Annotated in this window: 45 protein-coding genes, 1 tRNA gene and 1 pseudogene (2 of these 47 running past the window's edge); 7 read left to right on the top strand and 40 right to left on the bottom strand. The window is 40.3% G+C overall.

Features of this window, described 5'->3' with window-relative positions:
• Both WAO84_RS08580 and WAO84_RS08575 read left to right on the top strand, forming a co-directional pair.
• Positions 1-2,029: the 3' portion of a thioredoxin domain-containing protein gene (locus WAO84_RS08580; protein ID WP_340065121.1), read on the top strand. 20 nt of this gene lie to the left of the window's left edge; 2,029 of the gene's 2,049 nt are visible here — the last part of the coding sequence; the start codon falls outside the window, past its left edge; it ends in the stop codon at positions 2,027-2,029.
• 31 nt (positions 2,030-2,060) lie between these two features.
• Entirely contained in the window at positions 2,061-2,873 is an 813-nt protein-coding gene (locus WAO84_RS08575; protein WP_340065120.1) for a mechanosensitive ion channel family protein, read from the top strand.
• Here the strand turns inward: WAO84_RS08575 and tsaB are convergent.
• The 26 genes and pseudogenes from tsaB to WAO84_RS08445 form a co-directional block, all read right to left on the bottom strand.
• The gene (tsaB, locus tag WAO84_RS08570; protein WP_340065118.1) at positions 2,870-3,550 is read right to left on the bottom strand and encodes a tRNA (adenosine(37)-N6)-threonylcarbamoyltransferase complex dimerization subunit type 1 TsaB; all 681 of its coding nucleotides are present in this window, start codon (positions 3,548-3,550) and stop codon (positions 2,870-2,872) included. The genes WAO84_RS08575 and tsaB overlap by 4 nt on opposite strands.
• 17 nt (positions 3,551-3,567) lie before the next feature.
• A complete protein-coding gene (locus tag WAO84_RS08565) occupies positions 3,568-4,905 on the bottom strand; it encodes a TolC family protein (RefSeq protein WP_340065116.1) in 1,338 nt (445 codons plus the stop codon).
• A 16-nt stretch (positions 4,906-4,921) separates the two neighbouring features.
• The gene (locus WAO84_RS08560; RefSeq protein WP_340065114.1) at positions 4,922-6,046 is read right to left on the bottom strand and encodes an efflux RND transporter periplasmic adaptor subunit; all 1,125 of its coding nucleotides are present in this window, start codon (positions 6,044-6,046) and stop codon (positions 4,922-4,924) included.
• Positions 6,047-6,078: 32 nt separating this feature from the next.
• Complete coding sequence (locus WAO84_RS08555) at positions 6,079-7,344, bottom strand: ABC transporter permease (protein WP_340065113.1); 1,266 nt, start codon at positions 7,342-7,344, stop codon at positions 6,079-6,081.
• Between the two features lie 12 nt (positions 7,345-7,356).
• On the bottom strand, positions 7,357-8,586 hold the full coding sequence (locus tag WAO84_RS08550; protein ID WP_340065111.1) for an ABC transporter permease: 1,230 nt from the start codon (positions 8,584-8,586) through the stop codon (positions 7,357-7,359).
• The gene (locus WAO84_RS08545; protein ID WP_340065110.1) at positions 8,579-9,280 is read right to left on the bottom strand and encodes an ABC transporter ATP-binding protein; all 702 of its coding nucleotides are present in this window, start codon (positions 9,278-9,280) and stop codon (positions 8,579-8,581) included. Before WAO84_RS08545 ends, WAO84_RS08550 begins: the two co-directional genes overlap by 8 nt.
• A gap of 172 nt (positions 9,281-9,452) precedes the next feature.
• Positions 9,453-9,617, bottom strand: a pseudogene (locus WAO84_RS08540) (ABC transporter permease); the annotation flags it as partial.
• Positions 9,618-9,736: 119 nt separating this feature from the next.
• Entirely contained in the window at positions 9,737-10,006 is a 270-nt protein-coding gene (locus tag WAO84_RS08535; protein WP_340065109.1) for a hypothetical protein, read from the bottom strand.
• A complete protein-coding gene (locus WAO84_RS08530; RefSeq protein WP_340065107.1) occupies positions 9,996-10,547 on the bottom strand; it encodes a DUF420 domain-containing protein in 552 nt (183 codons plus the stop codon). The genes WAO84_RS08535 and WAO84_RS08530 overlap by 11 nt, the downstream gene beginning before the upstream one ends.
• A gap of 2 nt (positions 10,548-10,549) precedes the next feature.
• Complete coding sequence (locus WAO84_RS08525; protein ID WP_340065105.1) at positions 10,550-11,176, bottom strand: SCO family protein; 627 nt, start codon at positions 11,174-11,176, stop codon at positions 10,550-10,552.
• A 1-nt stretch (position 11,177) separates the two neighbouring features.
• Positions 11,178-11,819 (bottom strand): hypothetical protein, encoded by a 642-nt coding sequence (locus WAO84_RS08520; RefSeq protein WP_340065103.1) that lies wholly within the window; start codon positions 11,817-11,819, stop codon positions 11,178-11,180.
• Between the two features lie 71 nt (positions 11,820-11,890).
• Positions 11,891-12,274 (bottom strand): cytochrome C oxidase subunit IV family protein, encoded by a 384-nt coding sequence (locus WAO84_RS08515; RefSeq protein WP_340065102.1) that lies wholly within the window; start codon positions 12,272-12,274, stop codon positions 11,891-11,893.
• 12 nt (positions 12,275-12,286) lie between these two features.
• The gene (locus WAO84_RS08510) at positions 12,287-13,264 is read right to left on the bottom strand and encodes a cytochrome c oxidase subunit 3 (RefSeq protein WP_340065101.1); all 978 of its coding nucleotides are present in this window, start codon (positions 13,262-13,264) and stop codon (positions 12,287-12,289) included.
• 46 nt (positions 13,265-13,310) lie between these two features.
• On the bottom strand, positions 13,311-13,883 hold the full coding sequence (locus WAO84_RS08505; RefSeq protein ID WP_340065100.1) for a cytochrome c oxidase subunit 3: 573 nt from the start codon (positions 13,881-13,883) through the stop codon (positions 13,311-13,313).
• Between the two features lie 12 nt (positions 13,884-13,895).
• Positions 13,896-14,801: a heme o synthase gene (gene cyoE / locus WAO84_RS08500; protein WP_340065098.1), complete on the bottom strand. Its 906-nt coding sequence runs from the start codon at positions 14,799-14,801 to the stop codon at positions 13,896-13,898.
• 98 nt (positions 14,802-14,899) lie between these two features.
• Positions 14,900-16,990 carry a gliding motility protein RemB gene (locus WAO84_RS08495; protein ID WP_340065097.1) on the bottom strand — a complete coding sequence of 697 codons (2,091 nt, stop codon included), beginning with the start codon at positions 16,988-16,990 and terminating at the stop codon, positions 14,900-14,902.
• Positions 16,991-17,096: 106 nt separating this feature from the next.
• The gene (locus WAO84_RS08490) at positions 17,097-17,894 is read right to left on the bottom strand and encodes an energy transducer TonB (protein ID WP_340065095.1); all 798 of its coding nucleotides are present in this window, start codon (positions 17,892-17,894) and stop codon (positions 17,097-17,099) included.
• Between the two features lie 100 nt (positions 17,895-17,994).
• Positions 17,995-18,705 carry an energy transducer TonB gene (locus WAO84_RS08485; protein WP_340065094.1) on the bottom strand — a complete coding sequence of 237 codons (711 nt, stop codon included), beginning with the start codon at positions 18,703-18,705 and terminating at the stop codon, positions 17,995-17,997.
• A 53-nt stretch (positions 18,706-18,758) separates the two neighbouring features.
• Entirely contained in the window at positions 18,759-19,181 is a 423-nt protein-coding gene (locus WAO84_RS08480) for a VanZ family protein (RefSeq protein WP_340065093.1), read from the bottom strand.
• Positions 19,150-19,530 (bottom strand): glycine cleavage system protein GcvH, encoded by a 381-nt coding sequence (gene gcvH / locus WAO84_RS08475; protein ID WP_340065092.1) that lies wholly within the window; start codon positions 19,528-19,530, stop codon positions 19,150-19,152. The genes WAO84_RS08480 and gcvH overlap by 32 nt, the downstream gene beginning before the upstream one ends.
• Positions 19,531-19,602: 72 nt before the next feature.
• Positions 19,603-26,757 carry a T9SS outer membrane translocon Sov/SprA gene (sov, locus tag WAO84_RS08470; protein WP_422614480.1) on the bottom strand — a complete coding sequence of 2,385 codons (7,155 nt, stop codon included), beginning with the start codon at positions 26,755-26,757 and terminating at the stop codon, positions 19,603-19,605.
• A 5-nt stretch (positions 26,758-26,762) separates the two neighbouring features.
• A complete protein-coding gene (gene ruvA / locus WAO84_RS08465) occupies positions 26,763-27,344 on the bottom strand; it encodes a Holliday junction branch migration protein RuvA (RefSeq protein ID WP_340065090.1) in 582 nt (193 codons plus the stop codon).
• 81 nt (positions 27,345-27,425) lie between these two features.
• Positions 27,426-29,714, bottom strand: a complete 2,289-nt coding sequence (locus tag WAO84_RS08460) for an NADP-dependent malic enzyme (RefSeq protein WP_340065088.1) — start codon at positions 29,712-29,714, stop codon at positions 27,426-27,428.
• A gap of 68 nt (positions 29,715-29,782) precedes the next feature.
• Positions 29,783-31,648 carry a trehalase family glycosidase gene (locus WAO84_RS08455; RefSeq protein WP_340065087.1) on the bottom strand — a complete coding sequence of 622 codons (1,866 nt, stop codon included), beginning with the start codon at positions 31,646-31,648 and terminating at the stop codon, positions 29,783-29,785.
• Complete coding sequence (locus WAO84_RS08450; protein ID WP_340065086.1) at positions 31,632-32,858, bottom strand: MFS transporter; 1,227 nt, start codon at positions 32,856-32,858, stop codon at positions 31,632-31,634. Before WAO84_RS08450 ends, WAO84_RS08455 begins: the two co-directional genes overlap by 17 nt.
• 42 nt (positions 32,859-32,900) lie before the next feature.
• Positions 32,901-34,619, bottom strand: coding sequence for a sodium:solute symporter (locus WAO84_RS08445; protein WP_340065085.1), 1,719 nt, complete (start codon positions 34,617-34,619; stop codon positions 32,901-32,903).
• A 226-nt stretch (positions 34,620-34,845) separates the two neighbouring features.
• Here WAO84_RS08445 and WAO84_RS08440 point away from each other — a divergent pair, with 226 nt between their 5' ends.
• Positions 34,846-35,880 (top strand): LacI family DNA-binding transcriptional regulator, encoded by a 1,035-nt coding sequence (locus tag WAO84_RS08440; protein ID WP_340065083.1) that lies wholly within the window; start codon positions 34,846-34,848, stop codon positions 35,878-35,880.
• Here the strand turns inward: WAO84_RS08440 and queG are convergent.
• The 10 genes from queG to WAO84_RS08390 all read right to left on the bottom strand — a co-directional run bounded on the left by queG (position 35,870) and on the right by WAO84_RS08390 (position 49,635).
• Complete coding sequence (gene queG, locus WAO84_RS08435; protein ID WP_422614479.1) at positions 35,870-36,778, bottom strand: tRNA epoxyqueuosine(34) reductase QueG; 909 nt, start codon at positions 36,776-36,778, stop codon at positions 35,870-35,872. The two genes, WAO84_RS08440 and queG, sit on opposite strands and share 11 nt — an antisense overlap.
• Before the next feature lie 40 nt (positions 36,779-36,818).
• Positions 36,819-37,841, bottom strand: coding sequence for a Holliday junction branch migration DNA helicase RuvB (gene ruvB, locus WAO84_RS08430; protein ID WP_340065080.1), 1,023 nt, complete (start codon positions 37,839-37,841; stop codon positions 36,819-36,821).
• A gap of 123 nt (positions 37,842-37,964) precedes the next feature.
• On the bottom strand, positions 37,965-39,788 hold the full coding sequence (locus WAO84_RS08425) for a cytochrome c oxidase subunit I (RefSeq protein ID WP_340065079.1): 1,824 nt from the start codon (positions 39,786-39,788) through the stop codon (positions 37,965-37,967).
• Positions 39,789-39,840: 52 nt separating this feature from the next.
• Positions 39,841-40,914 (bottom strand): cytochrome c oxidase subunit II, encoded by a 1,074-nt coding sequence (locus tag WAO84_RS08420; protein ID WP_340065078.1) that lies wholly within the window; start codon positions 40,912-40,914, stop codon positions 39,841-39,843.
• A 33-nt stretch (positions 40,915-40,947) separates the two neighbouring features.
• On the bottom strand, positions 40,948-42,294 hold the full coding sequence (locus tag WAO84_RS08415; RefSeq protein WP_340065076.1) for a quinol:cytochrome C oxidoreductase: 1,347 nt from the start codon (positions 42,292-42,294) through the stop codon (positions 40,948-40,950).
• A 20-nt stretch (positions 42,295-42,314) separates the two neighbouring features.
• Positions 42,315-42,869, bottom strand: coding sequence for a c-type cytochrome (locus WAO84_RS08410; protein WP_340065074.1), 555 nt, complete (start codon positions 42,867-42,869; stop codon positions 42,315-42,317).
• 8 nt (positions 42,870-42,877) lie between these two features.
• Entirely contained in the window at positions 42,878-43,402 is a 525-nt protein-coding gene (locus WAO84_RS08405; protein WP_340065073.1) for a DUF3341 domain-containing protein, read from the bottom strand.
• 4 nt (positions 43,403-43,406) lie between these two features.
• Complete coding sequence (gene nrfD, locus WAO84_RS08400) at positions 43,407-45,140, bottom strand: NrfD/PsrC family molybdoenzyme membrane anchor subunit (RefSeq protein WP_340065071.1); 1,734 nt, start codon at positions 45,138-45,140, stop codon at positions 43,407-43,409.
• Between the two features lie 31 nt (positions 45,141-45,171).
• Complete coding sequence (locus WAO84_RS08395; protein ID WP_340065069.1) at positions 45,172-48,285, bottom strand: TAT-variant-translocated molybdopterin oxidoreductase; 3,114 nt, start codon at positions 48,283-48,285, stop codon at positions 45,172-45,174.
• A gap of 39 nt (positions 48,286-48,324) precedes the next feature.
• Positions 48,325-49,635, bottom strand: a complete 1,311-nt coding sequence (locus tag WAO84_RS08390; protein WP_340065068.1) for a c-type cytochrome — start codon at positions 49,633-49,635, stop codon at positions 48,325-48,327.
• A gap of 220 nt (positions 49,636-49,855) precedes the next feature.
• Here WAO84_RS08390 and WAO84_RS08385 point away from each other — a divergent pair, with 220 nt between their 5' ends.
• Complete coding sequence (locus tag WAO84_RS08385; RefSeq protein WP_340065066.1) at positions 49,856-50,239, top strand: SPOR domain-containing protein; 384 nt, start codon at positions 49,856-49,858, stop codon at positions 50,237-50,239.
• Positions 50,240-50,250: 11 nt separating this feature from the next.
• A complete protein-coding gene (locus WAO84_RS08380; RefSeq protein WP_340065064.1) occupies positions 50,251-51,123 on the top strand; it encodes a pirin family protein in 873 nt (290 codons plus the stop codon).
• Between the two features lie 52 nt (positions 51,124-51,175).
• Here the strand turns inward: WAO84_RS08380 and infB are convergent, their stop codons facing one another.
• From infB to rimP, 3 genes are read right to left on the bottom strand one after another with little or no spacing between them, the layout of a single operon-like run.
• On the bottom strand, positions 51,176-53,995 hold the full coding sequence (gene infB, locus WAO84_RS08375; RefSeq protein ID WP_340065062.1) for a translation initiation factor IF-2: 2,820 nt from the start codon (positions 53,993-53,995) through the stop codon (positions 51,176-51,178).
• A gap of 21 nt (positions 53,996-54,016) precedes the next feature.
• Positions 54,017-55,249, bottom strand: coding sequence for a transcription termination factor NusA (gene nusA / locus WAO84_RS08370; protein WP_340065060.1), 1,233 nt, complete (start codon positions 55,247-55,249; stop codon positions 54,017-54,019).
• Positions 55,250-55,262: 13 nt separating this feature from the next.
• Positions 55,263-55,727 carry a ribosome assembly cofactor RimP gene (gene rimP, locus WAO84_RS08365; RefSeq protein ID WP_422614481.1) on the bottom strand — a complete coding sequence of 155 codons (465 nt, stop codon included), beginning with the start codon at positions 55,725-55,727 and terminating at the stop codon, positions 55,263-55,265.
• A 160-nt stretch (positions 55,728-55,887) separates the two neighbouring features.
• On the opposite strand from rimP, the gene WAO84_RS08360 reads away from it, so the two are divergent.
• Positions 55,888-56,709, top strand: coding sequence for a universal stress protein (locus WAO84_RS08360; protein ID WP_340065058.1), 822 nt, complete (start codon positions 55,888-55,890; stop codon positions 56,707-56,709).
• A gap of 54 nt (positions 56,710-56,763) precedes the next feature.
• Here WAO84_RS08360 and WAO84_RS08355 read toward each other — a convergent pair.
• Positions 56,764-56,834, bottom strand: a tRNA-Gln gene (locus WAO84_RS08355).
• 161 nt (positions 56,835-56,995) lie between these two features.
• On the opposite strand from WAO84_RS08355, the gene WAO84_RS08350 reads away from it, so the two are divergent.
• Positions 56,996-57,671, top strand: the beginning of a protein-coding gene (locus WAO84_RS08350; RefSeq protein WP_340065057.1) for a glycosyltransferase family 117 protein. 2,576 nt of this gene lie beyond the right edge of the window; only the first 676 of its 3,252 coding nucleotides appear in the window; its start codon is at positions 56,996-56,998; its stop codon lies beyond the right edge, outside the window.

The raw sequence follows: 57,671 nt of genomic DNA, 5'->3' as shown, positions 1-57,671 counted from the left end.
CGCACTTATACACGAAACCAGTCCGTATCTGCTACAACATGCCCGAAACCCCGTAAGCTGGATGCCATGGAACAAAGAAACGCTTCAAAAAGCCCGATCTGAAAATAAGCTGATACTGGTGAGTATTGGCTACGCTGCCTGCCACTGGTGCCATGTTATGGAAAAAGAGAGTTTTGAAGATCCGGAAGTAGCGGAGATCATGAACACACATTTTATAAACATTAAAGTTGACAGAGAAGAAAGGCCTGATGTAGATCAGATTTATATGGATGCTGTGCAGATCATGACCGGCAGTGGCGGCTGGCCCCTCAATGTAGTAACTTTACCAGACGGAAGACCCTTCTGGGGAGGCACTTACTTTAAAAAAGAACACTGGAAATCATACCTTACACAACTGGCGACCCTTTTCAGAGATGACCCGGAAAAGGTAGAAGAATACGCTCAAAATCTAAAAAAGGGCATTCAGGGTTTACACACCATTCCTGCCATTGAGAAAGAAAGAGAATTTCTGGAGAAGGATCTTCAGAAAGCTATAAACGACTGGGAACCGTATTTCGACCTCAAATACGGAGGCCCCACCAGAGCTCCCAAATTCATGATGCCGGCAAACTACCAGTTCTTTTTAAAATATGCATATACCACCGGTGACAAAGAATTGTTCAATTATGTAAATACCACACTTACCAAAATAGCTTACGGAGGCGTTTTTGACCACATTGGAGGTGGGTTTGCCCGCTATTCGGTAGATAGTAAATGGCACGTTCCTCATTTTGAGAAAATGCTTTACGATAACGGTCAGTTGGTTAGTTTATACAGTGATGCTTTTAAAGTAACCGGAAACCCTCTTTATTTATCTGTAGTAACACAAACGTTGGAATTTACAGAACGCGAATTGCTAAGCGACGAATTTGGCTTCTATTCTTCCCTCGATGCCGATAGCCCCAACAAAGAAGGAGAATCAGAAGAAGGTGCTTTTTACGTATGGGACGAAAAAGAACTAAAAGATCTGCTCAAAAATGACTTTCCTGTCTTCCGGGACTATTTTAATATCAACCATTTTGGGCTGTGGGAGCATGGAAATTATGTATTGATACGTACGGAAACCGAAGCTGAGATCGCTTTAAAACACAACCTTGTATCAGAAGAGGTTAACACTGTTATAACCCGTTGCAGGCAACTGCTCTTTAAAGAACGGTCCAAACGAATACCTCCCGGGTTAGATGACAAAATACTGACTTCCTGGAATGCACTCATGTTAAAGGGATATGCAGATGCCTATAAAGCTATAGGAAATGAACACTATCTCAATATTGCCCAAAAAAATGCACATTTTTTAACTGCTAAACTGATGCGTCCGGACGGAGGCCTCTTCCATAGCTATAAAAACGGACAGGGTAAAATTAACGGCTATCTGGAAGATTATGCACTTCTTGCCGATGCATTGATAACGCTTTACGAGATCACGCTTAATGAAACCTGGTTAGAAATATCAAAACAGCTTATTGAATACTGCAAGGTGCATTTCTATGACGCTTCAAAAGGCATTTTTTATTTTACCTCTAATGAAGATGATCCCATTGTAACACGCAGTATTGAAAAAAGTGATAATGTCATTCCCGCATCAAATTCTGTAATCCACCGGGTGCTTTTCAGGCTTTCACGCCTTTTAGGAGATGCTTCCTATGGCTCGATAGCACAAAAAATGATGCAGGGTATGTTCAGCGAAGTTACAGAGTATCCTTATAGTCATGCCAATTGGCTCAATGGTCTTATGGATTATGTGTTCCCTTTTAAAGAAGTAGCCATTACGGGCCCCGATGCGATCCAACTTACCAAAACACTTAATAGTGAGTACCTTCCCGGAATAGTCATTGCCGGAACCACCTCTCCTTCTTCGGTTTTTTTACTGAAAGAACGGTTTGTCAAAGATGAAAACCTTATTTACATATGTACAAATAATACCTGCACACTCCCGGTACACTCTGTAGAAGAAGCCCTTGAACAGTTAAAAAGCAAAAACGCATTATAAACTAAATTACTCACTAAAAAAACAATCAAAAATGGATTTACAGAAGTTAATTGACTCGGGTTACGACTGGATCGTGACTTTTGGCCCGAAGGTGATAGGTGCCCTCCTTATATGGATCGCAGGGGCATGGATCATTAAAAAAACAGTAAAAGGAATGCGCACCCTCATGAGGCGAAAAAATTATGATGAGAGCCTGCAGATCTTTTTGATGAATTTACTCTCATGGGGCTTAAAAGTACTCCTGGTGATAGCCGTTCTGGGCACTCTTGGAGTAGAGACCACCTCATTTGCCGCAGTAATTGCCGCAGCAGGGTTGGCAGTAGGCCTGGCATTACAGGGATCACTTTCCAATTTTGCCGGAGGCGTTCTGATCATGATATTCAAACCATTTAAAGTGGGGGATATTATCGAGGCACAGGGTGAACGGGGCGTAGTGAAAGAAATCGATATTTTCACTACCAAACTCAGTTCTTTTGAGAATAAAGAAATTATTATTCCCAATGGCGCACTTAGCAACGGGAACATAATTAATTATACCAGTCACGGCACACTTAGGGTAGATCACGTAATAGGAGTAGCATATGACACGGATATCAAACATGCCCGGGATGTAATTATGCAAGTGCTTACCGAGAATGAAAAAGTCCTTAAAGAGCCCGCTCCTTCTGTAAACCTTATGGAGCTTGCCGATAGCTCTATAAACTTTGCAGTAAGACCCTGGGCGACTTCTGATGACTATTGGGATGTTTATTTTGGTACTCTTGAAGGAATAAAAGAAGCCCTGGATAAAGCTGATATTGAAATACCGTATCCCCATCAGGTAGAAATACAAAAAGAGGCCTAGCCCTTTTTTGCGGACTTGTTTCCTATAAAGTCTTTCAGATAAAATGGCTCAAAATAAGCCACATCTTCACAGTGGCCTTTTTTGAACTGCTCATTAGCCAGTTTCGCCATTTCTTTGGCAGAGGGTAATTGGTGATCTTTATAAAAAACCGCGTTCGGGTGTTTTATTACCCCTATGCATTTAGAAACACCTGTACCTATGAAATGTACAGGACCCTGTGCCAATTGATCTGAAAAGGAGTTTTCATTAATGATCTCTGCTTTGATCTCTCTTATCTCACGATACGTATTATCAAATACCGCAGCGTAAACCTCCATTCGTCTTGCATCAAGCATAGGCACAATACAACCTTTCTCTATCTCTATTTTATGTGCCATTGCCTCAAGCGTACTTATGGCAATAAGCGGTTTTTCCAGAGCATAGCAAAGGCCTTTGGCTGCCGAAACACCTATTCGAAGTCCTGTATAAGATCCCGGACCTTTACTAACAGCAATGGCAGATAGGTCCTGAAAAGAAAAAGAAGCACGTTGCAATGCTTCTTTTATGAATACATGCAAATTTTCTGCATGTGAATAGTTATCATCATAGTGCTCTACCAAAGAAAGTATGTTTTCATTCTCTGATACACAAACCGAACAATTTTTAGACGAGGTTTCTATACTAAGTATTACAGCCATAAGACTGCAAATATAAGCTACCTGAAATCATCCAGAGGGATTCCGAAATAAAATTCAAGTACTTTGAGTCTAAAAATATAATCGTATTTGGTTCGTATGAGTTCTGCCTCTGCATTTTCAAGCCGGGCCTGTGCCTGGCTAAAATCAAAAGAGTTCATAAGCCCTACGTTAAAACGTTCTTTAGCATATTGAAAGGCTTCTTTTCTGGACGTAAGGGTCTTATCGGCTGCTTCATATGCCTTGAGAGATCCTCTGGTATCGTTCCATGCCTGATTGATCGTATTTTCAAGATCCAGTTTATCCTGAAGAAACTGTAATTCATTACGCTTTAGTGCAATTTTACTTCTTCTAACATTATTTCTGGCTGAAAAACGGTTGAATATAGGCACGTTAAGCTGTACACCATAACCAATACCATCAAAAGTATAAAACTGTTCTATTAAAGGAGCATTTAACTGATCTGTATATCTCGTATTGTAGTTAAAAAACCCCGCTAGAGTAGGATACCTTGCCCCCCTGGCAATTTCCAGGTCTTTTTTGGCAATCTCCACATTTGTTTGCGATAATTTAATATCGTTTCTAAAACTCAATGCTTTCATAAAAATGGTTCGCGGGCTATTCTCTGTAATCGTAGCCGGCGGAATTATATAATCTTCATCTGCTACATCAAAATTTTCATAATCTTCAATAAGTAGCAATTGCGCTAACGCAATTTTAGATAGACGCAAAGCGTTTTCAGCATTTACAATTTGTTGTTCCTGGGTAGCTGCTGTAGCCTCTATTTCCAACAGATCACCTCGCGGCACCACCCCTGATTCTACCAGTTCAACAGTTCTTTTCAGGTCCTGTTCGGTTACGGCGTACTGTGCCTGAGCTACCGCCAGGTTTTCCCTGTTGAATAAAACCTGTAAATAATTATTCGCTACATTAAGTGATATATCGTCTTTCATATTATCAAGACGATATTGGTTAGCCAGAATACCTAATCTTGCTCTGGTGAAATTCTTAATATTACGTAATCCGTCAAACAAAATAACATTAGAGCTCAAACCTGCGGAAATAACGGTTTGTGTTCTGTTTTCTAACAGACCGGTTGTCGGGTTTTGCGAAAGACCCGTATTTGATGACAGACTGGAATTTCCGGAAAGGTTGGGTAAGAAGTTCCATAAAGCATCACTTTCATCTACTTTAGCATTCTCAAGATCAAGTTCGAACTGTTTTATGCTAATATTATTTTCCAGAGCATAGTCTATACATTCTTTTAATGTCCATTTTTTGGTTTGCCCCAGGGCCATACCGGCGGACAAAAGAAGAATACATGTTATGAGTTTAGCTTTCATAAGCTTTCCTTTCAATTTTATATTTTTTTGATTAGTTATTTTCGTTGTCCTTTTCTTTTTTCACAGGCTCGGTTTTATTCCAGATCTTTATTTTATCTTCTTTCGTCAATCCGGATATGACCTCCACGTTTATACCATCCGAAATACCTACTTCTATATCTCTTCTTTCAAATTTTTGCTCACCTACCAATACTTCTACATAGGGTTTATCGGTTTCTTTATCAAATTGCAACAGCGCCTCTTTTATGGCCATAACGTCTTCTTTCTTTTCAAGTACAAGGGAAGCATTGGCACTATACCCGGCTCTAATGAAAAACTCATCACTCAAATACACATCACCTTCAATTTTGAACTGTACCGCTCCCTGTTCTTCGTTTCCTTTAGGGGCTACAAAGCGTAATTTGGCATCAAATTCTTTTTCCTGAATGGCGCCCAGGCTTATTTTTAAAGGCATGCCTATGGTTAACTTACCTACTTCTGCCTCATCTACTTTTCCTTCAAAGATCATTTTACCAAGATCGGCTACCGTAGCAATCGTAGTACCATCGTTAAAATTGTTACTTTGAATTACCTGATCTCCTTCTTTAACAGGGATCTCCAGGATCGTACCGGAAACGGTTGCTCGTATATCAGTATTGGCAATACCGGAACCACCTGCCGAACCTACTTTTATGATCTGATAATCGTTTTCGGCATTTTCAAGTTCCTGTTCTGCCTGCTCAAAAGTTAGTTTGATATTAAGGAAATCCTGATCAGAAACTACTCCTTTTTCAAAAAGCTCTTTATTACGATTAAACTCAATACGGGCGTTGGCAAGGGCTATTTTTGCATTCCTCACACGCCCCCTGGCACTCACTAATGACTGCTCATTGGGTACCACTTTTACTTTGGCAATAAGGTCACCTGATTTTACTTCGGCACCTTCATTTACAAAGATCTTATCAATAATACCTGTAATTTGAGGTTTAATCTGTACCTCATCTTCGGGTATTACTTTTCCCGTGGCTACGGTTTTTTGCTCAATATCAGTATTGAACGGAGTTTCGGTTTCGAAAACTACAGGAGGCTTACTGTTTGACTTTATGAAGTAAGCTGCTGCTACCAGTGCCAGTATTACAAAAACGGCGATTAATAGATATTTTAAAACGTTTTTCATCCTCTTTAAATTTATTCTTAATGGTTGTTAGTTTATTCTTCTCTTAATGCGTCTATGGGTTTTATGCTTACTGCTCTTTGAGCAGGAATAAGCCCTATCAGTGTTCCGAGGGTAATCATAATTAAAATTGCTCCTATAATTAATGGAATGGGAACGGTAGGATTGGTATATGGAAAATCTCCTTTATCAGAAAAGGCTGCATCAATTCCGCTTAATAAAAGTCCGCCAAAAACAATTCCCAGAAAACCTGCTACCATAGTTAAAAAAACGGATTCCAGTATGATCTGACTTCTCACTTCCCGTGGGGTAGCCCCTAAGGCTCTTCTTACTCCAAGCTCTTTGGTTCTCTCTTTGACCGATATTAGCAGGATATTACCAATACCCACTACTCCTGCCAGTATAGTGGCAATCCCTACAATGAGTGACAAGAAAGTCATTCCTTTGGAAAACCCCATAATTCGGTTAAAAATTTCTCCCAGATTGAAAGAACCAAAAGCACGTTCATCATCAGGATGAACATTGTGTATCTTTTTTAGTGTGGCTTTTACTTCTTCTTCTACTTTAACAACATCTGCATCAGCAAAGGCTGCGATCGAAAACCAATCTACATTTTCTCCGGTATTGTAAAGCATACGATAGGTGGTAAAGGGAATAAAAACATCATCATCGTTTTCAAAACCTCCGCCTTCGAGATATTTATGTACTCCTACCACCTGAAAATAAATGCCATCAATACGAATAAACTGGCCAATAGGATCTTCTTCTTTCTCAAAAAGCTCTTCTTGGGTTCGTTCGCCAATTACGCATACCTTTCTTTCGTTTTCTATATCGGCATCATTAATGAAGCGTCCCCCATCATATATTTTTTTGGTTGCAATTTTAGTAAATACCGGGAAGTCGCCATAAATATTATATGTGCCGGTTTTTTGCCCTCTCACCACACTGGAGCCAGTGCCTCCAAAAACACCTTTTGCGTTACGAGGAGCTATGTATTGAATATCAGGAATACGATCCTGCAATACCTGAGCATCGCTGAGTTTAAGTTGTAACTGCCGCCCGGTTTTGAAACCTGCATGAGGAATGCTAGTAGATTGTGCCCAGGCAAACATACTGTTCATAGCCACGTTTTCAAACTCTTGTTCAAAACCATTATCCAGGCCTTTTGCAGCACCAGACAACGCTATGTAAATAAAAATTCCCCAAAGAACTCCTATTACGGTAATAACAGTACGGAGTTTATTTTTACGTATGGAGCCAAATATCTCCTGCCAGGTATCTTTATCGAAAATAAATTTCATAGTTCAAGCTTTTTATTCATCCCTTAATGCTACTATAGGTTTAATTCTGGCTGCTCTTTTTGCCGGAAAATACCCTGCTACAGCCCCAAAAACTATTAAAATAATAGTAGCCGAAATAGCAGTTGACATGTCTATATACGGATCTTTGATAAAGTATTCTTTAAGTGTATCTCCCAGGGACCTGAGAATAAGGATACCTGCAAATAAACCTATGTACCCCGCAATACTGGTGATAAAAATGGACTCTTGCAGGATCATACCAATTACAGAAGCGGGGGTAGCACCCAGTGCTTTACGCACTCCCAGTTCTTTGGTACGTTCTTTTACCACAAACACCATAATATTACTTATCCCGATAATACCGGCTATCAGGGTTCCAAAGCCTACAAATGATACGATGATCTGTAAAACACTTGCAAATTGCTGGTTTTGTCTCAACTGATCTGCTATATTACGAATAAAGAAACCGTTACGATCATCTGGGTGGATATTGTGTTTTTTCTTGAGAAATGTGTTAAGTTTATTTTCAAAACTAAGTGCTCCGGCATATCCGATTTCCGGCCTGAAAGCCAGTACGATCTGGTTGATCTTATCAGTATTTTTTGTCATTAACTGCCGTGTAGTATAAGGGATATACATAAGTCTCTCTTCATTATCCCCACCATCATCTTGAAATACGCCTATAACCTTGAAGGCACTTCCTCCCACATCTATATACTCTCCCAGTGAATTTTTTGTACCAAAAAGATCTTTTTCTATAAGGCGCCCAATTACGATGTTTTTAGTTTTGTTCTTTACATCTTCCTGGTTAATGTAACGGCCCTTCATCATAATGGTTTTTTCATTGAATTGATGCGCGGGCCCTACTCCTCTACCACTATAGTTATTGGACTCATTTCCATACTTAACCAGAGTGCCGAAAAAAATACGGGGAGTAATGTACTCCAGGAACATGGGAAAGTTATTCTTAATATCTTCCAGATCATCATTCTTAAACTCTATATTACGATTGGACTTAAATCCTTTATAAGGCATGGATGTTCGACCTGGAAAAATAAAGAATACATTGGTAGCATCATCCATAAAAAATTCATCAAACTGATTTTTGAGTCCGTTCCCGAATCCAAAAAGAATAACAAATATGAGAATTCCTAAAGCTACGGTAAAGCCGGAAAGAAAGGTTCGCAATTTGTTTTTCCGTATAGTCTGGAAAATCTCCTGCCAGCGATCTCTGCTAAACATATTGCGAAGCTCTTACTTGTTCTACTTTTTCATCTTTTTCAATCACCCCGTCTTTAAGGTGCACAATACGTTTGCACATTTTGGCAATATCGTGCTCGTGTGTTACCACCAGGATAGTATTACCCTGGTCGTTTATTTCCTGAATAAGTGACATTACTTCATATGAAGTTTTACTATCAAGGGCTCCGGTAGGCTCATCTGCCAGTAACACTTTAGGTTCGGCTGCCATGGCTCTGGCTATAGCCACCCTTTGTTTTTGACCTCCGGACAATTCACTGGGTAAATGGTCTGCCCATTCTTTTAGACCCACGCGCTCCAGATAGTCTATGGCTTTACGTTGGCGTTCTTTACGGCCTACGCGCTGGTAATACAACGGGAGAGCTACGTTCTCCCATGCCGATTTGTAGTTTATGAGATTAAAAGACTGAAAAATAAAACCCAAAAACTTATTTCTGTACTGTGCCGCTTTCGTTTCAGTAAGGTTCTTAATGGGTACATTGTCCAGTGTATATTCGCCAGAATCGGCTTCGTCCAACATCCCAAGAATGTTAAGAAGTGTAGATTTACCCGATCCGGAAGACCCCATTATCGCTACCAGCTCTCCCTCTTTAACCGAAAAATCTATTCCTTTTAAAACATGCAGGGAATTGCTTCCCATACGGTAAGACTTATGCAAATTCTTAATTTCTATCATGGTTGGTTTTTTTACTACAATAGTAAAGCGTCTAGAAACGCTTCACACTTTTCGAAATATAATAATTGCTTAAACTTAACAAACTCAATTGTCAATAAGACTGCAAAAAGGAAAATTTGTTACAAACAAAACGCTAAGAAAATGTTAAAACAGGGATTTTTTTAATTGTAAATTTTCTTATTTCCTGTGTTATACCGTTTTGCATTCCCTTACCAAACCCCAGAAGAATCAATAAAATAAAAATACCGGAAGCTACGGAAATGCCCATAAGAAAAGTGCGCAACTTATTTTTACGGATCGTATTGAATACTTCACCCCATCTCTCCAGATCAAACATACTCACGCTTTTAAAAGCTGTCAAGCATTCTTTAGTTTTTCAAAAACAAATACTGTTTTAATAGATTATCAAAAATGAGATATGTTACAATTTTAGGAAGAAAATTGTGGATGAAAAGACTACGATCTTTTAGAGCGCATGGTTTTAAAAACAAAATAACCAATAGTAGCTACTACGAGATAAGGAATGGCCATTAAGTAAATAATACCCTTGTTAATACCTTCTGCCACTTCCTGATCCTCGCCACTCTCCAGTACTGCTCTGCACATAGCACATTGTGCTTCGACTATTTCAGGAAAAACATATAATACTAATAACAGAACACCTGCTTTTTTTACATAAGAAGGTATTCTTGAGGATACGTTATTGAACAGGTTTCTAATGCACATAGTAAGGTGAGATCATAATATAAACAATAACTCCGGTCACTGCCACGTACAACCAGATAGGAAAAGTTACTTTGGCTATCTTTTTATGTCGGTCAAATCGTTTGGCTAATGCCCGTACATAGGTAATTAACACCAGTGGAATGATCGCTATGGACAATATAATATGACTTATAAGAATAAAGAAATATACATACCTTAAAATACCTTCTCCTCCATAGGGCGTAGAGTCTGAGGTCATGTGATAAGCTACATACATCACTAAAAAAGACACAGATAGTGCAATACAAACTTTCATAAGGTTCTCATGCAGTTTCTGATTTCCCTTCTTTATGGCTATTACGGCGGCTACCAGTATAACTGCGGTCAATGCATTGATGCTGGCATAAACTGGTGGCAGGAAAGACAATGGCTCTACATCAATACCGTAATCTTTAAGTTTAATGCCAAAAAGGGCCGCTACGGCCAATGGGATCGCTATGGAAAGTATTACTATCCATTTCTTATATTTCTTTTCTACGTTTGAAGCCGTGTTTGTTGTCATAATTATTCGCTTAGCAAAATGGCAATATCCTTTTTAAGCATATCAATTCCCTTATCCAGAGTTCCATCATAATAAATAATGGGGTTTCCATGCTCATCTACCCTGCTTCTTATACGACCTTTTTTATCGATGAGGGCAAAAAAACCTGAATGCTCAAACCCTCCCTCAACATCGGGATTCTCACCCGCGTATAAATTAAATCCTTTATTAGCGAGTTCATAAATACGATTTGCGTCACCAGTAAGAAGGTGCCATGAAGGATTGCTGATTTTATAGCTTTCGGCATAGGTCTTTAATACTTCTGGTGTATCATAGGCAGGGTTTATAGTAAAAGAGGCAATTCCAAATGACGGATTTCCATAGAACTCATCCTGCAAAACTACCATATTCTTGTTCATAATAGGACAAATAGTAGGACATGTAGTAAAGAAAAACTCTACTACATACACCTTGTCCTCATAGTCTTTATTGGTAATGGTCTTGCTATCCTGATTTAAAAACTGAAAAGCTGGTACTTCACCGATAACGGCTAGTTCTGGCTGTTTGAATTTATCGACGATTTTGGGTATTGCCCAAATACCAAAAACAAGTATAATAAAGGATATTCCAATATACGAGTAGTTTTTCATTTTACTTTTCCCTGTATGCATTATTCTTTTTTAAGGCTAATCTATACTCTGCCAGTATTACCTTAACATCATCTACCATTTTATTATTAATTTCTGCAACAGAGGTAGCATCAAAACCATATAACACCTCATTGTCTTTTCGTCCTCGAAGACTGCGATCTTTATCTATAATATAAACCAGATCGGTTCCCAGGTCACTATCCAGTTGCCCGTCTGTTTGCAGCGAATTAAAAAATTCTCGTATTGTGGTTTCACTACCCAGTGCAAAATTCCATTTTTTTATATCGGCAAGCTCTCCAAGTTCTGCTGTAAGCTCCTCAATATTTTTCTTGTTTTCTTCTGAATCTGGTACGATCATCACAAACTGAAAATCATTGAATTCATAGAAGCGCTTGTATATTTTTTGATTGAGATTAAATGCATTCCCTTTCTTGTGAGCAATATCATTCCCTAAAAACCCGAGAATAGTAATTTTGTTCTGAAGGTTGATTTTATCTCCTGTTAAAGAGGACATCTCTGTTAAAGTGCCTATTTTGGAAGTAAGCACTGGTAACCTTACAAAATTATTTACTCCTGATGCAAAAAAAAGATATGCTACAATAGGAAGTATAAAAAGCAGACCTAATACAAAAAACTTCTTCATTTTACTTTTTAAACATACATGCAAAAATAAAAAAAGACGGGAAACCCGTCTTTTAATATGCTGTTAAACTATTAAAAATTCCAGCTTACAAATCCTTCCATCATGGTATCGTGAATATAACTTCCTTCTACCAGTAAAATAAATGCCAGGTAAGGAATAAGGATCAACAAAGGTAAAACTATAGTCCAGGTGAAAGTTGGCTTTTCATCTCTTAAGTGCATAAAATCCCAGGCAATATAATAAGCCTTTACAATGGTCAGGATAATGAATATCCAGTTAAGTATTTTCATACCAAGTACTTTTCCCATAAACACCTCAGGCTTATATATACCAAGTATTACTTCTACTGCAGTAACAATGGAAAGTAATATAAGTACCCCCCATATTTTTTGTTCATTAGACTTAAACTTCAAGTATCCTCTGAATATTGCTAATTTATGTGTATCGTGTGCCATTTGAATTTTATTTTAAACCAGATAGAAGAATGTAAATACAAATACCCAAACAAGGTCTACAAAGTGCCAGTACAACCCAACTTTTTCTACCATTTCATAATGTCCTCTGCGCTCGTAAGTACCCAGTAATACGTTGAAGAAAATAATAACGTTAATTACTACTCCTGAAAAAACGTGGAAGCCGTGAAAACCGGTAATAAAGAAAAAGAAATCTGCAAAAAGCCTGTTCCCGTATTCATTTCGTATCAAGTTGGCACCTTCTACGACGATTACTGCATTTTGCATTTGCTTAAGAGATTCTTCGCGTGATAAAATGGTTTTGTGTCCGTTTTCATCCAGTTTCTGGGTACGTACCAGTATGCCGTTATCTGCTTTAAAAGCATTTACTACATCTGTCACTGTATATGTTGAAAGTGAGGATTCCTGTCCAAACCAAACACCATCATTTCTCTGTAATTGTTCTCTTTGGGAACTTGAGGTTACAAAATCGGAAAGGGCTATCTGTTTTCCTGTTTCTGCATTTACAAACTGTAGAATTCTACCGCCTTTGGTCTCAACAGCTCCGTAATCACCTTTAATAAAGGTGGCCCACTCCCATGCCTGAGAGCCTACAAACATCAATCCACCTATAATGGTGAGGAACATGTACCAGACTACTTTGTTCTTCTGCATTTTATGTCCGGCATCTACTGCCAGTACCATGGTAACGGAAGACATGATAAGGATAAAGGTCATTAAGGCCACATAAAGCATAGGGTAAGGCTTTCCATGTAAGAAAGGAAAGTGTGTAAACACCTCATCGGCTATAGGCCAGGAATCTATGAATTTAAATCTTGAAAATCCGTAAGAAACCAAAAAACCGGTAAATGTCAAGGCATCGGAAACGATAAAGAACCACATCATCATTTTGCCATAACTGGCATTAAGAGGTCTGTTCCCTCCTCCCCAAACTTTACCTTGATCTTCTGTATTCGTCACAGTAGCGTCCATAAAAAGTAGTCTGTTTTAAAAGTTTGTCAAATTTACGCTTTTTTACTTATCTTAAGAAATAGAAAAACAAAATGAGATACACCCATAAAAAGTCTAGAAAGTGCCAGAAAGCAGCCCCTAATTCAAGACCTAAAGTTTTTCCGTTTTCATATTTTTTTCTAAAGTGATTTATCGTTACCACTACCAGAACTATAATACCTGAAATTACGTGTAAAATATGTGTCACGGTAATGGCATACAGAAAGGAAGTAGTAATACTACTCTGTGCTCCTGTAAAATAATACCCGCTTTCTACGATTTGTGCATATCCCAGAAACTGAAAGGAGACAAAAGTAAGCCCTAAAAGTAAGGTAAACAACAAAAAGATGCCTCCCGGGCCATGATTTTCTTTTTTTATGTAGTTTTTTGCCATTTGCATGGTGACACTACTCAAGATAATTACTGCCGTACTAATGAAAAATGCCTGCGGAATTTGAAAATCGCTAAGCCAGTCTGGCCTTGATTTACTTACTACATAAGCACTGGTAAGCCCGGCAAATGTCATCGTCATACTGCCCATGCCAAACCAGAGCATCATTTTTTTTGCCCTTGCATTCCTTTCTTCTGCTGACTGCTGCATTAATTCCACTATTTAACTTATAAATTTATCGGCCACATATACAATTTGCATAAGTGTTATGTAGCTAACACTGGCTAGCATAAGGTTTCTGGCAGATTTATTGTCTTTTTTATGATACAGTTTAAATGCAAAAATCAACATTCCTATTCCTAACAAAAAAACGATAACTGCTCCAGGAACAGAGAGTGTGAGCTTTCCTGTTAAGCCGGTAACAGGAAATACTGAAATGATGATCATCCAGATGGTGTACATGATTATCTGTAAAGCGGTTGCTTTGTCTTTTTTACCGGTAGGAAGCATATTAAAACCTCCTTTTTTGTAATCGTCATAAAGCACCCATCCTATGGCCCAAAAGTGAGGAAATTGCCAGAAGAACTGAATCATGAAAAGGGTTCCCGGTTCAATACCAAATTCATTGGTAGCTGCTACCCAGCCCAACATAAAGGGAATAGCTCCCGGAAAAGCACCTACAAAAACGGATAAAGGTGTTTTTGTTTTTAAAGGGGTATATACACTGGTATATAAAAAAATAGATATAGCCCCGAACATAGCCGTTTTAGGATTTACAACATACAGGGTCGCAATCCCGGCAATGGTAAATGAAACTGCAATAAAAAAAGCGGTATTTACAGACATACGACCCGAAGGTATGGGCCTGTTTCTGGTGCGTTTCATCAACGCATCAAGATCTTTCTCTATAATCTGATTAAAGGCATTAGAGGCCCCTACCATAAAATATCCTCCGGCGGCCAGAAGTGCCAGCACTGTGAAGTCAATATTTGTGGCACCCAACAGGTAGCCGGCCACAGATGAAAACACAACACTCATCGCCAAACCTGCTTTGGTTATCTGCTTAAAATCTTCAATGATCGATGACAAAGAATGGGTTTTTACAAGTGTTCCAAATGCAGTTTTCATCAATTTTTTCTAAGTGGTGTGCAAAGATAGGATAGAATTGATATTTATGCAATGATTTTCATTTTGTTTTAACGTATGGATTTTTTGTTCTGTCAGATTTAAAAATCATGATACCAATTAAAAAGATCGGTACGGAATCCTATATTAAACCAAATTGTGTTGTCCTTGATGGCGCCTGTATCTTCAAAAGCCGGGTCGAAATTGCGAAATGTAAGATTCAAAAACACTTTAAGATTGGTGGCCGGATTTATAAGATATCCCCCCTGAAAATCACCTACAAACGTACGTACACGATTCCCCTGCCCTGTAGTGATACCTGTATCTGAAGGGCGGTTTTCTTCATTGCCAAATATGTTACCGCCATAATCAAATGTATCTTCGGGTGTATTGAAATCAAAACCGCGTTCGCCGTACACCAGTCTTGCCGTGGCAAACCACCGGTCATAATTGTAGTTGGCAATCCCCACCCACTCACTAAAATTTGCACCCCATAAATGGCCCAAAGGCTGGTTATTATGTGCATAGTTTAACACTACGGTATTATGTGAATAGGTATAGGGTCGCACCTGGTTATATTCTAACTGTAACGTGAGGTCCTTAAGCGCAAACGCGTTGTAATACTTAACTCCCATTTGAAACCCGTATTTATTTTTCCAGCTTTGGTCACCTCCAAAAATATCATCTACCGAAAGTTCATCTAATATGAGTTGCCCATAAAAATTTAAGCGATCATTCCATTTGTACTTGGCATTTAAACCGACCAGGGCATTTCCGGCCCGGGACCCGGTAGAGAACTCAATAAACCTGTAAAAAATAACGGGATTGAGATAATTAACATCTAACCCCCGGTCATTACGGGTGTCCCAGATAACCGATTCAAAAAAGCCCAGGTTAAGACGCTTTGAAACGTTCCAGCTCAAATAATGCATTGCTACGTATTTGGTAAGAAATGCTCCGTCTTCTGTTGCTTCAGGGCGCACGTCTCGAAGAGACATCCACATATTGGTATATTTAATTTTCCAGAATGATGTGTTTATTTTAAGAAAGGGATACGGGCTAGCCACATCACTCAATAAAAGAGAACGGTACCCGTCACCAATAAAATTACGCCCGTGACCAAACTGAATATTAAAGAATTTACCGGGTGTATATGAAATATAGCCTTCTGCTACCGGGTAATCAAAAGCGTCATTATTAAATTCTTTAGCGATACCTCTGCCCGGAATAATAGCAGGGTTTCCTCCCGAGGGCCTTATACTTCTTGCAAAATCATTAAAATAATCGGCAAACCGCCCTTGACTTTCAAAAATGGAAGCTGAAAAATTAAGATTTTTGCCCAATCCGCCCTGAATATATACTCCTCGTGTATTATTATACGTATAATCTACTTCATCACTGTTATCTGTTCCCAGTTGAAGGTCGGCCACGGGGTCTATGGTAAACCAGTAATCTGTACCTGCTACTCTTACCATACGCTCATCCCACCATTTCCTGCCCCACCAGCCTTTTTTATTTTTGGACAACGACTGGTTTCTTGATTCCAGATCATAGTATTTTGTTATATCAGTGTACAAAAAGGGTTTTGATGCGGTATGGTTATTACTTCCTACCTGGTTAAGCGCTTCATCAAAAACGGCATATGACTGGTGTGAAAAAGGTATATTAAGGGAGCTTTTAAACTCATTTTCCTGGTATTTTATGCGCTCCAGTTCTTCCAGTTCATTAGAAGCTTTTTTTATAAAATGGGGTTTTTCGGGTTTTTTATCCAGGCCTGCGGCGGTTTCTTCTGAAAATGGAACCTGAAAAACATAGGAGAACTGCATAGAAACCGGTCTTCCGCTGTAGGCTGGAGGCTTAATAACGGGCAATAGTAAAAAGACACGTTCTGTTTCCTGCTTAACAGAAGTCTGAACGGCATCGACATGCAAAAGCTCAAATTCACCCTCCTGGGTAACACTGAACAGCAGGGAGATCTGTTCGCTGTATCCGGTATTGATAAGTTCTGCAGGAATTTTGAAATTCTGTCGTATCCGGTTACGAAAGGCTTTATCAAAACAGGACTTATGATCCTGTTCCTGCCCTTCTTCACATTCCGGAAAAACCGGGTATTGGTAATACGAAGTCTCTGAGGTTTGAGCCTGTAATCCAAGCCACTGAAAACAGATAAGAAGACATATAACCTTTCTCATACAAGTATTTAAGGTTTACATACGGTAAGATTTGGCAAGATAGTGTTTTTCACCTGGTATGTAAACGTAAATTTAAAAGAAAAATTCCCGCTTTCGCGGGAATTTTTTACTGTACCTGAAATACGATAGACTTTGCAAACAAAACTTCGACCGGTGTATTATTCTGTTTCCCGGGTTCTAATTGAGGGATAAGACGCATAACCCGTATGGCTTCTTTTTCTAAAGCGGGATGGGGCGCTTTAGCCCGGATATCATGTACCTTTCCGTTTTTATCGATCTTAAAAACTATATGTATTACCTGTTTCCCGCTTAACCCCCAGGTATCTCCCAAAGAACCATTAAAATGTTTTACCACGATCTTATTGATACTTTTTGAAAAACAATCTATTTTTTCCTGCCGGATTCCTAAACGGTCGCAGCCCGGAAACAAAGGAACAGATTCTACTGCTAAAATGTTTTTCGGTGTATCATCTGGTTCTGCATACTCTATTTCATTAAGATCCAGATAGGGGTTGGCGGCAGGAGTATTAGCTGTTATGTTCTCGCTAGGTTTAACCGTCAAATTGCTGTTCTCAATTACTTTTATAATCTCTCCTATTCGTTGTGCTTTTTTTGGCGCGGGTTCCGGTAAGGGATCAGGCACCGCTATTTTTGGAGGCTCAGGAGTAAATTGAAAAGCAGGCTCTGTTAGATCCTTGTCCTGTTTCGCCTGCTCCATAGGTGGTACTTCCAGAATGGGAAAAACAGCTTCCAGTGTAAAATAGGTTATAAGCAGACTTAGAATAAGACCTATTTGAAAATGCAACCATCCGTTTTTTCTCAGGTTTACCTCCTGTTTGGTTTTTCTTTTGCCGGGCATTTTATTGGTGTGAAGTTGCCCCGGCTTTTGGGTGTGACTTTTCATAATCATATTGTTTTATGTTATACTTACACCCGCACAAGAAGCATACCAAAAAAAGAAACCCGAACTCACGTTCGGGTTTCTACATATATTTTACCTGTACTTATTGCAGTTTAAATGTAATAGGAATACTAAAGGGAACCCTAACCGGACGACCTCGTTGCTTTCCGGGAGTCATTCTTGGTAATTTTTTGATAATGCGCATAGCTTCTGCCTCCAGGTTTTTATCCGGGCCTCGCATTCTTATATTGGTGATACTTCCATCCTTATCAATGGTAAATAAAACACTTACTCTACCCTGAATTCCCAGTTCCTGGGCAATTTCAGGATAACGGAAGTTATCTCTGATATGCTCCATCATTTTTCTCTGGAAGCACTCTCTTAGTTTTGACTTGGGTTGCCCTTCACATCCCGGAAAAACCGGAACATCTTCAATTACTGCAAAAGGTACATCTACATCAAGATCTTCTTCTGCCTCTTCAATATCTTCTACTTTTTCGATTACTTCTTCCTGACTGGTTTCTGTAGATTCAATTATGGTTTCCTCGACCTCTTCTTCATCTTCAACTACTTCAATCACTTCTGGTGCTGCCGGCGGGGGTGGCGGAGGTGGTGTATTTAACTGTTCTGTAATAGGCACTTCTTCATCGAGATCATCATCAACATTCATCGTATAGTTAAAGGCTTCATCCTTATCGTACTTTCGGTACTCCATCGCCCCCCAGGTCAAAGCCAGAATAAAAGCCAGTCCTATGGCAAAATAAAGCCCGCTGTTACGCGTAAGGTCTGCTTTTGGGTTTTTCTTAAGTTCCATAATTTTCTGTTTTTACAGTCGCTAATTTAATTATTTATTCATAATAAACGCAACTAATTTTTCCTTTTTAACCAGTTGGTTTTACCTTCGAGTATTTTTAACAGTGCTACCGCGAGGATAATTCCACCGGTATTTGCATAAATATCCTGCCAATCTGAACTTCGATCAACGGGAAGTATATCCTGAAATACCTCAATAATTATGCCATAAAAAAAACTAATAGCGCATGCTGCCAGTAGGGGTTTCATTAAAAATTTAACGGGAAATGGCTCCGTAAACTTAAAATACCAGGTTATGGTCATACCGAGATAAAAAAAAACATGCACCAGTTTATCTCCATGTTCAAACCCAACACGTATATTGGGTAAATTGCTCATAGGAGACAGGCTAAACAGAGTGACCATGAGAGTCCATCCCATGGCTATAAGATAATATATGCTCTTGTTACGCGCCAACCAGCGATTTGTATTCTTCACTGCTCATAAGGCTGTCAAGCTCACCGGTATCTGAAATAGTCATTTTAATCATCCAGCCTTCCCCGTAAGGATCTGAATTCACAATTTCCGGTTGCTCTTCAAGTAACTCGTTAAAATCGGTAATCTCACCGCTTAAGGGAAGAAAAAGGTCTGAAACGGTTTTAACGGCTTCTACCGTACCAAAAACCTCTTCTTTATCGAGAGTTTCACCAACGGTTTCTACTTCTACATATACTATATCACCAAGTTCTCCCTGAGCAAAATCGGTAATCCCTACAATGGCGGTATCACCTTCCACTTTTACCCACTCATGGTCTTTGGTGTACTTCAAATCAGATGGTATATTCATTATGCTAATTGATTTTTTTTAGTGAAACAAATGTACTTTTTTCGCGGTATCCTGCAAAAAAATATATTCACATTAATTCCCAAAATTATATCGCAATGTAAAACCAGACCGGATAGTGGTTTGCGGAAATGCTGTAGAAATAGCAAACTCTGAGAATGTATGGTCGTAAAAGAACAGGGTGGTAAGGTTTTTGCTTAAAGCATAATCTGCCGTGAATTTAAGTGACCAGATATTTTGTCCTGCGGTTACCTGATTATTTTCAATATCAAGGTTGCGTATAACGGTAATATTATCTCGTAATGCCAGATCTGCTTTCAGGTTCAGATCTCCTTTTAAGGTGGTACGCTTCCCTCCTATATTGGTTCGGAAGCGAAGGTCTTTTACACGATACCCTAAACCAATAATATATTCTTTTCCTGTTATTTCGGTAAGCAGGTTATTATCAAAGCTCAGCGAGAGCGCACGATCTCTCTTTACTTCTGCCTGAACACTCAGCGAATTTTTCATCTCAAAATCTACCCGCATCAACGGGTTAAACTGCTCTACAAGTGTGGCATTGGTAAACACGGTTTCATTAAGAAAATTACCTGCCTGATCTATCTGGGAATTGGGCGGCAGTGTGGGATCAAATTCAAGATTGGTTCTAAATGAGTTAAGACTGTAACTGGAACGGTACCCATGTGTTAGTGAAAAGCGGCGGAAATTTTTCTTAAACCATTTGAGTCTCATAAAACCGGTGTATTTAATGGTCCAGTTAGGAATGGGGACGTCTCTAAAGGCACCTGTATTTATTTTATCGGGATCTGTGCCGGTATAAGCCGCAAGAAATGCAGGAAGGAGTACCGCCTGATTATTTTTTCCATAACCTCTTGGGAAACCGTCTGCATCCAGTTGATTGGGGTCATTAATATCGATCCCGTTTTGTACTGCTAACCGGTTGGCTATACGTAAACGATTGGCCCTAAATTCTTCAAATGTTTCGGAAGACATTTCATCGCTTTGTGCAAATGCTGTTGACAAGAGTACGGTTGAGATTGAAAAGTCTCCAAAACGGTTACCCACTAACACCTCATAATCAAAAGCACCGTTATTTTCATTAATTCGAAAGTTCTCTGCATAACTCTCAGAGAATTGGCGGTCTGCCACAAGGTCTATGGTCAGGTCCTGAATGGGCAGTGCATTTGCAGTGATGTTAAGGATACGATTGGTTCTTTCGAGATACTGTTGGTTAAATTCCGGGAAGGTGGTAAGCCAGCCTCTTCTGGCAGCTTCAAACCGCACATCTGCCTGACTTCCAAACACAAAGCCAAATGAAGGACGCAGGGTACCTATAAAACCAATGGATTCTGTATATCCGGGTAACACTTTACCGTTGTTTTCGGTATAACTCAGGTTTATTCGTTTTATCGGGGTTAAAATATCTACCAGGGTATTGTGGAATTTGGATGTTTTCTTTATTTCTTCCTCTTCGTTTTCCTGACCTGGTATTGGCGGGCGCCTCTGAATACCACCTCTACCTCCTTTTCTGAGATCGGCAGCGGTTATTTTGGTTAGTCCCAGGTATTCATACAGTTTATCCATACCCAATGCCGCATTAATGGTATGCGTGTTGGCATTCTGAATGGTGTTGAGATCTTCTCCCGCAATTTCGTTCAATGCCTCTCCTCCTCTTTGCCAGTCAAAGTTGCCGGTATAGGAATAGGTAGCATTAATAAAACTAAAGGTTGGTATTTTATTGAGTGGTAATTCGTAATTCACCTGAAGCTGCTGCGTATGCCTGTTCGCCTCTCCTGTATTAAAAAAGTCATCATACACTCCCACATCTTCACGTATAATTACGTTTCCGTCTTCATCTTCTCCAAAATAGTTACGCACAATATTAAAGTTGGCAGCAACAAAGTTAAATTGTAATGATTTGGTAAGGTTGTAATTAATAGAGTATTGCCAGTCGAACAAAAAGTTACGCTGTTGTAAAAGAGGCAGCCCCAGGTCATTTGGATTAGACTGGTTACTTAATACATCCCGAAAACGTTGCTGATTGAAGGTACGGTTAATATTGGAATTGACCGATATACTGGTGGGAAGTAAGTTTAAATTTAGATCTTTAAGCCATTGCCAGTACCTGCCTGTTAACAGAGAATCACTTTTTTTAAACGGGGCGATCTCGGCGGGTTTAAAAGCGTGTACGTAGTTGAGGCCTGCCCGAACATTTTGATCTCGCTGATCTTCAATCTCAAAATCTCTGTGATTGACTTCATTATAGGAATAATTAAATGTAAAGTTTTCAATGTCAAAAAAGTTTGCTTCTGCTTCTTCAGACCTGTTTTTGCGTAAACCTATTAAATTAATACTCCTTCTTTTGGTATAATCTTCTGCCTGACGCCTGGTAATTTCTTTTTCTTGTTCTGTTTCTACGGCATCTATTCTGTCTTCAAGGGTGATGTCCTGAAATACGGGATCAAACTCCGGGGTAACCAATTGCTCGGAAATACTGTAATTAACTGGTATCTGAAGTCCCCATTTTTTTGGGAACAACTGCCCTACATTAATATTGGTATTTACCCCATATTGAATGGATTCTTCCCGGCTTCTTTCATTGGGCAATTGTTCAATGGCCCCAAAACCTATGGTACTTATCTGCCCGGTAGCAGATACATTGGCAAAATCTGCCATATTTGCATCAATAGCTGCTATGGCAGCCCAGCCTCCTTTATTGTCCAGTTCAGATAAACGCAGTTCATTAAACCATACTTCTCCACAAACCTCATTGGTGGTGGTATTTTTAACACCTATCATTAGTGCCCGTATGTTCCCCAGTGAAGGGTTACCACGCAGACCTAATCGTAACCTTCCGGCTTCTCTGGGGTCAAACTCATTTACTACATTTAATTCTTCATCGTAGTAAACGGTTTGGTTAAGTGTTCCATTGGCAATACCTACGGCTTTCATACGGGATAATAAGGAAAGCGGGATATCCATATTGTTGAGTTCCGGCCATACTTCTTCTGCTGTAGATGCCCCGGGCCGTGTTACCTGTAAAGGCACCTCAACCTGATAGTAATTATCATTAAAATCGGTACCTATACGAATAAACCCGACAAGATCATTATCAAAAATGGTATTTTCCTGAAAAGCTTCGGCATGCAGGAACATTTGTAAACGCTTGTACTGACGTAGATCTACATTTATATTTTTAAAAGCTGCTCTGGCATCACGTGGCTGCAGATCACAAACGGTATAGGCAATAGATTGTTCGTTTTGCCGTATAATGGTGTTATTGTTATTGAGCTGTTCTCTTTGTACACCGGGGGGCAGTCTATAGGGTATGGGTTGCCTTTGCTCATTTTCTTGTATATTAACGGTACTGATATCTGCAAAAGTACCATCGTCTGAAGGATCATCCTGGTCTTCCTGTAAGGAACGGGTATAAAAACGGTAATCTCCACGAACAAGATCGAGTGTACCGAAACGCAAAACAACTTCTTCCTGAAATCCGGTAAGATACATTCTCATGAAGCTGATGGATCTGATATCGGTAATACCGCCAATGGCATTAGTAAACTCTCTGATAGGTATTTTAAACTGTATCCAGCGGGCGGTTACACTACCATTGTTTGGCACGGGCCGTTCAAGTTCACGTATATCGGTAACATACTGGTCGGTTCGCTGAATATTGGGTCGTATTGGGATGCGGTATTCAAAATAACTGTTTACGGTGTTCAGAGTAAGGTCTCTGTCCACATCCTCCACATCCGGGAGTGTGGTAGAACCACGGTCTGTATTGGTTACTGTTACGGGCGAGTTTCCGTCGGGGTTATTGAAATTAAAATACCTTTCCAGAATCCCTCCGGTAGCATCCAGGTAATACTGGTAATTGTCAAGTGCGGGGTCATTCCCGGGGTTGTTAACGTATATGGAGGCTTCTCCCTGATCGTCCAGACCATCAAATCCAATATCCTGTAATGTTCTATTATCGGGGTTGGCATCAAATGCATATACAAGAGACTGGGTAGAAGGCACTTCTCCCCAGGAGGTGGTAGAGGTAAGATTGGAATTGTTATCTGCACCTACGGGCAATCCGTTTTCATACTGCTTTCTTCCGTCTGTTAAAATATCTTCTGAAATATTACCCAGGTTAAAAACCAGTTCGCCGCCATTACCGGTTACTCCATCTACATAAGGGTCAAGCACCCAAAACTGGATAAACTCTACATTGGCCTGCTCAAAGTTGGTACTGCTAATGGCCCGCATGATCCCTCCCCATTTTTCATTAGCAGAAAGCCCGGAAAGATCCTGTGGGTTGTTGTTGTAAGGCCCTTTGATATCGGGATAATAGGCAAGGTCCAGGGTATTCTGAACGGTGGTCTGCCCCTGAGGCACATCTACCTGAGGGAATATCTCATCAATAAAAACCCTACGGGTCTGGTTTAGTGAAATATCATCATCTGAAACGCCGCTGGGTCTCAGATTTGTATAAAAAATAGGATCAATGGTGTACCATGAAAGCTTGGCCCTGCCATGACCGTTTAAGAGGTTATCAGGGTCATCAGGCGATTGCCCGAAGGGCTGGCCGTTATTTAAAAATTCAAGGGGCGGACTCGCCAGTGTCCATGCCAGGGGGCCACGTACATCAATAAGAGACTGTGCCCCTTCAAAATCATCAAGGTATGCTGTAGTTTCCCCTTCAAAATCTGCATTTTTGGGAGATCCGGGTAAAAGGTAGGCGATCTCCCCTCGTACGGAGAGGTTAGAAGGCACATCGGTATCAATATTTGGTAACTTATTTGCCAGTCGGGTTAAGAAAGGTACTTCGGTTGAAAAGTTACCATTGAAACCAAAGATGGTATTGTTAACCGGTTCAACGCCAAAATTGGCCTTTTGGGTAAGAGGCCTCTCATTTAAGTTGAGAAGTGTCGCTCCCAGGACAAAGTTGTCTGTAAACTGATGTTCAATATTAACTCCTGAAAAACGACGGGTTTGCTGTCCAAAGATAGCATTGTTCTCTACGGAAACTTCAATGGGTACATTGGAAGCTCTTAAACCATCATCGAGTATTTGTACGGTTCCTGCCTGATAGTTTACGGTGTAGTCTATACCCTCCTGAAGCAGCCTTCCGCCGGCAGTAACCCGAACAGAACCCCGGGGAACGTTAAATGCTCCAATGGGAATACCGCTGGAGCCTTGAGATTTATAGCGTCCTTTTAATTGAAATTTATCCTGGTCACTATCTTCGAGAGCTGCTGCTTTGGTTAATTCATACATGTTTCGGAAAACGTACTGCTCCTGGTTGGGGTTATATGAAGAAGGGTTTTCATAATCTCCGCCTCCTAAAACCCCGTGTAAAAACTCACCAAATGGTTCTACTTTGGTAAAAATGATATTACCGGATTGGGGATCTACTGTTATCCCGGGTATAAAATCAAAAAAACCATCTCCCCCGCTCTGGGGGTCGTTATAAATATTAAGTCGGTCAAAATTAAGGACATCCAGCAATATACGCTCATCCAGCCCCTCCGGAAAGGTAGCTTCATCTACCGGAGAGAGGTAATTTAAAGGCGAAGGATCGGTATAGAGTATATTTAATCTAAAATCTTCAGGGCTCAACTGAAAAGCACCTGTAGAATAGATATTTTTCATCATTAGGTCCCATATAGGATCTGACACATTGGTGATGTTACTTTTTAGAAGTTTAAGTACCAGTGTATTGTTAACAAGATCGTTATTATTGGGATCAAAACCGGTAGCCCCAATACCGTCTGCCGCAAATTCTCCTACCTGATAGACTTCACCGGCAAAGGTGTACTGAAAAGCAACGGCAAGCACTTCATCATTACTAAGCCTCTGATTTAAAGAAATGTACCCTAGCTGAGTATTTAAACTAAAATCTCTTCCCTCTTCCAGTTTCCTGGCATTTTCAAGTATAGCATAATCAAAGCCTTCGTTGACAGCTGAACTCAACGAACCAAAGCCACTTCTTACGGTTGCTATTTCACGAATGGCTTCTGTAAGTACCGAATTGGCTGTACCTATGGCAAACGGATTAAAATCATTGGCATTGTTACGGGGGAGTTCATTGGGCTGGCCGGAATTCACATTAAAAAAACCCGGAGGATCCTGATTATTGAGTCCCAGTCGTGTTTGAGACTCAACAAATTCACCAATATCCTGTATAGCGACAATATTACGTACATTGTCTGTGCGCTGTCCTCTGTTGGTAACCCATATTTCAATACGGGTAATTTGCACCTGGCTCCTTATAAAGGGATAGGATTCTAATGCTATATCGTACTGATCCCTAAAAAATTGAGAGAGGAAAAAGTGGCGATCTTCATCGTAATCAAGTGCCAGTATCTCAAAATCGGTAAGCGTACCTCCTCCCTGTGCTACGATAGAACGACTTTGCGAACGCTGTTCTGAAAAAACTCCCGTAATACGGGTTCTTCCAAATTGCAATTCGGTTTTCACCCCAAAAAGGCTCTGCGCACCGGTAATCAAAGAACTATTAAGCGGCATGTTTACATTACCGATCTCTATTTTTTGAAGGATATCATCTTCTGTAGGGGTATATTCAAGTTTTATAAGGTTTTGAAAATCAAAAGTAGCTTCTGTATCATAATTGGCTGTGATAGCAAGGCGGGTACCTACTTTTCCAAGTAAACTGAGGCTGATACGCTGATCGAAATCAAATGTAAGGTTGGTACGGTTCCTGGGAGAAAGTGCCGGATTATCGTTTTTCTGGAACCGTATCCCCAGATCCATCGCTACAGAACCCTGCGGAATGACCTCTATGGTATTTCCGCCAAAAATAGATTCAAAAAAATTGGAATTAACATAGAAGTTGGGAAGCAGGTTTTTCTGTGCTTCTTCACTACCTTCTTTTTTCCCGGCAACTGCATCAATTTTCTGCTTGAAGTAGTCACGCATATTTTCCTTTTGAATGAGCTTCCTGTATTGCTCGGGTGTAAGGATCACGGGATAATTTATATTGAAATCGCCTACCGTTTCATTATAGAAATACAAATCCAGAATCGGATCATACGTATATTTGGATACGATACTTTCCGGATTTTTCAGAATGATTTTTCCTAGTGACACACCTGTTTTAACGGAGTCCTGCACCTGAGGGTCCGTATTTTGAGCATGTATTTGTACGCCTGAAAAAACAAATCCGATAAATAGTAAAAACCTGGCTAAGTTTAGTAATTCTTTTGGTATGGTTGTTTTCAATCTTTCTATAAATTTTTAAGCGCGCTTTTTATAATTTCTTCAACACTTAAATCAGGAGCTTGCTGTACAATTTTGTCAACCACTTTTTCCGCTTGTTTTCGTACAAAGCCCAATACCTCTAATGCAGATAACGCTTGTTCCTTATTTGTATTGCCCTGAACGGGGGAAACTTCGCCCATATCATACACTTTGAGTATTTTATCTTTTAGATCAATAATAAGCCGTTGTGCAGTTTTGGCTCCTATACCTTTTACAGACTGAATAGCTGCCACATCATTGGAGGCAATAGCGTCCCGTATTTGAACGGGAGTCATTGAAGAAAGCATGGTACGGGCGGTACTGGCTCCAATGCCGGAAACCGATATCAACAGAAGAAAAATGTTTCTCTCAGATTTCTCGGCAAAACCATAAAGCGTGTGTGCATCTTCCCGAATCAGGAGATGTGCGTACAGTTTTATTTTTTCCGAATCCGGAAGCTTAGAATAGGTATGTAATGAGATGTTTAGTAAATATCCCACACCATTACAATCTATAACGACATGTGTGGGGTCTTTTTCGGTGAGCCTTCCCTGAATATGAGTGATCATCTTAAAAAAATGTTAATCCCTCAAATGTAATAAAATTATTTACAAGAAAGACATGGCAACTCACTACACGAAAGGTCTAATCTATACCATAGCACGTGCCCTTTTTTCTTTCTCCTGAGCATCAATTACGGCAATGGCGGTCATGTTCACGATTTCATCAACACTGGAACCTAACTGTAGTATGTGTACCGGTTTGCGCATTCCCAGTAATATAGGGCCTATAGACTCTGCTTTATTGAGTTCTTTCATAAGCTTATAGGTAATATTGGCTGCGTCCAGATTGGGAAAGACAAGGGTATTTACTTTACGTCCTGCCAGCTTGGAAAATGAGAAGTTCTTTTGAAGCATACTGCTGTTTAACGCAAAGTCTGACTGTAATTCTCCATCTACTACAATATCGGGATAATGCCTGTGAAGATAACTAACGGCTTCTTTGACCTTAGCAGCACGTTCATTTGACGAAGCGCCAAAATTAGTATAAGAGAGCATGGCAATAACGGGGTCAATACCAAACATTCGTATGGTTTGAGCGGTCATTTGTGCAATTTTAGCGAGTTCTTTTGCTGTAGGGTCTATGTTGATAGAAGTATCGGCCAGAAACATGGGTCCTCTTTCTGTGATCATAAGGTTCATGGCGGCAATTTTGGTTACGCCATTTGCTTTGCCTATGAGCTCTAACATGGGCTTTACAACCGAAGGGTAGCTTCTGGAATATCCGGTTATAAGAGCATCGGCATCTCCTTCATTAACCATCATGGCCGCAAAGTAGTTGCGTTCCCGCATTTTCTTCTGTGCGTCATACAGGGTTACTCCTCTGCGTTTTCGGGCTCCCCAGTATTTACGCGCATAGTACTCTTTCGTCTCATTACATTCGTCTGTTTTGGGATCTATAATCTGTACTTCTGCATCAAATTCTATTTCTTTCTTGAGGTTAAGAATAGTTTCTTTGTTACCCATAAGAACCGGAATAGCAATACCCTCATCATAGGTAATTTGAGCTGCCTTTAACACATCGAGTTGATCTGCTTCGGCAAAAACTACTCTTTTAGGGCTGGTACGCGCCCTGTTATGAAGGAGCCTTACTTCTTTACGATCATTACCCAATCGTTGTAAAAGGGTTTCCCGGTATTCATTCCAGTTGGTTATAGGCTCTTTGGCAACCCCGGTCTCCATAGCGGCATGTGCTACCGCCGGAGGCACTTCTGCAATTAGACGCGGATCGAATGGCTTAGGGATAATATACTCTCTGCCAAAAGTAAGCCGTGTTTCATTATAAGCTATATTTACCTGTTCGGGAACGGGCTGTTTGGCCAATTCTGCCAATGCTTTAACGGCTGCCATTTTCATAGCTTCATTGATCTTGGTGGCTCTAACATCTAAAGCACCTCTGAAAATAAAAGGGAACCCCAATACATTGTTTACCTGGTTGGGATGGTCTGAGCGCCCTGTTGCCATAATGATATCTTCCCGTGTGGCCACTGCCAGATTGTAGTCAATTTCAGGATCAGGATTGGCCATGGCAAATACTATAGGATTGGGTGCCATGGATATTAGCATATCGGGAGTAACAATATTGGCAATAGAGAGGCCTATGAAAACATCGGCATCTTTCATAGCCTCTTCAAGAGTATCTATTTTTCTGGATGTGGCGAATTCAGTTTTTTCGGCAGAGAGGTTCTCGCGATCCATTCGTATTACCCCTTTGCTATCCAGCATTACTATATTTTCTACTTTTGCCCCAAAGGCCTTGTAAAGGCGGGTACATGAAATAGCCGCAGCCCCTGCACCACTGATCACAATACGTACTTCTTCTATTTTTTTACCGGTAATTTCAAGAGCATTCAAAAGAGCTGCAGCCGAAATAATGGCTGTACCGTGCTGATCGTCATGCATAACCGGAATATCCAGTTCTTCTTTTAGTCTTTTTTCTATTTCAAATGCTTCGGGAGCTTTAATATCTTCCAGGTTGATCCCGCCAAAAGTAGGTGCGATGGTCTTAACGGTTTCTACAAACTTATCTACATCTTTGGCATCCAGCTCAATGTCCATTCCATCTATATCTGCAAAGATCTTAAACAAAAGACTTTTCCCTTCCATCACAGGTTTGGAAGCTTCCGGGCCTATATTTCCCAACCCTAAAACTGCAGAACCATTGGTAATAACAGCTACCAGATTCCCTTTGGTTGTATATTTGTAAACGTTTTTCGGGTCTTTTTGTATCTCAAGACAAGGTTCTGCCACACCCGGAGAGTATGCCAGCGCCAGATCTCTCTGCGTAGCATACCTTTTGGTAGGTACTATTTTAATTTTTCCAGGCTGAGGTTTTGCATGATAAATGAGTGCTTCTTTCCTTCGGCTTTCTTTGCTCATAAAACAATTTTTGTGAAGTTGCAAAGGTAAAGCATTCTTTCTTTCTGTACGAAGGAACTGTAAAATACTTACGGACTGGAAAACAGGATATCAGGGTCTGTTAGTGTATTTAATTGTTTTAAAAAATCATTTCTGAGCAAATGCAATCCGTATTGGTATGAGGCGTTCATCCACCCAAATCCCGAAGTGGTAATATAATCAAAAGTGGTTCCAACATTCCCGTATTCTGCATACACTTTGTGTGTAGCGTTTACTACATCGTACTTTTCGGGTACGGTGCCGTTGTAATCTACAGCATTTTTGGTAATCATCCAGAGCCACCGGTATATCAGTTCCTGGGCTTCATCTTCAAAGCCATAATTGCGTAAGCCTTTCCAAATAATCATTTGATGAGGTGCCCAGCCATTAGGGTAATCCCATTGTTTTTGGGGACGGTCCTTGCTTAGTTTCTGAACTGATGCTTTTGATGTGGCCAGGATGCCTCCTCTGGCCCTGAAATCACGCATTATTATTTTTACCATTCTTAAAGCCTGAGAAGGTGTGCATAAGCGGGCCCATAAAGGATAAAAGTTGGTAGCAGAGGCAAAACCGGTTTGTTTTTTGGCAACAAAGTCGTAATCAAAAAAACTTCCCTCATCCTTATTCCATAACAGTTTTTGTATCAGGGCTTTTCTTTCCATTGCTTTTTGTGCCCAAATATCTGAGGTGTATCGTTTCCCGAAGGGCATTTGAAAAGTACCATTGAAATACGTTTTTAGAAGATATTCCAGGTCGGTTTCATATACGTACAGCAACGAGTTAAGATCTACGGTATTTAAACTGGCACAAATATTATCAAGTCTCCAGGTGGTATCGTGTCCGCTTTCCCGTAAGCTACGGTCATGCACAAAGTAAAGGTCAAGCTCTTTATCTACCAGTTTTCGGGCCGCATATTTTTGTTCAAATTCCCGAAGGGGTATTTTGTGTCGTAAGGCATATTTGCTTAAGATATCATCAAAATGACCTTCCTCCGTTTCGGGAGGCATCCCGATACCTTCGGCATAATAGCGGTTCAGTCCGTTGGTACAGCATCTTTTACCTGCTGTCATCCAGACGGTTTCATATTCTTGTATAGCGGCGGTTACTGCCTGGTGTATCCATTGTATATTTTGATCAGGGTCTTTATCCAGTAGGTCGCGTATGCAGGAGGTTAAAAACGGGGGTTGGGTGCGCGTGAGGTAATAAGTGCGATTAGCATTAAGTATTTTTCCATAGTGCTGAATCTGATAGCAAAAATTATCTATCATGGCTATAGCGAGATCTTTACGGCCATCTAATAATAACCCTATATTTTCAAAATAGCTGTCCCATCCGTACATTTCATTGAAGCGCCCTCCGGGAACTACAAAAGGCACGCCCTTATCCTTATCGATCTTTAAGGAAAGTATGCCTGGCTTATTGTTAATGGAAAGCACATACTCTGGAGTAATTATTTTGGGGAGAATGATAACTTCCAGCGTTCGTATTTTTTGTTGAAGCTTTTTAAAGTACTTAGCTGCCACGGGATCTGTTGCCGGTACATATATTCTTTGAACACTCTCTCTGGCTTTATCATCTTTAAGAATAGCATTTAATCCTGCCTCATCGACAGATCGTGTAAGGTCATCCCAAAAGTAGTAACGTATCATTCGTGATATACGGGTGGCCGGTGGTTCTTCTATCTTTCTGAGCGGTATGGTAACTTTACTTTTCCCTGCCCGTGCGGCAAGTGCCAGTTCCTGAAGAAGGTTGGAAAGATAATACGTGCCTTTTACTTTGTACAACACACCATCTTCGGTTTCGATCTCAAAACATCCCGGGCCATTATCTTCCCGGGTAATTTTCTTGTCACCGTCTGTATCTTCCTGAGCCAGTAAGTGTTCAAGGGTTTCTTTTGTTTTAAGTTTGAAGAACATTTTTTTGAGTAAGGTTTTTGAGTATGAAATACGATAATAATAGTAGCAACATGGGAATGAGTGTATAATAAAAGGCATTTTCAGGGCCTGCCATTTTAAACAACCATCCTATAAACCGGGAACCTAATGTTCCACCTAAAGCTGAAAAAACGACTATAAGTCCGGTCATGGGGCTATGCAGTTTTTGGGGAAGTGCGCTGAGTACCACAGAATTTAGCAAAGGGTAAATGGGTGCTATAAAAAGACCTATTAACGGAAAAGCAAAACCTGTAAACGGAATATCTGATAGTTTACGGATCTCCCCAACCTCCAGCCCAACGGTACGCGGTAAAACAACTACCACCAGTACCATAGCCAGTAAGGTACAGGCGGTTAATACCCATATCCAATGAACCTTTCGGGTGAGCTGCCCGGCAAGTAAGCGCCCTACAGCCAGAGAAATGGCCAGAATACTGGTCATCATGATACTCACATTTTCAGGAAGCTTTAACACTCTGTCGTTAAACGTGGGCAACCATGACATGATACCCTGTTCTATCATTACAAAAAGAAATGCACTAATAACAAAAACCAGTATGAGTAATCTGGTAAGTAAAGAGATCATTTGCATGAAATCTTCTGTAAGGTTGGTCCCGGGGGCTTCGGGCGGATTGTCAAAACGGGTGAAAAGTAAAAAGAGAAATGAAAGTAAAGATAAGCCTGCCAGCAACCAATACACATCAAGCCATGCATTTATGTTTTCTTCTCTGTTAAATGCAGGGAAAAGAAAATAGGCCAATGCAATTCCCATCATAAACACGCCTTCAATAGAACTCATAAGGCTATTGTGTTGTCGCCTGTTTTGGGTAACCACTCCGATCATGGAATAGACGGAAACCTTAATAAGAGCAAATGATACTCCTACGGTCGCAAACAACAGTTTAGCAGTATTGAACGAATTCCCATAATACATCACCACACATGCTATGGTAACCAATGCAAGCCCTGCAAGCATGGAACGTTTATATCCCAGACGTGGCAGAAAAGAAGCTATTACAAATGAAACAATGGCAATAGGAAGGTCTTTAAATGCTTCCAGTGCACTTGCTGTCACCTCATCTACCCCGTAGTTATTTTGTGATTTAAGAATTACGATCCCTACGCTGTTTAAAAGGATCGCAAAAACAAAATAGTTAAGATACAGGGAAACACGAACAGCAAGTTTTTTCATAGAACTTTTGTATTTTCAAAAAGATTTTGCCTCTTCTCACTATTACCAAAAATACCCTACTATAAGTGCAGTGAGTACCAGCAATAAAAAAGCCAGTTTTCTATAGTTTTTATACCACGGAATTACTTTTAATTCTTCTGTTTCGGCAACAAATATTTCTTTTTTATAGGTATATTCTTTTACTTTCTGTGGCGGAGGAGGTGCAGTAGAAGAGCTCACCAGAAAATGAACGGTCAGACAAAGAGCAAATAACCAGGTAGCTTTTGCCAGAAAGTGTAATTCGTTTATGATGGGAACCCAATCAAAAACCTGGGACAGGATCATAAATATAGCTACGGAAAACCCAAATAACAAACTTACGATAGAGCCGGTTCCATTGGCTCTTTTCCAAAAGAGTCCCAAAACAAAAGTAGCTACTGCCGGCGGAGAAGTATATGCAATTACCAACTGCAGATACGTCCATAAAGAATCACTTACCCTTTCTATAAAAGGCACCCATGAAATAGCTAAAATCACCAAAATAACGGTAGTGATCTGACCTACTCTTACAAGTTGGATACTGGTAAGCCTGGGATTGATTTGTCGTACAAAATCCATAGTTACTAATGTGGAAGCAGAATTGAAAGTAGCCGACACGGATGACATCATAGCTGCCATAAGTCCTGCTACCACTAATCCCAGAATTCCGGTAGGGAGTAACTGGAACAACAATACGGGATACGTAAGGTTAGGGCAATCAGACAATTCGGTACATATTTCACCATTGCTGAGGGCATAATTGAGTTCTGAAATATCGAGTGTATTAAATAAGATTAGCGCCAGTACGCCGGGAACTACCATAATAAAAATAACGGGTAGTTTAAGAAATCCTGCAAATAGGGCTCCCCAACGACCGTGGTTAAGGTCTTTGGCGCCAAGTACACGTTGTACCATAAACTGGTTATTGGCCCAAAAATAAAACCCGAGGAGTGGTACGCCTGTAAGCAATCCCCACCAGGGCATGAACTCATCGTTAGAAGGCCTTACCAAACTAAATACCTCACCAGCGTTAGCGGGAATAAATTTGCCCTCATCTGCTCTGTTGCCAAAATTCACATCTCCATTGGCCAGCATCACATTAAGATTATCCATCATGGCACTCCAACCACCACCTAATTCATTAAAAGCAAAAAAGGTGAGTAAACAAGACCCTATTATGAGTAACACTGCCTGTATTACTTCTGTTTGTATTACAGAGTTAAGTCCGCCTGGTATGGTATAAGCCGCCGCTGCAACCGCCAATATCACTAATATAAGCGTGGGGTCTAATTGCGGGAACAAAAGAGTTAGTACAATTTTCCCGACATACAAACCTGCTGCGGTGTCAACAAGAATATTTCCTACTACGGTGATGAATGAGAAATAGTATCTCGATCGGTTATCATAACGTCTTTCCAGAAATTCGGGCATGGTATAGACGCCTGATTTGAGATAAAACGGTAAAAAGAAAATGGAGAAAAAGATCAAAACCACAACTGCAAACCATTCATAGTTATAGACATTAATATTGGTTTGGTAAGCATCGGATGCTAATCCAACAAGGGTAGAACTGGAAATATTTGCTGAAAACAGAGCAATCCCTACAATGGGCCAGGTCATCGTACGCCCACCCAGAAAGTAATCCTCAGAACTGCTTCTTTTTGATTTGGAAATTCCGTAAATAATGATCCCTATCAAATAAAAAACAATAACACCTATATCTATGGGAGATAAAGAATTCATGATTAGTGGTTATTTGGTTGATCAAAAAAAGCTTTTTAACCTTACTGGCCAAAAAGCTTTATGCATATATTTTAATATAAATGTGAAAAAACAAAAAAATACATATTCTTTTTACTACATTATTGCCGAATATACATTTTAATGTGTTAAAAAAAAAATATCGCACAAAATAGCTTTATTTTTGAACGATAAAAAAACAGCCTGTAAAACTTTCAATCAAAGCATAATGAAAGCTGTTAAACTAAAAGATATTGCTCAGATACTCGGAGTATCAGTTACCACGGTTTCCAAAGCCCTGAAGGATTATCCTGATATTAGCCGGGAAACTAAACAACACGTAAAAATACTGGCTAAAAAGCTCAACTATAAGCCCAGTGCGCTGGCTGTTAATTTCAGGAATAAAGAGACCAAGATCATTGGGCTTATCATGCCTGAAATTGTGCACCATTTCTTTTCTAATGTTATTAATGGCGTAATTGCCGAAGCAGAAAAAAACGGATATCTGGTGATTACCCTACAATCAAATGAATCATTTGAACTGGAAAAAAAGCAAATTGAATTGCTTCTTGATCAACGGGTAGATGGCATTATAGTATCTCTTTCTAATGAAACCAGCACTTTTGAGCATCTTCATCAGGTAAAACATCGTGACATACCACTGGTGTTAATAGACAAAACTACAGATGAGGTAGATTGCTCTAAAGTGATTATTAATGATGAGAAGGCTGCTTTTATGGCGGTTAATCACCTTATTCAGACCGGATGCCGGAAGATCATGCATATTAATGGGCCGCAAATACCCAAAAATGCGAGTGAGCGATTTAACGGGTATAAAAATGCGCTTCAGGCTCATGGTATTACCTTTACTCCTGAAATGGTATATACATGCAGAAAGTTTAGTTATGAAGAGGGGATTGCTTTTACCGAAAAAGCTCTGTCTGAACATCCTGACATGGACGGTATTTTTACGATCACAGACCTGTTGGCTGCGGGATGTATGTTTGCTTTGAAAAAACATAACCGGAAGATACCATACGATGTATCTGTAATGGGGTTTAGTAACTGGCAATTATCTAAACTGGTATCTCCCACACTATCTACAGTAGAGCAACCTAATTTTGAAATGGGGAAACGTGCGGTTTCACTTTTGCTTAATGAGATACGAAGTATGAAAACCGGGGAGTTGGTGAAGCAACAGCTTTTACAACTACCTACTCATATTGTTGAAAGGCAAAGTACCCGCCCTCTTGTTATGGTTTAGTTTTAGTGAGAAATGCGATATTTCTTTTAAGCCCCTCAAATTTGGTTCTTTTGACGGCCGACTTTCGAAAAATGTCATTAAAAACTTCCCGGGTTATTTCTTCCCAGTCTTTTTTCTGCATTGACAAGAGTTCAGGATGCGGGTCAAATAAGGGTTCGTTATGAGGTTTGGAAAAGCGGTTCCAGGGGCAAACGTCCTGACAAACATCACAGCCAAACATCCAGTCATCAAACTTACCTGCGTATTCCAAAGGTAATTCGCTTTTTAATTCTATTGTGAAATAAGATATACATTTACTCCCGTTAACTACATACGGTTGTGTGATGGCTTGTGTAGGGCAGGCATCTATACATGCAGTACAGCTACCACAGTGGTCTGTGACCGGTGTGTCATATTCGAGGTCAATATCTACAATGAGTTCTGCTATGAAATAAAATGATCCTACTTTTTGTGTAAGCACATTGCTGTGTTTACCCATCCATCCCAGACCGCTTTTAACGGCCCATGCCTTATCGAGTACGGGAGCAGAATCTACAAACGCCCTTCCGTTTACCTCTCCTATTTCTTCATGAATAAAGGCCAATAATTCTTTAAGCTTATTTTTAATGACAAAATGATAGTCTTTTCCATATGCATATTTGGAAATTTTTGGAGCGTTCGGGTCTGCCTGGTTCTCCGGGTTATAATAATTGAGAAGTAATGATATTACTGATTTGGCTCCGTTTACCAGCAGGCGGGGATCCAGGCGTTTGTCAAAATGATTTTCCATGTATTTCATTTCTCCATGCATATTTTGCTGTAACCATCGCTCGAGCCTGGGAGCCTCTTCTTCTAAAAATTCGGCTTTTGATATGCCACACGATAAAAAACCGAGGCGCTTTGCTTCGGTTTTGATCATATGGGTATGTTGCTGTTTTGTATTCAAAAACTAATGACTTTTAAAAAAGTCCTGATTGTGTACCTCCTTTAATTCTCCCTAAGTGTTGATAGGCATGTTCGGTAACTTCCCGCCCTCTGGGAGTTCTTATTATAAATCCCTGTTGTATAAGAAAAGGTTCATATACTTCTTCTATGGTTTCTGCACTTTCGGAAACAGCAGTTGCCAAAGTGGTAATACCAACGGGCCCTCCTTTAAATTTATCTATAATGGTAGCCAGAATTTTGTTATCCATTTCATCCAACCCGTGCGCATCTACGTTTAAAGCTTTCAGGCTGTATTTGGATATCTCAATATCTATAGTACCATCGCCTTTTATCTGTGCAAAATCACGCACTCTCCTTAAAAGTGCATTTGCGATACGTGGTGTACCCCGGCTTCTGCCGGCTATTTCTATAGCTGCTTCCATAGATATGGGTACTTTTAGTATATGGGCACTTCTTTGTACTATGGTAGATAAAAGTTCTGTATTATAATACTCCAGCCTGCTGCTTATACCAAAACGTGCCCGCATGGGAGCGGTAAGAAGTCCTGAACGGGTGGTGGCTCCTACCAGCGTAAAAGGGTGTAAGTTGATCTGTACTGTTCTTGCATTAGGGCCGCTTTCGATCATAATATCTATTTTATAATCTTCCATGGCCGAATACAGGTATTCTTCCACAACAGGGCTCAGGCGGTGTATTTCATCAATAAAGAGTACGTCACGTTCTTCAAGATTGGTGAGAAGGCCTGCCAGATCGCCCGGCTTGTCCAGTACAGGACCGGAGGTTACTTTTATACCTACTCCCAACTCACTGGCCAGAATATGTGCCAATGTGGTTTTTCCCAGTCCCGGAGGACCGTGAAAAAGGGTATGATCCAGTGCATCTCCCCGAAGGTTTGCTGCTTCAACAAACACTTTTAGATTGTCTAACACACTTTCCTGGCCTGTAAAATCATCAAAAGACAACGGGCGCAGTGCTCTTTCTATATCCTGCTCTTCAGGTGAAAAGTGTTTATCGGTAGGATCTAAATTTGTATTCATACAAAACAAAGATAATGGAAAAGTACAGAAGTTAGCATGAAACTAGCTTTGCTGTAAAACACTTCTATAAATAAAAAACCTCCGAGCATTATTCGGAGGTTTTCTTAATATTTTATAAATACTCTAGTGATTGAGTTCTTCTTCGCCTTCCTGCAACGGTATGTGTTGCGGAACATAATCCTGTCCAGGAATTACGTACTCTCCATTCTCACCGGTCTTGCTGTAGTCATATGCCCAGCGATGCACCTCTGGGATGGCTCCGGGCCAGTTTCCGTGTATATGCTTTTGCGGAGCTGTCCACTCTAAGGTGGTAGAGTTCCAGGGGTTTTCTGGGCCTTTTTTGCCATAGAAAATGCTCTTCACAAAATTGTAAACAAAAATTAACTGTGCAGCACCAGCTATAAGTGCAAATACGGTAATTACTACGTTTACATCCTGCAGATCATCAAACATAGGGAAAGCTGTGTTTTGATAATACCTTCTTGGTAATCCTGCCATTCCAATAAAGTGCATTGGGAAGAATACCCCGTACGCACAAACTGCTGTTACCCAGAAATGAATGTAACCAAGGTTTTTATTCATCATTTTACCTTCAAACATTTTAGGGAACCAGTGATACACCCCTGCGAAAAGTCCGTATAAGGCAGAAATACCCATTACCAGGTGAAAGTGTGCCACTACAAAATAAGTATCATGCACGTTAATGTCAAGTGTACTATCTCCCAGAATAATACCGGTAAGACCTCCTGTGATAAAGGTAGAAACCAAACCTATGGAAAACAACATGGCAGGGTTAAACTGCAAATTCCCTTTCCATAGAGTCGTGATGTAATTAAATGCTTTTACTGCTGAAGGGATCGCAATTAATAAGGTGGTAAAGGTAAATACTGAACCCAGGAAAGGATTCATACCTGATATAAACATGTGGTGACCCCATACAATGGTAGAGAGGAAGGCAATAGCTATAATAGAAGCTACCATGGCCCTATATCCAAAAATTGGTTTTCGGGCATTTGTAGCAATTACTTCAGAAGTAATACCCAATGCCGGTAACAGTACAATATATACCTCAGGGTGACCTAAGAACCAGAAAAGGTGTTCGTATAATACCGGAGATCCTCCTTGATAGTGTAAAACTTCTCCCTGTATAAAAATATCTGAAAGGAAAAAAGAAGTACCAAAACTACGATCCATAATTAACAGCAGTGCTGCCGATAATAGAACGGGGAACGACACGATACCAATGATAGCAGTAATAAAAAATGCCCAAATGGTAAGTGGTAATCTGGTCATTGACATTCCTTTGGTTCTAAGGTTTAATACGGTAACTACGTAGTTAAGAGAACCTAGCAGCGATGAAGCGATAAAGACGGCCATAGATACCAGCCATAAGGTCATACCTGCGCCGGAACCAGGTTGTGCCTGCGGCAAAGCACTTAACGGAGGATATACTGTCCACCCTGCAGATGCCGGACCTGCTTCTACGAACAGAGAAATTACCATAATCACACTGGAAAGGAAAAACAACCAGTAAGATACCATATTAAGGAAACCGGAGGCCATATCTCGCGCTCCAATTTGAAGTGGTATTAAAAGGTTACTAAATGTACCACTAAGCCCTGCGGTTAAGACAAAAAATACCATAATGGTACCGTGAATAGTAACCAGTGCAAGGTAAATATTGGGATCCATTACTCCATCTGTTGACCATTTACCCAGAAGAACATCAAAAATTTTGAAGGACTCTCCCGGCCAGGCCAACTGCATTCTGAAAAGCAATGACATAGCAATACCGATAAAGCCCATAATAAGACCGGTAATAAGGTATTGCTTAGAGATCATCTTATGATCCTGGCTAAAAATATATTTTGTAACAAATGTTTCCTTATGATGATGTCCGTGATCGTGTGAATGATCTTCTACGTGTGCGTGTGCTGTTGCTGACATAATCTCTTTATTAATTCGCTTTTATTTCTTTTTCCTTTTCTACAGCAGAGTGTTATTCAGCTGCTATCATTTGTCCGAAAGTCTGCTGATCCTTAAGCCATGCATTGAATTCTTCTTCAGTTTCAACTACAATTTTCATTTGCATGTTATAGTGTGACGTACCGCAAATCTTATTACACAAAAGTATATAATCAAACTCCCATGGGTCAAGAGGTTCTTCTCCTTCGGGGAGATTTTTATTTTTATCGGCTCTAATCTTATTTGTTCTAAGTACTTTATCTACTATATCAGGGTTCAGTCGCATCTCTGCAGTAGTTATGGTAGGGGTAAATGAGAATTGAGTGATCATTCCCGGTACGCAGTTCATTTGTGCCCGGAAGTGAGGCATATATGCTGAGTGCAGTACATCCTGAGAACGCATCTTAAAGATCACTTTCCTATTTACCGGCAGGTGTAGTTCATTGGTCACCACTACATCGTCCATACCATTTTTATCAGACGCATCAATTCCTACCATATTTCTTCCGCCAAAATCCTGAAGGAAACGAACGTTGGCATCTCCCAAAACGTTATCGTCTCCGGCATAGCGGGCTTTCCAGTTAAACTGCTGCGCATATAACTCTATGATTATAGGGTCGCCTTCATCTTCATTGATATCCATAATATTGGTCCAGGTGTAAAGGCCATATAAAATAAGACCTGCCAGTACTACCACCGGGATAATAGTCCATATAAACTCAAGCTTATCATTATCTGCATAAAAAAGAGCCTTTTTCCCTTTTTGTCCGCGATACTTAAATGCAAAATAATGCAAAAGGGCCTGTGTAACTGTCTGCACAAAGAAAATAAGTACCATTGAGATCAGCATTAACAGATCATAATCTACGCCATGTTCTGACGCCGGCTCAGCGAGCAATACTTTCCCCCATTTCCAGAAAGAGTAAATAGTTAAAAGGTAAATAAAAATAAGGAAGGCAAACATGAGGTATCCGTTCATGTTATTATCCTTATCATTGGCTACCTCAGACCTCTCTGTACCTGCCTGTGACAATTCAAATATTTTGGTCATCTGCCAGATGGCGATAAAAACAAGTATGAGAACTACAATCGTTAATAAAGTCGTCATCGTATCTAGTGCTGTTACTTTAAATAATTAAAATTAATAATGAAAATGTTTGCTTTCCTCAATAAAAGGATTCCTTTTGGGTAATAAAGGTGCTTTGGTAAGTGCTGTAAACACAATAAAAATAAACAGCCCCAAGAAAAATAAAATCCCTCCAATCTCGGCTATACCTATAAACCATTTATCTCCTACGGTAGCAGGCATAATCATCACAAAGAAATCTACATAGTGACCCAAAAGAATTACTATTCCGGCAGTAATAACAAACCAGTTAATTCTTTTATAATCACTATTCATAAGTATTAATAACGGGAAAACAAAGTTCATAACTAACATTCCCAGGAAAGGTAATTTATAATCGTTAAAACGTGTTACAAAATACGTTATTTCTTCAGGTATGTTGGCATACCAAATAAGCATAAATTGTGAAAACCACAAATAGGTCCAGAAAACACTAATAGCAAACATAAACTTGGCGAGGTCATGAATATGACTGTCGTTTACGTGCTCAAGATACCCTTTTGATTTCAGGTAAATAGTAATCATGGCAATTACGGTGATACCTGATACAAACATACTTGCGAATACGTACCATCCAAACAATGTACTGAACCAGTGAGGATCTAAGCTCATGATCCAGTCCCAGGACATCATCGATTCAGTTATCAGGTAGAATACGAGAAACGCAGCTGATATTCTGAAGTTTTTCTTGAAGTAGCGATTATCGTCTGCGGTATCCTGTGCAATGGAGAATTTTCTTGAAAAATGTCTGTAAGCATACCATCCTCCAATATAAATGGCTGCCCGGATAAGGAAGAAAGGAACATTCAGGTATCCTACTTTCCCTTGAATAAGTTTATCGTTAGCCACTACATCGGCATCCATCCAAACAAAAAGGTGGTTCATATGCAGAGAAGACAAAACCAAGATTACAAAAACGATAACACCTCCTGGTAACAGGTAAGCAGTGATACCTTCCATTACTCTGAAAAGCACAGGAGACCAACCTGCTTGTGCTGCCCGCTGAATTGCATAAAAAGCTAAAACTCCTAAAGAAATAAGCATAAAGAAGAGTGCTGCTACGTATAATGCTGCCCACGGCTTATTTTTATATTGGTCAAGTGTGTGCTTATCGTGTGCTGCTCCGTGACCGTGCTCATCACCGTGATGCGCTCCAGCCTCTTCAGCATGACCTGTATCATGGCTGGCCGACTCTTCGTGATGGGTCGCAGCACCGTGACCATGATCTGCCGAAGCCGCCGCAAGGGCTTTGGCTTCTTCAATGGTTGATGGTGCACTTAAAAAACCGTATCCTAATCCAAGAACACCCAGAACCATCAGTATGATGGAAGCTGTTCTTAACCTATTTGAAAACGTGTACATATCCTGACTCTGTCTATTAATTATTTTAATAAATCTTCTCTAAGTTTCATAACGTATATGGAAACCTGCCAACGCTCTTCTTCGTTTAATTGTGAAGAATATGACCCCATTGAGTTGATACCGTGATAAATTACGTGGTAGGTGGTACCTTCATTAATATCACGGTCTTTATAGTTGGGTACGCCCAGTATTTTTTCGCGTTTTACAAGTATTCCGTCGCCAGCACCTTTACCTCCATGGCATACAGCACAATAAATATCGTACAATTGTTTCCCGGAAGCCATATCTGCTTCAATATTAAGAGAATCCAGAGGGCTTTTTAGTTCTGCTCGTGCCAGTTCTTTACCCTCCAGCGTATTCTCATACGCATAAGGCATCCAGCCTCTTTTTATTGTATTGTCTGCAGGAAGTTGTGCTTCCATTCCGTTTGGAAAAGCAGACTCTCCATAGGTTTCATAACCTACGGGCTCATACATATTTGGGAAAAACTGATAGTTTGGCCTTGAACTGTCAGCACATGATATAAGGCTGATAGCAGCTACTAAAACTATTCCTATATTGATAAAGCTTCTCATATCTTATTTTAATGCTTTTCTGAAATTTTTATTTCCACTGCGCCGGTGCCTTTAAGCAGCTCTGTAATTTCTTCTTCATTTCCGTTTACGGCCACCTCCATTAAGAAGTGATCGTCAGTGGTTCTAACATCGGGGTTCTCTGCTTTTTTAAATGGCCACAACTTACTACGCATATAAAACGTAATTACCATAAGGTGTGCCGCAAAAAAGACTGTCATTTCAAACATAATAGGTACAAATGCAGGCATGTTGGTAAAAAAGCTAAAACTGGGTTTTCCACCAATGTCCTGAGGCCAGTCATCTATCATGATATAATTCATCATGGTTATGGCTACCGTAAGGCCCAAACACCCATACATGAAGGCTGTAATGGCAAGCCTTGTAGGTTGTAACCCCATAGCTTTATCAAGGCCGTGCACCGGAAAGGGGCAATACACTTCTTCTATATGATAGTGTGCTGCTTTTACCTTTTTAACGGCGTTCATAAGGATATCGTCATCCTGATACAGTGCTTGTACTACTTTCGTACTCATACGGTTACTGATTTTTAAGGTTTTCAGCCTGGCCGGCCCAATCATCACGTTGTGCTCTTCCCGGGAATGATCCGGTAATCTCATCCAGTAAACGATATTCGTTTTCGGTCATTTTACTTACCTGATCAAACGTATAGATACCGATCTGGTTTAAAGTTTTTTCCATTACCGGGCCTATTCCGTTAATTTTCTTAAGGTTATCCGGTTTTTGTATCTCTTTATCAAATGTTCCTATACTGGCAACAAGAGCACTGATCTTTTCAGCATTTTGTTCAAGATCGATAGCAGTCACAGCATTAGTATTATCCCCTTTTTCAATTAAAGGTGCTGTTTCCGGCATTTGGTAAAGTGGCTTTCCGGCTTCTCTCAATCTTTTATATTTATCACTTGAAGACTTTAAAATAGTCTTTACTTCGGCCTGAGCAATTACAGGGAATGTTCTCGCATATAAAAGGAACAATACAAAGAAGAAACCTATGGTACCTACGTAAATTCCTATATCTACGAATGTGGGGGAGAACATGGTCCATGATGAAGGAAGGTAATCTCTGTGAAGAGACGTAACGATAATTACGAATCGCTCGAACCACATCCCTATATTTACCACGATTGAAATGATAAATGAGAACATGATACTGGTTCTAAGTTTTTTAAACCACATAAACTGAGGAGAGAATACATTACAGGTCATCATGGCCCAGTATGCCCACCAGTAAGGACCGGTAGCCCTGTTTAGGAAAGCGTACTGTTCATATTCTACACCAGAGTACCATGCTATGAATAACTCGGTAATATAGGCACATCCTACTATAGAACCTGTGATCATGATTACTATGTTCATGAGTTCTATATGTTGCACTGTAATATAGTCTTCAAGGTGTACCACTTTTCTCATTATGATCAATAGGGTATTCACCATTGCAAAACCTGAAAAGATAGCACCTGCCACAAAGTAAGGCGGGAATATGGTTGTGTGCCATCCGGGGATTACCGAAGTGGCAAAGTCAAATGATACAATAGTGTGTACTGAAAGTACAAGAGGGGTGGCGAGACCTGCCAATACCAGTGACACTTCTTCAAAGCGTTGCCAGTCTTTAGCCCTTCCGGTCCACCCGAAACTAAGAATACTATATACTTTTTTCTGAAAAGGTTTTACTGCACGGTCCCTTATCATGGCAAAGTCGGGTAAAAGCCCTGTCCACCAGAAAACAAGTGAAACCGAAAGATAAGTAGAGATCGCAAATACGTCCCACAGCAGTGGTGAGTTAAAGTTCACCCATAAAGAACCGAACTGATTAGGGATAGGTAACACCCAATAACCTAACCAGGGACGTCCCATGTGTATAATAGGGAACAATCCTGCCTGTACCACTGAGAAAATTGTCATCGCTTCTGCAGAACGGTTAATAGCCATTCTCCATTTTTGACGGAATAACAGTAATACTGCCGATATAAGGGTTCCTGCGTGACCGATACCAACCCACCAAACAAAGTTGGTGATATCCCAGGCCCATCCTACCGTTTTATTTAATCCCCAAGTACCAATACCTGTGGAAATGGTATAAATAATACATCCTAACCCCCAAAGAAACGCTACTAACGCAATGGAAAATACAATCCACCACTGCTTGTTGGCCCTTCCCTCTACCGGAGCTGCAATATCTACCGTTACATCGTGATAGGTCTTATCTCCGGTAACCAGGGGTCTTCGTATAGGTGCTTCGTAATGCGACGCCATATCCTTATATAATTGTCTTTATTAGTTACTATTAAGCTTCGTTTGTATTTCTCACTTTTACATGATAGAACACGTTAGGACGGGTACCTACATGCTCAAGCAGGTGATACATTCTGTTATCATCTTTAAGACGGGCTACTTCACTCTCTTTATCATTAACATCACCAAACACCATAGCTCCTGAGGAACACGCTGATGAACAAGCCGTTTGGAATTCACCATCTTTTACCTCTCTGCCTTCTTTTTTTGCATCGAGTATCGTTTTTTGTGTTTTTTGAATACACATAGAACATTTTTCCATAACTCCCCGCGAACGTACGTTCACATCAGGATTGATAACCATTTTACCAAGGTCATCATTCATATGGTAGTCAAACTCTTTGTTATCACTGTAAAGGAACCAGTTAAAACGACGTACTTTATAAGGACAGTTGTTAGCACAGTAACGTGTACCCACACAGCGGTTGTACGCCATATGGTTTTGCCCCTGACGACTGTGAGAGGTAGCCGCTACAGGACATACGGTTTCACAAGGCGCATGATTACAGTGCTGGCACATTACAGGCTGAAAAGCTACCTGAGGGTTCTCAGATGCTTTCTCCATCTCTCCAAAAGTAGAAAGCGAATCACTTAGTCCTGAAATACCATCTTTCGTTTCATTATCTCCCTCAAAGGTTTCTTCTGATGAATAATAGCGGTCAATACGAAGCCAGTGCATGTCTCGCGACTTACGCACTTCTGCCTTTCCAACAACGGGCACATTGTTTTCAGCATGACAGGCGATCACACATGCACCGCAACCGGTACATGCATTAAGATCTATGGAAAGATTGAAATGATGCCCTATAGAACGATCAAACGTATCCCAAAGATCTACTGAAACTGCATCTACATTTTGGTGATCTAGTGAAACGTGTGGTTTTTCATTCCAATGTTTGGCATCTTTCGTATTAAATATTTCCAAGGTAGTTTCTTTCACGATATCGCCTCTACCCATAAGGGTGTTATGAAGCTGTACGCAGGCAAACTCATGTTCTCCCGATACTGTTTCCAGTGTTATTGACTGTACATTGTTAAAATCTTTGTACAGTGTATATGCGTTTACACCGGTTTGCATTTCTGCTTTCATGCCGGGTTTTTTACCATAACCAAACGACAAACCTACAGAACCTTTTGCCTGTCCGGGTTGTATAATTACAGGTACTTTATCAAGAGACGTTCCATCTGCAAGAAGTACTCTGGCATAACTACCGTTAAGTCCTCCGTTGGCTACGTTCCAGTTTTTGAAAGAACCGGCAGCATCAGCAGCCGAGATGGTCAGGTAATTATCCCATGAAACTCTGGTAATAGGGTCTGGAAATTCCTGTAACCAGGGGTTATTGGCCTGTTGCCCGTCTCCCATACCAACTTTAGGATACAGAGTAAGCTCAAGTCCGTTTGAAGATGCCTGTGAAAGCATTCTTACAGCAGAAGCCACAGCAAAGCCGGCAGCTTCCTGACCTGCTTCTTCAACGGGAGCAGAAGTTTGCGACATTTCGGTAGCATCTGCTTCTATAGCGGTTTTAACAAAAACACCATCATGTAAGGCTTTGTTCCATTGCGTTGTACCTAAAACCTCGGTTGTCCAGGTTTCTTTTATGTAATCGTAATATGCTTTATCACTTCCTAACCATTTCAATACTGCGTCCTGAAGCTGTCTGGTATCAAACAAAGGCCTTATGGCGGGTTGTGTAAGACTGTAGTGTCCTAATTTCATCTCAACATCACCCCAGGATTCCAGGTAGTGAGGGGCTGCTGCCACAAAGGTTACACCTGCCGCTGTTTCATCTTCTTTCATAGTAAATGAAACTGACAGATCTACATTAGCGAGTGCTTCCATAAACTCAGAAGCATTGGGAAGCGTATAGGCGGGATTTACACCGCTCATCACCAAAGCACCAACACGACCGGATTTCATATCTGCCACAAGCTGATTTACTTCTTTTATATTACCCTGTCGCACCATTCTGGGCGCTTTTACATCTATAACTTCACTCCCCAGGTTTTCATTAAGCACCAATGCAAGTGCCTGGGCGTTGATATCCTGAATTCCGGTTACCACAACACCTCTGCTACCTGCTTTGCGCAATTGTGCAGCTGCACTTTTAAGGGCCTGTTCTACATTTTCGGGGAGATCACCCCCTACCGAAACATTGTTGACATACCCGTATAAATGTGCTAAAGCAACTTTTTGCTGTGAAGGTGTTAGCGGAATGCGCTTGTCTGCATTCGCTCCGGTAAGAGACATATTGGCCTCAAAATGAATATGACGTGACATTTTACCATTGGCTGGAATTCTGCCTTTCGCGTAGCCATCATCATATCCTCCACCCTGCCAGTCACTTAAAAAATCTGCACCTATGGAAACAATAACGTCTGCCTTTGAAAAATCATAATCAGCAAGCGCTCTTTTACCGTATTTTATCTGAAATGCATCTAAAGCTGCATCTTCTGAAATAGCATCGTATGTTATGTGTTTTGCATTAGGATACTTCTCAACAAACTCACCCATCAACCTGTTAGTGGAGGGGCTGGCATATGTTTGTGTAAGGAATACTACCTGCTTGCCACTATCTTTTAATGCATTGAACCTGGAAACTACAGCAGCATCAAGATCGTTCCATGACACATATTCGCCATTTAACTTAGGGCCCTGAACTCTCAAACTATCATAAAGTGACAATACGGAAGCCTGAACTCTGGCATTGGCACCTCCGTTTATAATTGCATCTGTATTATTTTCTATTTTAATAGGCCGTCCTTCACGTGTTTTTACCAGAATACTAGCAAAATCATACCCGTCTGCAATGGTAGTAGCATAAAAATTTGCCACACCGGGACGAATTTGTTCCGGCTGAACTACATAAGGTATAGACTTGATAACCGGGCCTTCACAGGCTGCCAATGAAGCTGCAGCCGTACTAAAACCCACGTATTTAAGGAAATCCCTTCGGCTGGTAGAGGAGGCTTCAAGATTATCTTTATCCCCCAGAAAATCATCAACCGGAATTTCTTCAACAAACTCATTCTGTTTTAGCGTTTCCACTACTGAACTTTCAGGGTTCAGTTCTTCAACACTTTTCCAGTATTTCTTGTTTGATGCCATATTTATAGAATGATATTAGCTCTTTAATTTTAAAATATATTAGTAGTGGCACTTACCGCACTCTAAACCACCCATCTGCGCAGCAGTAAGCTTTTCAACACCGTATTTCTTGGAAAGCTCTTCGTGTATCTTTTCATAATACTCGTTGCCCTCTATTTTTATATTCGTTTCACGGTGGCAATTTATACACCAGCCCATAGTTAATGGCGCGTGCTGATACATAATCTCCATCTCTTCTACCGGGCCATGACAGGTTTGACATTCAATACCTGCAACAGTAACGTGCTGAGCATGATTAAAGTAAGCAAAGTCAGGCAAATTGTGAATCCTCACCCATTTCACAGGTTTTGTCTCTCCCGTGTAACTTTGTGTTTCTTCGTCCCAACCCACTGCTTCATACAACTTCTTAATCTCTTTGGTATAAAACTCACGTGTGTATCCGTTAGCAAGATCTTCTTCCCCGGTGTATTCGGAAATGCTTTTGTGGCAGTTCATACAAACATTTAGGGACGGTATGCCGGAATGCTTAGAAACTCTGGCAGATGAGTGGCAGTATTTACAATCTATACCATTATATCCTGCATGAATTTTATGTGAGTAATGAATAGGCTGAACAGGCATGTATCCCTGATCCACTCCTATTTGCATAAAATAACCATATGCAAAATAGGCACTTCCCAACAGCAGGAAGATAACGGTTACCAGTACTAAAAACTGATTTTGAGCAAATGCTCTCCAAACGGGCAATCTCTTTTCCTGCTCTTCTTCAAGCTGAATACCATTTGCTAAAGCAATACGTTTTAGTGTTTTGTTCACTAATAACAACATCACTACCAACATAGCAAAAACAAGGGCGAGACCCACGAGAATAATCTCATTAGGCACACCGGAAGGATCTGCCACCTCTACCGGAGCACCATCTGCTTCAGCAGGCGCAGGCGCAGGAGGAGGAGCCATAGTATAGGCAATGATATCATCTATATCTTCATTTGACAATTGCGGAAAAGCATTCATCGGAACTCTGTTGTACTCCTCCCAGATCGCAATAGCCTGAGGATCACCATCGGCGATCATAGCAGCACTGTTACGTATCCAGCTATAAAGCCATTCACGATCATACTTATCTGCAATACCGGCAAGAGGCGGACCTGTCATACGTTTGTTCAACGCGTGACACGCAGCACAATTGGCTTTGAACAAAGCTTTACCGTTTTCGGGATCGCCACCCAGATCATTTGCCACCTGGGTATCTGCTTCCTGAGCAAAAAGAGACGTTGAAAATGCCAGCAGAACTGCCAGGCTAAAACCAAAAATTCTGGAAATTGAATTGCGGTGAATCACCTTTCTCATATCAAAAATATGTATTATCTACTTATTTGGTATGGTCTTTTAACATGGTTTTTCACCTGTAAAAACACCCTTCCTGTAAATTCGCTCACAAAAATACGACATAGACTCCATTTGGGAAATGTTGCCTATGTGTTAATGTTTAATTTATATCCGTTCTAAATAATCTTTTTTACACACGTATCCAATTAAAAATTTAACTTTGTAATAAATACTGCTAACAATGAGAAATTTAGCTCGTTTTAATTTCCGATCTCTATTTTTTTTATTACTGATTTCCTCTACGACCATGGTGGGACAGGAAGCGGTAGTTACTATAGATCAACCTCCCGGAATTGATAAATTAATGGCTCTAAAAACAGATCTCAACAAAAAAGACTTTGAAAAAAAGTTTTTCATGATCCAGATCTATAACGGGAGATTAGAGAGAGCCAAAATCGTAAAATCAGATTTTCAGCTTCGGTTTACAGACTGGGATTGTGACATTTCTTTTGAAAGCCCGAATTACAAAGTGCGTGTTGGTAAATTCAGAACACGACTGGAAGCCGACCGGAAATTAATTGAAGTCAAAAAGAAATATCCGGGGGCCTTTATACTTATGCCTTAAGTTCTCACCTTATGTCTAATCAAAAACTGATCATAGCAGAAAGAAGCCGCGATATAGGTTCTTTTCTGGTAGGAAGACTGCTTCCATTTAGAAAAAAAAGAATGGTTGGCCCTTTTATTTTTATAGATCATATGGGGCCCTCTTTTGTTTCCCCGGGTAATTATATGGATATTGGCCAGCACCCGCACATAGGTCTTTCAACACTAACGTATTTATTTGAAGGAAGTGTATTACATAAAGACAGTATAGGGAGCGTTCAGGAAATTACTCCCGGAGCTGTAAACTGGATGACCGCAGGAAAAGGGGTTGTACATACCGAACGTACACCAAAGGCATTGCGCGATGGTAAAAAACACCCTGTTCACGGTTTTCAAATATGGGTTGCCCTACCCAAAAATCTGGAAGAAATGGAACCTGAGTTTTTTCATTACGGCGCTCATGAGCTTCCCAAATGGCATGACCACCACATCTCTTTTACGCTGGTAGCCGGCGAAGCCTTTGGAAAAGTATCACCTGTTCCCGTGTACTCCGAACTATTTATGTTAGAACTCACCTGTACCCGGGATACTTATTTTAGTGCTAACAACAATCTGAAAGGAGAAATTGGTATTTGTGTGGTAAAAGGGGCCATAGAAGCTTGTAATGAACGTATTGAACAAGGTAATATGCTGGTTTCTAAAACCAATAATCAATGCGATATACATTTAACGGCCAATACTCATCTTCTAATTTTTGGAGGGATGCCTTTTCCTGAAGAACGGCATATTTTTTGGAATTTTGTCTCTACAGATAAGGAAAAAATAGAACGTGCCAAGCTACGCTGGAAAAATTATGATTTCCCAATGGTACCGGGAGAAAGCGATTATATTGCATTACCCGAATAAAAAAGCAGTCCTTTTCAGGACTGCTTTTTTCGTATAACCTTTACTATTTTTATTATTTCAGTTTCTTTTTCACTGCTACTTCCTGGAAAGCTTCAATAATATCGCCTTCTTTAATATCGTTGTAATTCTTTACCTGCATACCACAGTCATACCCCTTGGAAACTTCTTTCACATCATCTTTAAAACGCTTTAAAGAAGAAAGCTCTCCGGTAAATATGACCACTCCGTCTCTTATGAGGCGTATGCTTGAATTTCGGAATATCTTACCATCAGTCACCATACAACCGGCAATAGTACCAATCTTGGAGATCTTGAAAGTTTCTCTGATCTCTGCAGTACCGGTAATTTCTTCTTTCATAACCGGCGACAACATTCCTTCCATCGCATCTTTCAAGTCGTTGATGGCATCGTAGATAATGGAATACATCCTAATATCAATTTCTTCCTTATCTGCTATAGAACGTGCATTACCCATAGGTCTTACGTTAAACCCTATAATAATCGCATCTGATGCTGAAGCCAGGAGTACATCAGACTCAGTTACAGGCCCGACACCTTTATGAATAATATTGATCTGTATTTCATCGGTAGATAATTTCTGGAAAGAATCAGTAAGTGCTTCAACTGATCCGTCCACATCACCTTTAAGAATAATGTTCAACTCTTTAAAGTCTCCCAGAGCAATACGCCTTCCAATCTCATCCAGTGTAATATGTCTTTGTGTCCTGACTGATTGCTCTCTTTGCAACTGTGTTCTTTTGGCTGCGATTTGCTTGGCTTCTTTTTCGTCATCAAACACATGAAACTTATCTCCGGCCTGGGGCGCTCCATCCAGTCCTAAAATGGATATAGGTGTTGAAGGCCCTGCTAACTCTATTGTTTTACCACGTTCATCGAACATTGCTTTTACTTTTCCGCTATTTTTTCCGGCCAGCACGTAATCTCCAATACGAAGTGTACCTGCCTGCACGAGTATAGTGGCCACATACCCTCTTCCTTTATCTAAAAAGGCCTCTACTACGGTACCGTTTGCCTGTTTTTCAGGATTTGCACGCAATTCAAGAATTTCAGCTTCCAGCAATACTTTTTCAAGCAATTCTTTAATACCCGTACCGGTCTTGGCTGAAATATCCTGCGATTGTATCTTTCCTCCCCAGTCTTCTACTAACAAGTTCATATTAGCCAGACTTTCTTTTACTTTTTCAGGGTTGGCATTTGGCTTATCTACCTTGTTAATGGCAAACACGATAGGCACCCCTGCTGCCTGTGCATGGCTTATCGCCTCTTTGGTTTGAGGCATCACATCATCATCTGCAGCAATAACAATAATGGCTAAATCTGTTACCTGTGCTCCCCTGGCCCGCATAGCCGTAAAGGCTTCGTGACCTGGTGTATCAAGAAATGTAATTTTCTGTCCGTTATCCAGCGAAACCCCATAGGCACCAATGTGCTGGGTGATCCCACCGCTTTCACCGGCTATTACGTTTTCCTGGCGTATGTAATCCAGTAATGAAGTCTTACCGTGATCTACGTGTCCCATTACGGTTACTATAGGCGCTCTTGGTTTCAGGTCTTCCGGGCTGTCTTCTTCCTCCTGGATGGCCTCCTCAATATCTGCGGTAATAAACTCTACTTCGTACCCAAATTCATCAGCTACAATAGAAAGGGTTTCAGCATCGAGGCGCTGGTTCATGGTCACCATAATACCCAGTGACATACAGGCAGAAATTACCTGGGTCGTTGAAACATTCATCATGGTCGCCACTTCGGCAACGGTAACAAACTCTGTCACCTTAAGCACTTTACTTTCCATCTCCTGCATTGCAATCTCTTCCTGAGATTTCTGCTTATGGATATCTCTTTTTTCCTTTCGGTATTTAGCTCCTTTAGAACGGCTTGTCTTACCCTGTAGTTTTTCAAGGGTCTCTCTCACCTGCTTTTGTACTTCTTCTTCGGTAGGCTCAACTTTAACCGCCGCAGGACGCTTTGTTACTCCTTTTTTACCCTTATCAGGAAATCTTCTTTGCCCCCCAAAACCTGAACTTCTGCCGCTATCATCTTTACTTATACGTTTTCTTTTGCGCTTACGATCTGCAGCAGTGTCACTTTTGGCGGTCTTGGGTTCTTCTTTTTTCTTTTTAGGCTTATTGAACTTGGTGAGGTCTATTTTCTCTCCGGTAACTTTCGGGCCGCTTAGTTTTTGATAATTGGTCTTTATCCTGTCGGGCTCTGCTGTTTCTTCCGGGCTTTCTTTTTTTACTTCCGCTTTTTCTGTTTTTTCTATGGTCTTGGGTTTGGGTTTGGGTTGAGGCTGAGGCTCGGGTTTAGGCTCAGGCTGTTTTACAGGAGCTTTTTGTTCAACTTTTTCTTCAGGCTCAGGAGTGGCTTTTACAGGGTGTTCCTGCACTTCCGGCTGAGGAGTTTCTTCAACAACTTCAGGTTCAACCAATGCTTCGGGCTCCGCAACAACAGCCTGTTCTATCGGTTTTTCCTTTGTTTCTTCTTTCTCTTCAGCAACAGGGTCGAGATTAATTTTCCCAACAGTTTTCAAACCGCTAAGATTTCCTTTAGCACGAATAACCTCATGGTCCTCACGTACTATTCTTTTTTGTGCCTGCTCTTTTTCAAGTTCCTGACGTATGGCTTCTTTTTCTTTTCTCTTTTCTTCTCCCACTTCTTTGGAAGCCACTTTTTTACTTTTGTCAGTCTGAAACTCGTCTAAAAGAATAGTGTACACTTCCTTTGTGATTTTGGTAGTGGGTCTTGCCTCAATCTCATGTCCGTGAGATGCAAGAAACTCAACCGCCCTGTCCAGTGAAATGTTCAGTTCTCTTAAAACCTTGTTAAGCCTCATTGTTGCGTTTTCAGCCATAATTGTTTTTACCTCAAAAAATTAATCTTCGAATTCTTCTTTAAGAATTTTTCTTACTTCTAATATAGTTTCTTCTTCCAGATCGGTACGTTTCACGAGGAAATTCACATCCTGATCCAGAACACTTTTTGCCGTATCCAAGCCTATTTTCTTCAACTCTTCTATGATCCAGGCATCAATTTCATCAGAGAATTCTGTGAGTTCTACATCTTCCTCTACACCTTCTCTGTACACATCAATCTCATACCCTGTAAGCTGTCCTGCCAAACGTATATTGTAACCACCTTTACCTATGGCCTTGGAGACTTCTTCGGGTTTAAGAATTACCTCCGCATGTTTGGTCTCTTCATTTAAAGAGATCGAAGTAACTCTTGCAGGGCTCAAAGCTCTGCTTATAAACAGTTGTATGTTATTGGTATAATTAATAACATCTATATTTTCATTTCCCAGTTCTCTTACAATTCCGTGTATTCGGGAACCTTTCATTCCCACACAAGCCCCAACGGGGTCAATTCGGTCATCATAAGAATCTACGGCTACTTTTGCTTTTTCACCGGGTATTCTCACTACTTTTTTCACAGATATCAGGCCGTCAAATACTTCCGGGATCTCCTGCTCAAAAAGTTTTTCAAGGAACCCGGGAGACGTGCGTGACATAATGATAGCGGGTTTATTACCCTTGAGTTCCACACTTTCAATAATACCTCTTACATTCTCTCCTTTTCTAAAAAAGTCGGAAGGTATTTGCTTTTCCTTAGGCAAAATGATCTCATTCCCTTCATCGTCCAGCAAGATCACTGCTTTATGACGTATATGGTGTACCTCTGCCGTGTATATTTCACCCACCATATCTTTAAACTGCTTGTATATGGTGGTATTATCATGCTCATGTATCTTAGAAATAAGATTTTGCCGTAACGCTAAAATAGCTCTTCTTCCAAGGTCTTTTAACTTTACTTCTTCTGACACATCTTCGCCTACTTCAAAATCAGGTTCTATTTTTCTCGCTTCAGAAAGTGATATTTCCTGATTAGGCTCTTCTACTTCTCCATCTGCCACTACGATCCTGTTTCTCCAAATTTCAAGATCCCCTTTATCGGGGTTGATAATAATATCAAAATTATCGTCTGAACCGTACTTTTTCTTAAGCGCATTTCTAAACACATCTTCCAAAATGGCCATTAGTGTTACACGATCAATGAGTTTATCATCCTTAAACTCAGAAAATGAATCGATCAACGCAAGATTTTCCATGTCATACTTTTAATTAAAATTTTATCTTCACTTTCGCTTTTACAATATCAGGAAATAAAATTTCCTTTTCTTTCTTTACCGTTATTTTCCCTTTACCTAAGGGTTTGGGCTCTCGTTCTTTCCAGGAAATCACAATGGTATCTTCTCCTACTTTATCGAGCTTTCCTTCTGCTTTCTGGCCGTCAATCATCTCTATTTCGAGTGTTCGGCCTATGTTCTTTATATATTGTCGTGGGTTCACGATAGGTTCAAAGGCTCCGGGAGACATTACCTCCAGAGAAAAATCGGTTTCATCACGATCCAATTGATGCTCTATGGCCCTGCTCACTGTAACACAATCATTTAGTGTAACTCCCTGATCACCGTCAATCACTACATGTATCTTATTGTCAGGAGTAATGGTAAGACTAATTAGAAACAGAGATTCATTTTCTGCAAGAGCCTCGTGTAACAGCTTCACAACTTTTTCCTTTAACACCATTTCTTCTTATAAAAAGAGGGGACTTTTCGTCCCCTCTGTATACTTTTAACCTCTTTCAACGCTGCAAATATACAACTTTTTTTTCAACTCATAAAACCCTTTTCCTCATCTTATAATATTTTGTATTTTGTACCCTGCAAACTATATATTTAACACTATGAAAAGAATTCTTGTCCCAACCGATTTCTCGAATTTTGCTGAAAACGCCCTCAAAGCCGCAGCGCAGCTTGCACGCAGGTTTGATGCAGAACTCTATTTAATGCACTCTTTAGAATTACCTTTTCATTTGGCTAATGCCGAAAAAAATGATATTCCGGAAGCCATTTTTTTTATGAAACTGGCCCGTCAAAAATTTGAAGAGTTCAAGAGCAAGCCTTATTTAAAAGACCTGAAAGTTATTGAAACCGTAGAAGATTCCAGCACATATGATGCCGTAAACAGTGCAGTGAGCAAAAATGAAATTGACCTTGTAGTCATGGGATCCGGAGGGGCTTCAGGTTTTAAAGAATTTGTCATAGGCTCTACAACAGAAAAAGTAGTTCGTCATGCAAAAGTACCTGTATTGGTAATTAAAAAAGATATGAACGATTTTAAGGTTGATAATTTTGTTTTTGCCTGTGATTTTACACCTGAGTCTTTTGAATCTTTACTCAAAGGGGTAGCCTTTGCCAAACTATTTGATGCACATATTCATTTTTTATATGTAAATACTCCCGGCAGTTTTGCCACTACACAGGCTATTACCGATAGAATTCATACATTCATGGAAAAAGTAGATCCAGGTCCGCACACCATTCATATTTATAATGACTTTTCTGTTGAAAAAGGTATCCTTAATTTTTCGGCCTCCACAAATGCCGACCTTATAGGATTAAGTACACATGGAAGAAAAGGACTCGCTCATATATTTAACGGAAGTATTACCGAAGATTTTACCAATCACAGCCAAAGACCGGTTATTACTTTTAAAATGACCTGAAAAAGAATGTATTATATAGAAAAAGACCCGTTATAAAACGGGTCTTTTTAGTAGTTGGCCCACAAGGATTCGAACCTTGAATGACTGAACCAAAATCAGTAGTGTTACCGTTACACCATGGGCCATCGCAAAACGAGGAGCAAATTTAAAACAAACTTTTGTTTGCACAAATATTTTTTGTTTTTATTTCAAAACCCTGTTGGTATCCCGCCTGTTAAGGTTTTTTAAAAGCCTTTGTAATCTGTTATTTATTATTAAATTCGCCTCGTACTTGAAAAACAAAATAATGTCTGCAAAAGATTTCAAAAAATGGGACACTATCCTGGGTTGGGTAGTTTTTTTTATAGCACTTATTACCTACGGACTAACCGTAGAACCTACAGTTAGTTCCTGGGATTGCGGCGAATATATTTCCACATCTGCCAAGTTACAGGTAGGCCACCCTCCGGGAGCTCCTTTCTTTCAGATCATGGGTGCATTTTTTGCCATGTTTGCCACCGACGTAGAGCAGGTAGCAAAAATGGTTAATTATATGTCTGTTTTTTCAAGTGCCTTTACCATACTTTTAGCCTTCTGGATCATCACAAACCTGTTAGGGAAGCTTACCTTTAAAGAAGACAGAGAAAATATGCACTCACAACTTGCTGTGTTGGGCAGCGGTTTTGTAGGCGCACTTACATTTACATTCTCAGACAGTTTCTGGTTCAATGCCGTTGAAACCGAAGTATATGCCATGGCCAGCCTAATTATGGCTTTGCTGTTATGGCTCGGGATCAAATGGGTAGATAATCTTGATAAACCCCGAAGTAACCGATGGCTAATACTTATTGCATTTGTTATAGGACTTACTTTTGGGATCCAGTTCATGGGATTTCTGGCTATTCCTTCCATAGGACTGTTGTATTTCTTTAAAAAATATAAAAAGGTCACCACTAAGAATTTTATACTGGCCAATATCGCAG

It is taken from the genome of Ascidiimonas aurantiaca, from assembly GCF_037646345.1.
In the GTDB taxonomy this organism is placed as follows: domain Bacteria; phylum Bacteroidota; class Bacteroidia; order Flavobacteriales; family Flavobacteriaceae; genus Ascidiimonas; species Ascidiimonas aurantiaca.
The sequence above is the reverse complement of the archived record's forward strand: the minus strand, read 5'-3'. Positions and strand labels throughout refer to the sequence as shown.

What these genes read in the sequence shown, in the direction of transcription:
- WAO84_RS08575 (WP_340065120.1), top strand. Translation starts at nt 2,061, where the DNA reads ATGGATTTACAGAAGTTAATTGACTCGGGTTACGACTGGATCGTGACT.
- tsaB (WP_340065118.1), bottom strand. Translation starts at nt 3,550, where the DNA reads ATGGCTGTAATACTTAGTATAGAAACCTCGTCTAAAAATTGTTCGGTT.
- WAO84_RS08560 (WP_340065114.1), bottom strand. Translation starts at nt 6,046, where the DNA reads ATGAAAAACGTTTTAAAATATCTATTAATCGCCGTTTTTGTAATACTG.
- WAO84_RS08555 (WP_340065113.1), bottom strand. Translation starts at nt 7,344, where the DNA reads ATGAAATTTATTTTCGATAAAGATACCTGGCAGGAGATATTTGGCTCC.
- WAO84_RS08550 (WP_340065111.1), bottom strand. Translation starts at nt 8,586, where the DNA reads ATGTTTAGCAGAGATCGCTGGCAGGAGATTTTCCAGACTATACGGAAA.
- WAO84_RS08545 (WP_340065110.1), bottom strand. Translation starts at nt 9,280, where the DNA reads ATGATAGAAATTAAGAATTTGCATAAGTCTTACCGTATGGGAAGCAAT.
- WAO84_RS08535 (WP_340065109.1), bottom strand. Translation starts at nt 10,006, where the DNA reads ATGTGCATTAGAAACCTGTTCAATAACGTATCCTCAAGAATACCTTCT.
- WAO84_RS08530 (WP_340065107.1), bottom strand. Translation starts at nt 10,547, where the DNA reads ATGACAACAAACACGGCTTCAAACGTAGAAAAGAAATATAAGAAATGG.
- WAO84_RS08525 (WP_340065105.1), bottom strand. Translation starts at nt 11,176, where the DNA reads ATGAAAAACTACTCGTATATTGGAATATCCTTTATTATACTTGTTTTT.
- WAO84_RS08520 (WP_340065103.1), bottom strand. Translation starts at nt 11,819, where the DNA reads ATGAAGAAGTTTTTTGTATTAGGTCTGCTTTTTATACTTCCTATTGTA.
- WAO84_RS08515 (WP_340065102.1), bottom strand. Translation starts at nt 12,274, where the DNA reads ATGGCACACGATACACATAAATTAGCAATATTCAGAGGATACTTGAAG.
- WAO84_RS08510 (WP_340065101.1), bottom strand. Translation starts at nt 13,264, where the DNA reads ATGGACGCTACTGTGACGAATACAGAAGATCAAGGTAAAGTTTGGGGA.
- WAO84_RS08505 (WP_340065100.1), bottom strand. Translation starts at nt 13,883, where the DNA reads ATGCAGCAGTCAGCAGAAGAAAGGAATGCAAGGGCAAAAAAAATGATG.
- cyoE (WP_340065098.1), bottom strand. Translation starts at nt 14,801, where the DNA reads ATGAAAACTGCATTTGGAACACTTGTAAAAACCCATTCTTTGTCATCG.
- WAO84_RS08495 (WP_340065097.1), bottom strand. Translation starts at nt 16,990, where the DNA reads ATGAGAAAGGTTATATGTCTTCTTATCTGTTTTCAGTGGCTTGGATTA.
- WAO84_RS08490 (WP_340065095.1), bottom strand. Translation starts at nt 17,894, where the DNA reads ATGAAAAGTCACACCCAAAAGCCGGGGCAACTTCACACCAATAAAATG.
- WAO84_RS08485 (WP_340065094.1), bottom strand. Translation starts at nt 18,705, where the DNA reads ATGGAACTTAAGAAAAACCCAAAAGCAGACCTTACGCGTAACAGCGGG.
- gcvH (WP_340065092.1), bottom strand. Translation starts at nt 19,530, where the DNA reads ATGAATATACCATCTGATTTGAAGTACACCAAAGACCATGAGTGGGTA.
- ruvA (WP_340065090.1), bottom strand. Translation starts at nt 27,344, where the DNA reads ATGATCACTCATATTCAGGGAAGGCTCACCGAAAAAGACCCCACACAT.
- WAO84_RS08460 (WP_340065088.1), bottom strand. Translation starts at nt 29,714, where the DNA reads ATGAGCAAAGAAAGCCGAAGGAAAGAAGCACTCATTTATCATGCAAAA.
- WAO84_RS08455 (WP_340065087.1), bottom strand. Translation starts at nt 31,648, where the DNA reads ATGTTCTTCAAACTTAAAACAAAAGAAACCCTTGAACACTTACTGGCT.
- WAO84_RS08450 (WP_340065086.1), bottom strand. Translation starts at nt 32,858, where the DNA reads ATGAAAAAACTTGCTGTTCGTGTTTCCCTGTATCTTAACTATTTTGTT.
- WAO84_RS08445 (WP_340065085.1), bottom strand. Translation starts at nt 34,619, where the DNA reads ATGAATTCTTTATCTCCCATAGATATAGGTGTTATTGTTTTTTATTTG.
- WAO84_RS08440 (WP_340065083.1), top strand. Translation starts at nt 34,846, where the DNA reads ATGAAAGCTGTTAAACTAAAAGATATTGCTCAGATACTCGGAGTATCA.
- queG (WP_422614479.1), bottom strand. Translation starts at nt 36,778, where the DNA reads ATGATCAAAACCGAAGCAAAGCGCCTCGGTTTTTTATCGTGTGGCATA.
- ruvB (WP_340065080.1), bottom strand. Translation starts at nt 37,841, where the DNA reads ATGAATACAAATTTAGATCCTACCGATAAACACTTTTCACCTGAAGAG.
- WAO84_RS08425 (WP_340065079.1), bottom strand. Translation starts at nt 39,788, where the DNA reads ATGTCAGCAACAGCACACGCACACGTAGAAGATCATTCACACGATCAC.
- WAO84_RS08420 (WP_340065078.1), bottom strand. Translation starts at nt 40,914, where the DNA reads ATGACGACTTTATTAACGATTGTAGTTCTCATACTTGTTTTTATCGCC.
- WAO84_RS08415 (WP_340065076.1), bottom strand. Translation starts at nt 42,294, where the DNA reads ATGTACACGTTTTCAAATAGGTTAAGAACAGCTTCCATCATACTGATG.
- WAO84_RS08410 (WP_340065074.1), bottom strand. Translation starts at nt 42,869, where the DNA reads ATGAGAAGCTTTATCAATATAGGAATAGTTTTAGTAGCTGCTATCAGC.
- WAO84_RS08405 (WP_340065073.1), bottom strand. Translation starts at nt 43,402, where the DNA reads ATGAGTACGAAAGTAGTACAAGCACTGTATCAGGATGACGATATCCTT.
- nrfD (WP_340065071.1), bottom strand. Translation starts at nt 45,140, where the DNA reads ATGGCGTCGCATTACGAAGCACCTATACGAAGACCCCTGGTTACCGGA.
- WAO84_RS08395 (WP_340065069.1), bottom strand. Translation starts at nt 48,285, where the DNA reads ATGGCATCAAACAAGAAATACTGGAAAAGTGTTGAAGAACTGAACCCT.
- WAO84_RS08390 (WP_340065068.1), bottom strand. Translation starts at nt 49,635, where the DNA reads ATGAGAAAGGTGATTCACCGCAATTCAATTTCCAGAATTTTTGGTTTT.
- WAO84_RS08385 (WP_340065066.1), top strand. Translation starts at nt 49,856, where the DNA reads ATGAGAAATTTAGCTCGTTTTAATTTCCGATCTCTATTTTTTTTATTA.
- WAO84_RS08380 (WP_340065064.1), top strand. Translation starts at nt 50,251, where the DNA reads ATGTCTAATCAAAAACTGATCATAGCAGAAAGAAGCCGCGATATAGGT.
- infB (WP_340065062.1), bottom strand. Translation starts at nt 53,995, where the DNA reads ATGGCTGAAAACGCAACAATGAGGCTTAACAAGGTTTTAAGAGAACTG.
- nusA (WP_340065060.1), bottom strand. Translation starts at nt 55,249, where the DNA reads ATGGAAAATCTTGCGTTGATCGATTCATTTTCTGAGTTTAAGGATGAT.
- WAO84_RS08360 (WP_340065058.1), top strand. Translation starts at nt 55,888, where the DNA reads ATGAAAAGAATTCTTGTCCCAACCGATTTCTCGAATTTTGCTGAAAAC.